This is a genomic window from Sphingomonas sediminicola (assembly GCF_049991885.1).
Taxonomy (GTDB): domain Bacteria; phylum Pseudomonadota; class Alphaproteobacteria; order Sphingomonadales; family Sphingomonadaceae; genus Sphingomicrobium; species Sphingomicrobium sediminicola.
This window is the reverse complement of sequence record NZ_CP178916.1, coordinates 1,053,474-1,110,775: the sequence shown is the minus strand read 5'-3', so window position 1 is coordinate 1,110,775 and position 57,302 is coordinate 1,053,474. Positions and strand designations below refer to the sequence as shown.

Genomic DNA, 57,302 nt, shown 5'->3' with positions numbered 1-57,302 from the left:
GGATGGTGCCTTTCGTGAATGTCTTGGCAGCTTTGGCGAGATCCCTAGCAGTAATCGTCTTGAGTACGAGTCTCAGCTGTTCGTGAGACCGGCCACCGCCAGTTTCGACAAATTCCCGCATGAGTTTGGTGGCCAGTTCGTCATTGCTTTGGGCGGCGGTGACGTCGCGGCCGAGGATGTGGTTGCGTGCCGCCTCAGTTTCTGCGGCGGTCGGTGGTTCGCTCGCCAGAGTGGCGATCTGAGTGCGTAGCTCGATCTCCAGCGCATCGGCTTTGTCGGGATCGACCCCGGTCCAGATCGTCGCCCAGGTCTGCCGGCCATTCGTCCGCAGCGAGCTGTAGATGTGGTAGACGAGGCCTTTCTCGGTGATCGCCGACCGGCCGAGCCGTCCGGAATAATCATGGGTGAGAACGTAGAGCATCATTTGCCACGCAAGTGCCTCACGCGTGCCCGGCGGTGGCCCATCGACGACGTAGCCAAGTCCACCCTGTGAGAGTGGCTTCCCGATACGCTCCCGAACGACGTTGGGTCCGCGCGTTGGGGAGGGAGAGGGGCCGATTTTCCCCGGGGCCGCCTGACCAAGTTTCTGTTCGAGCTTCCCAAAAGCCGTTGAGGTGTCGATATTCCCACTGACGATCACGGCGAGAGGCCGACCATTTCTCCCGGTCGGATCACCGATCTGGGCCGCGATAAGTTGCTGGATGCGTGTCTCCGGATCGTCGCTTTTGCTCTCAGCTGACGCCGGCCCGCTGCGAGAAGCCGCGATCACCTCGTCCAACAGGTCAGAAAGCTCAGACGGCTCACCGGAGCGAGAAACGGTTCCGAGGCCCGGCAGATCACTGGGCCGCTCACCGTCCTTGACCGGGGAATCAAGAAGGAGCTCGACCGTTACGGTGTCGGAGAGCGGGCTCGATTGAACGATGGCGGATAAACCACCGGGAAGTCGGCGCAGCTCCGGTTGGGTCGTGGTTTCCGAATTTGCCGGCGCGCCGTTTCGATCGGCCGCCGGCTTCGGATTGCCGGATCCGAGGGCTTCAACGGGCAAATTGCCAAGGGCCATCCAGCCAACGGTGAGCCGATCGGGCGCGAAATAGTTCCGTGCAACGCGTTGCAGATCCGCAGCTGTGACGGATTGCACGTGACGGTTCATGTCGAGCAGCGCATCGAGAGCGCCAATTCCTTCGAAGTAGGCGAGCTGATGTGCGGCATCTTCGGTGGTCAGGACATCTGCCCTGAGGATGCGCGCGACCGCAGCCTTGGCATTGGCAAGTTGAGCCGGAGAGACTGGACGATCGCGAAGCCCATCGATCCGTTTTGCAATCTCTCGTTCGAGTTTTCCCGAATCCGCTGTCGGCTCGATCGACCCGCTGATCATGAACAAGAATGGATCACGAGTAGCGGGCAGCCAGGTCGCGATGTCACGCGTCGTTCCGAAAAGGAGAGAACCTTCAATTGCACGCGTTCCGGACCAGCCGCTTTGGCGCGGGTTCACGCCGGGAGTGCCTGCCAAGACCTGCTGGAGGACAAGAAAAGCAGCAAAGTCCTGATTGGACGCAGCCGGGGCGGGAAATGCGAGCTGGAAATATTGCCGATAGACCGAACCGAGCAGTTGCGTGCGGCGCTCGCCGCGCTGGGGAAGCTCGGCTGTATAGTGAGGCTGGGCGATTGGCCTGGCTGCGACATTGGCGAAGGCCCGCTCGACCAGCGCCTTCGCCCGCTTCAGATCGATGTCGCCGGAAATCGCAAGGACCGCATTTCCCGGCGCGTAATGGCTGGCGTAATAGGCTTGGGCATCACTGATGGTCAGGCGTTCGACGTCGCTCACATATCCGGCCATCGGACTCCCATAAGGATGAGATTGAAGCGCGGTCCGAACGACGGCGTCCTGCAGGACGCCCGAGGGGTCATTCTCGTAGCTGTGGAGTTCCGTGATGACCGCGCCCTTTTCGGCTTCGATCGATGCGGGGTCGATGACGGTTCTCGCCATCCGGTCCGCTTCTATCTTCAGGAGCAGTTCGAGATCGCCCTTCGGCATGGTCGCGAAGTAGGTCGTCTGGTCCATCGCGGTGTAGCCGTGCCACTCGCCGCCCGCGTCGTAGATCGCTTCGGTCGCGCCAGCCTTCGGGAAGTTCGCGCTTCCGCGAAACGCGAGATGCTCGAGGAAATGTGCAAGACCGGTCTTGCCGGTTATCTCAGCGGCAGAACCACTCTTGTAGAGCATCTGGACGCTGACGACCGGAAAACTGTGGTCTTCCAGCATGATGACCGTGAGGCCGATCGGAAGATGGCTGACGTCGGCGCGCCTGAGGTCGAGTTCCGCCGAGGCCGGCGCAGCGATCGTCAGTGCGGCTGTCGCGAAGAGAATCTGGATCGCTTTCATCAGGCGGCATTGAAGCCAAAGCTGCGGACGTTAGTCTAGCGTAATGAACGCGGGGCACGTCTTTCATCGGTTCACGTCCGCGCGCCCTCCCATCGCCACACGCGGCGAAGGCATTTACCTGTCCGATAGTGAGGGTCGCCGTTTCGTCGACGCGTGCGGGGGTGCAGCCGTGTCGTGCCTCGGCCACGGACATGCTGAAATCGCTGCAGCGGTTGCCGAGCAGGCTGCGCGACTGGAGTTCATTCACACCGGCTTCTTCACGACCGACGCCGCAGAAGAACTCGCCACGGTCATGGCCGACATGTCGCCGGGCTCACTCGACCGCGTCTGGTTTACGGGAAGCGGATCGGAAGCGGTTGAGGCCGCGCTGAAACTTTCGCGGCAATATCATCTTGAAAGGGGTGACACTGCACGCAGCCGCGTGATTGCACGCCGCCAGAGCTATCACGGCAATACGCTCGGCGCTCTCGCGGCGGGTGGGAGCGTCTGGCGGCGCGCACCTTACGAGCCGCTCCTCATCGACGTCTCTGTCGTCGATCCATGTTTCGAATATCGCTTCGCCGAGCCGGGCGAGAGCGCGGAAGATTATGGCCGGCGGGCCGCGCGGGCGCTCGAAGACGAGATTATTCGCCTCGGCCCGGAGACGATCATCGCATTCCTGGCAGAAACGGTGGTCGGAGCGACTGCCGGCGCTGTCCCCCCGGCAGGCGAATACCTCAGGCATGTCCGTGAGATCTGCGACCTCTACGGCGTCCTGCTGATTCTCGACGAGGTTATGTGTGGCTCGGGCAGGACGGGCACCTTCTTGTCCTGCGAGCAGGATGGCGTGGTCCCTGACATCGTGACGCTCGGGAAGGGGCTGGGCGCCGGATACCAGCCGATCGGGGCGGTGATCTGCACTAGCGAAGTCTATGATGCTGTCGCGCGGGGCTCTGGCGCGCTCAAGCATGGTCAAACCTACAATGCGCATCCGGTGGGCTGTGCGGCCGGTTTGGCGGTTCAGCGCGTCATCCAGCGCGACGGGCTTCTCGACCGAGTCAACGAGGCTGGTGATTACCTTTCGTCGCTACTGAGAAGCCGCTTCGGCAATCATCCCAATATCGGCGACATCCGCGGCCGGGGATTGCTCATCGCGTTGGAGATTGTCGCTGACCGGCAGACGAAGGCTCCGTTCGATCCGGAGCTTGCGATGCACCAGCGGGCCAAGGCCGACGCTTTCAATCGAGGGCTGCTGATCTACCCCGGTGGAGGAACGATTGACGGTCGGAACGGCGACCACATCCTTCTCGCGCCGCCCTATAACGTCACCGACGACGAACTCGCCATGATCGTCGATCTCCTCGCTCAAACATTGGATTCGATCCTGCCGTCATGACCCGCGATCCCCGCTACGACATTCTATTCGAACCCGTCCGCATTGGCCCGGTGACGGCGCGTAACCGTTTCTACCAGGTGCCGCATTGCACGGGCATTGGCTGGACCCAGCCAGAGACCTTGGCCCGGCTTCGAGGGATCAAGGCCGAAGGAGGCTGGGCGGTTGTCGCCACGGAAGAGACGGAAATCCATCCGACGGGCGACTGCGAGCCCTTCCATGAGGGGCGCCTCTGGGACGACCGGGACATTCCGGCGATGGCAATCATGGCCGACGCAGTCCACGAGCATGGTGCCCTCGCGGCCATCGAGATCATGCACCACGGCGCATCGGCGGCGAACTGGGGAACGCGGCTGGCGCCGCTGGGGGCGTCGCACCGTCCGATCATCTATTATTCGCCGGTGCAGGCGCGAGCGATGGACAAGCAGGACATTCGCGACCTTCGCAAATGGCATCGTGACGCGGCAATTCGGTCGAAGAAGGCCGGCTTTGACATCGTCTATGTATACGCGACCCATGACCTGTCGATCGCTCAGCAGTTCCTCGAGAAGCGGAAGAATGACCGAAACGACGAATATGGTGGAAGCCTGGAGAACCGCGCCCGGCTGCTTCGCGAACTGATCGAGGACACCAAGGAAGCGGTCGGAGACACTTGCGCAGTTGCGGTTCGAATTGCTGCAGACGAGCTGTTGGGCGACGCAGGGCTGACGCACGATGGCGAGGCTCGCGACGTTATCGAAATGCTCGCCGAGCTTCCCGACCTGTGGGACGTCAACATCTCGACCTGGCCGAACGACAGCCAGACCTCTCGCTTCGCAAAGGAAGGATTTCAGGAGCAGTACACCAGCTTCGTGAAGCGGCTCACGACCAAACCGGTGGTGGGCGTCGGGCGCTTTACGTCGCCGGATACGATGGTTTCGCAGATTCGGCGCGGAATCCTCGATTTCATCGGCGCTGCTCGGCCGTCGATTGCCGATCCATTTCTTCCGAAGAAGATCGAGGAAGGCCGGATCGACGATATCCGCGAGTGCATCGGGTGCAACATGTGCGTGTCGAGCGACTACACGTCGACGAACCTGCGTTGCACCCAGAACCCGACGATGGGCGAAGAGTGGCGCCGGGGTTGGCACCCTGAAAGCATTCCGCCGAAGAAGTCGGACGGCTCGGTGCTGGTAGTTGGCGCAGGTCCTGCTGGACTTGAGGCCGCTCTCGCCGCCGCCCGCCGGGGTTTTGAAGTTCATCTCGCTGAAGCGACCTCAGAACTCGGCGGCCGTGTAACCCGCGAGAGCAAACTGCCAGGCCTCTCCGAATGGGCGCGTGTTCGCGACTGGCGGGTCTCGCAGCTCGAGCGCTTGGAGAACGTTTCGATCTACCGGGAAAGCGCGCTCGAGCCTGAGCACGTTCTTGAGTTTGGCGCGCGCCACGTGGCGATCGCGACCGGCTCGACCTGGCGAAGCGATGGCATCGGCCGCGATTCCGGCTTCGCGGTCCCGGGTTTCGATGGTGCCAATGTCTATTCACCGGACGATCTGATGAGCGGTCGTGTCCCGTCGGGAGGACCCGTCATCATTTGGGACGACGACCATTATTACATGGGTGGAGTGCTCGCGGAGCGATGTCGCGCGGCCGGGCTCGACGTGACGTTGGTGACGCCGGCGGCGACGCTCTCGGCCTGGACGGTCAACACTCTAGAGGCCGTTCCGATTGCGAAGAAGATCGCCCGGCTTGGAATCGACGTAATCACTTATGCCAGTGTCATAGGCTTCGATGGGTCGAAGGTGCGGCTGGTCAGTGCCCTGACTGGCGCGGAAAGCGAACTGCCGTGCAGCGCCTTGGTGACTGTCACCGCGCGTCTACCTGTCGATGCACTATACCTCGGGCTCGATCAGATGAGCGACCGATGGGGAAACGCGGGTATCGCTTCGATTACGCGGATCGGAGACTGCTGGGCGCCGAGCACCATTCAGCAGGCCGTTTACACGGGCCACAAGTGGGCGCGTGGCCTCGATGAAGAGTCCGAAGGGCTTATTCCGCGCGAGTTGCCGATGATCGAGTCGGGTCGGGTGAAAGTGGCTCTGTGAAGGCTGCGCTCGCGCTTCTCGCGGTGGCGCTCGCGTCGCAGGCGGATGCCCGGGCACGCGATCTCGGAATTCCGTTCGAAGGTAAGGCGGGCCCCCTCAACGCGATCACTGATATCCGTGGGGTCGAAGTCGGTCAGAAGACGCTGATCGAAGGCGAAGGCGCTCTAAAGGTCGGAGTTGGACCGGTACGGACCGGCGTCACCGTCATCTTCCCGCGAGGCAAAGCGGACGCTCGCCCGGTCTATGGCGGCTTCTTCAATCTGAACGGCAATGGGGAAATGACCGGCCGCGCTTATCTCGACGATTTCGGCATCGTCCAGGGCCCGGTCGGGATCACGGACACGAATGGTGTCGGCCAGGTTTATGCCGGCATCCAGCAGTGGCACTCGAAGCATTTCGGAAGCGCCACCTGGCCGGTTGTTGCCGAAACCTGGAGCGGCTACCTCAGCGACCTCGAAGGCTACCACGTCACACCCGAAACCGCCGTCGCGGCGCTCGATTCCGCAAAACCGGGAGTGGTAGAGGAAGGAAATGTCGGAGGTGGGACCGGCATGGTCTGCTTCGGCTTCAAAGGCGGCATCGGCACTGCTTCACGTGTCGTCACGATTGAGTCCGAGTCCTATACCGTCGGCGTGCTCGTCCAGTGCAATACCGGTGCGCGGAGGGTGTTGAGAATTGCGGGTGCACCGGTCGGTGCAGCGCTCGCCAATCGCTGGTTGCCCTGCTTCGACCGAAAGCTGGCAGCGAAAGCAGAAAATCTTCCCCCATGTACGGAGGATGGTTCGAAGGGCGTTGCCCCGCCTGACCAGGGATCGATCATCATTGTCGTTGGAACGGACGCGCCGCTGATGCCGAAGCAGCTCGACCGCGTTGCCAAGCGCGCTGCCATGGGTCTGGCGCGGCTTGGTTCCTATTCGGGCAATTCATCGGGCGACCTGATCCTGGCTTTCTCGACCGTGCCGGGGGAAGTGAATCATGAGGATCAGGCGAAGCCGAGCCCGATTCAGGCGATTGCGAACGCCAACGTCGATCCGATTTTCGAAGCGGCGACTCAGGCAACGGAAGAGGCCATTACCAATGCGCTGGTCGCTGCAAAGACGATGACCGGCGCCAACGGGGCGCGCTATTTTGGTATTCCGCACGACGAGCTTCGCTCGATCCTGAAGCGCTACAACCGGCTGGAGGTCACGAAATGAACCTGCCTCGCGTCACCTATTCGAACACGGGCGAGGATTTCTCAGGTGTTCACGCTTATCTGGACGGGATTATTCCAGATGCTGAAGCGCGCCTTCTCGGGAACATTCGGCCCAGCTTCATTGGCGGCGAAGATCGCCCGCAAGGTCGAAACGTCAGCGTCAGAAGTCCGATCGACTACAGCATAGTTCTAGGCGAGTTCCCGCAAGCTGACGAGAGCATGGTCAACGATGCTGTCCAAGCAGCGCGTGCTGCTTATCCGTCGTGGCGGGCGATGGGTTGGCCGCGACGGATCGAAATCCTTCGAGCCGCAGCGGACGTGATCGAAGAGCGCAAGTGGGACCTCTCCGTCGCCTGCCTGATCGAAGTGGGCAAGTCCCGGCTGGAGGCGGTTGGAGAGGTCGAAGAAGCGATCGATCTTATCCGCCATTATTGCGACGAGATGGAGCGAACCGACGGCTTCCGCGACGATCGGCCCGGCGCCTCTTCCGCCGAAAAGTGCAGTGTGGTTCTAAGGCCCTATGGCGCCTTCGCGGTGATCGCGCCGTTCAATTTTCCCGTCGCTTTGTCGGTCGGGATGATGTCGGCGGCGCTTGTTGCTGGGAACACGGTCGTATTCAAGCCTAGCGACGCTGCCGGGCTGACCGGTCGCCTGGTCGTCGAAGCTTTAATCGACGGCGGACTTCCCGACGGCGTTTTGAACCTCATCCAGGGTGGTCGCGAAACAGGCGAGTTGCTGGCGAAACACTCCCTCATCGACGGTTTCGCCTTTACCGGTTCTAACGCAGTCGGAATGACGATCCTTCGTCACGCCGTCTCTGCACAGGCAACACGCCCGGTGCTCGCGGAAATGGGCGGTAAGAATCCGGCATTCGTGACGGCGAGCGCTGATCTGGCCCTGGCGGCTACGGGTGTCGCGCGCTCCGCCTTTGGTCTGTCAGGGCAGAAATGCAGCGCTGCTTCCAAGGCGTATGTGCATCGCTCGGTTTACGACGATTTCCTTAGCGCCCTCCTTGAAACGACTAATAAAATCGTGGTCGGAGATCCTCGTCACAAGGACGTGTTCATGGGACCCGTCATCAACGACGCTGCGCTCGACCGCTTCACCAAGGCCGCGAGCGCGGCTGAGAATGACGGCTCCATCCTAAGAGGAGGCCAGCGCCTCGAAGGCGGCATTTTCGAAGGCGGTCCATATGTCGAACCGACGATTGCCACCGGACTCCCCGCAGACCACAGGATCAACCGCGATGAGCTTTTCCTCCCCTTTGTCAGCGTGCTTCCGTTCGACAGTCTGGACGAGGCGATTGCCGACGCGAACCGCAGCGCTTTCGGGCTGACGGCCGGCGTGTATGCGCAAGATGAGCAGGAACTCGATCTCTTCCTCAGCACGATTGAGGCGGGCGTGCTTTACGCAAACCGTGCGGCGGGTGCGACGACCGGCGCCTGGCCCGGGTTTCAGAGCTTTTGCGGCTGGAAGGGCTCCGGCACGACCGGGAAAGGCGGCCTTGGCAGCTGGTACGTCCCGCAGTTCATGCGTGAGCAGAGCCACACTGTGTTTTGCACGCCGTGAACAAGCTCTACGATTCACCCAAAGCTGCACTCGACGGACTGCTTCGCGACGGAATGACGATCATGTCCGGCGGCTTCGGGCTATCAGGAAATCCCGAAAGCCTGATCCCGGAGATAAAGGCGGCGGGCGCGAAAGACCTGACGATCATCTCGAACAACGCCGGGGCCGACGGCTTCGGCCTTTGGCACCTCCTGCAGTCGCGGCAGGTTCGAAAGATGATCTCGTCATACGTTGGTGAGAACAAGCTGTTCGAGCAGCAGTACCTGACTGGCGAACTGGAGCTCGAACTTAATCCTCAGGGGACTCTCGCGGAGCGCATCAGGGCAGGGGGCGCGGGAATTCCGGCCTTCTACACGGCAACCGGTGTCGGGACGGTCGTTGCGGACGGGAAGCTGCAGGAGGAGTTCGAAGGTCAGCCTTACATCCGCGAAACATGGCTGCGTGCCGATCTCGCGATTATCAAGGCGTGGCGGGCAGACAGTGAAGGCAATCTTCAGTTCCGAAAGACGGCGCGCAATTTCAATCCGGTCATGGCGACTGCGGCAAAGACAACGGTGGTCGAGGTCGAGGAACTGGTCGATGTGGGCGAGATCAGCCCCGACTGCGTGCACACCCCTGGGATTTACGTGCACCGCATCGTGAAGTGCACGATCAACGAGAAGCGCGTCGAGAAGTTGACCATAAGGGAACGCGAATAAGGAGGATTGATGCAGGGGTGGCGAGGTCTTGCAATTCTGGCGGCCTTGCTGCCTGGCCCGGCAGGCGTGGCGAATGCCGAGCGCGAGGCGGTGCTCAAGCAAGTCGATCTTCCGCACACCTACTACTGGCGCGAGCTGTACATTCCGCAGCTGACCACGGGACCCTCGAGCGCCGTCTTCACGCCCGACGGCAAAGCGCTGATCTACAGCATGGGCGGTTCACTGTGGCGCCAGACGATCGGCTTTGACGAGGCCGTCGAATTGACGCATCCAATCGGAGCCTATGACTACCAGCCGGATGTATCGCCGGATGGAAGAAGCGTCGTATTCAGCCGCTATAACGGGGCTGGGCTGGAACTGTGGCGCCTCGATCTCGGCACCGGTGGCGAGCAGAGACTGACCTCGGGCGACGCGGTGAACGTCGAGCCTCGCCTGTCGCCGGACGGCAAGCGCATCGCCTGGGTTTCCACGCAGGGCACAGGCCACTTCAACCTGTTCATCGCCGACATCGGGCCCGACGGGCTTCGAAACGCTCGGCCGCTTCTTGGCGAGCGTCAGAGCAAGATCTCGCGATATTATTATTCGACCTACGACCATGCGTTGAACCCGTCCTGGACGCCGGACGGAAAGCGCATCCTTTATGTCACCAATAACGAGGTCGCGTGGGGCACCGGCGATATCTGGTCGGTGGCGGCGGATCACCCAAGTGACCGCCGGAAAATACTGAGCGAGGAGACCAGCTGGAGCGCCCGTCCGGAAATGTCCCCAGATAGCAAGCAGGTGCTCTTCGCGAGCTATCACGGCAGGCAGTGGCGCCAGTTGTGGTTGACCACGCCTGACGGTGTTGCGCCGCTTCCCCTGACCTTTGGCGATTTCGATCTTTCGAGCGCGCGCTGGTCACCCGATGGCGAGCGTGTCGCTTACGTCAGCAATGAGGGCGGAAACACGAGCCTTGCTGTTCGGGAGTTCATCGGTGGGGCAACGACGAAGATCGTTGCGAAGACACGGCACTACAAGAGCACTCAGGCCCGGCTGACACTCGACATCCGCGACGAGCAGGGACGCAGCGTTCCGGCACGGGTCGCGGTCCTGGGAAGCGACAGACGGGCTGCCGCGCCGACGTCGTCCTGGATGCACGCGGACGACGGTTTCGACCGGGCGCTCCAAGCCAGCGAGACGCATTACTTTCACTGTCCGTCGCTATGCACATTGGAGGCGCCGGCAGGCGATACCGCCATCTGGGTTCAGCACGGCTTTCGCTATCTTCCGTGGCGACAGACCGTGAAGCTGGCCGCAGGCGAGAACAGGGCAGTTCCTGTGAAGCTGCACCTAAACGACTTGCCCTCGTCGTTCGGGAGATGGCGGAGCGCCGACCTGCACGTCCACATGAACTACGGCGGAGCGTACCGAAATACGCCGGAACATCTCGCCAAACAGACCCAGGCCGAGGATCTGGACGCCATCTACAACGTGATCGTCAACAAGGAGGAGAGGGTCCCGGATATCGGATACTTCCGCGGAACTCCGGACCCGGCGGGCAGCGCCGAGACGCTGATCATGCATTCGCAAGAGTTTCACACCAGCTATTGGGGTCATCTAGGCCTGCTTCACCTGTCAGATCACATGCTGACGCCCGACTTCTCGGCGTATCAGCACACTGCGCTCGCCAGTCCCTACCCGTTCAATGGCGTGGTCGCTGATCTCGCTCATGCACAGGGTGCCCTGGTCGGTTACGTGCACCCGTTCGACTGGGCCATCGATCCGCCTAAGGAGGAATCGCTCAGCAACGAGCTTCCGGCCGACGTGATCAATGGGAAGGTCGACTACATCGAGATCGTCGGGTTCGCCGACCACAAATCGACCGCCGAGATCTGGTACCGGCTGCTGAATCTGGGCTTCCGGCTTCCGGCGGGAGCAGGCACGGATGCGATGGCGAACTACGCTTCCTTGCGCGGGCCGGTCGGCATGAATCGTGTGTTTCTCGACACCGGCGGCGAGCTTAGCCCCGCGGCGCTTCGCAAGGCCCTCAAGGAAGGCCGCACCTTTGCAAGCAACGGACCGCTGCTCGGCCTTGAAGTCGAAGGCAAACATCCGGGCGATACCGTTGGTCGAAAGACCGCTGGCAAGCTGCGTTTCCGAATTGCGCTTCGCTCGCCGGTTGCCGTCGACCACCTCGAGCTTGTCCAGAACGGAAGGGTCGTGAAGGCCTTCGCCCTCAAAGGAGATCGGCGGAATTTTGACACAGCGGGCGAGCTGCAGGTCGACACAGGTGGCTGGCTGGTCCTGCGCGCCTGGAATGACGGATCGGATCCGCAGGTGCTCGATCTTTATCCTTACGCCACCACAAGCCCGATTTATCTCGACCTTCCGGGCGGCCCTTCATCGGTGCCCTCAGATGCAGATTATTTCGCTGCCTGGCTCGACCGTGTCGTCGCCGATGCTGGCAGCCGCGCCGACTATCGAAACGATCGGGAGCGTAACGCCACCCTCGATTATCTGCGGAACGCGAGGGACCGCTTCAGGAGTATGAGCCACTGACTCTGGCTAGAAGCATTGTCAGATCCGCGTTCGTACGGAGACGACCATCCTTCGATGATAGTTCTCGCCTAGTTCGTTTCGGTTCGTATCGTAGAGGCGGAATTCTGCGGTGAACGGCCCACCGAGCGTGCGGCTCAGCGCTGCCGTGAAGCTGGTATAGTCAGGCCCGCCTGTTCTTCTACGGATTCCGATTCCCGCCGAAAGGCTAGTCTTCTTGTCGATTTGGTAAGACGAACCGGCCTCCCAAAATGCCGTGCGCCCGGTTCCAGCAAGGTCATTGGGACTGTAAGTCAGGCTGACCCGCGGCTTTAGTGCGCCCCATGATCTCGACGCCGCAAAATTCAGTTCGAGCGCGACATCATCGACGTCCGGATCGGCGCCGTAGAGATGCTTGACAGTCGCGCTGGCGCCCAACTCCATCTTGCCGAACGATTTTCGATATCCGACGGACGCTCCGGCCTCTCCATCGTACTGGTTAGAGGTAATATTTTTTCCGTAGGCGCCCAAGCGAAGCGAGCCAAACGCCACTTCGGGGCGAATGAGGACCTGCATACCGTCGGTCTGCGCGAGGCCTTTCGAATAACCTCTGCTCGCAACGCTGATCTCCAGCGAAGGATCGGACGGTGGTAAGTCGAAGATCATCAGCGCTCCTTACGGCGTATGAAGTCCGCGTCCCAGACACGGATGTACCGGGCCAGCAGAATTCCCCTGCATGCAGGCAGCTCTATTTGAAGGAAGGAATGGTGGACGCACTAGGGCTCGAACCTAGGACCCGCTGATTAAGAGTCAGCTGCTCTACCAACTGAGCTATGCGTCCACTGCCATTCGGCGGATGCTCTGGCGGTCAAATCTCACCCTGAGCGGCGGGGCCGGTAGCACGGTGAAACTTGGTGCGCAACCGCCGGAGTTCAACCTGCCTACAGAACTCGCGACGTGGTTCGCTGCTGACGCTCCAACGCCATAAGCAAACCAAGGCACAACATCACCGTCATGACGGCCGATCCGCCGTAGCTGACGAGGGGGAGGGGAACCCCGACGACCGGGGCCAGACCCATTACCATCATGAGGTTGATCGAGACGTAGAAGAAAATCGTCGCGGAAAGTCCGGCCGCGGTGAGTTGGGCGAAGCGGCTGCGCGCGTTGTTGGCGACGCGCATCCCCCAGCGAATGACGAAGGCGAAGGCGAAGATCAGGAGGGCGCCACCCATCAGGCCCCATTCCTCGACCATGGTCGCGTAGACGAAGTCGGTATGACCTTCGGGGAGGTAGTCGAGGTGGCTCTGGCTTCCGTTCAGATAGCCTTTCCCGAAGATGCCTCCGGATCCGATCGCGATCTTCGACTGGGTAATGTGATAGCCGGCGCCTAGCGGGTCGCTTTCAGGGTCGAGGAAGATGTCGATCCGCTTGCGTTGATAGCCGTGCAGCAGCTGGTAGACGACGGGAATCGCGACCGCGAGCGCTGCGCCGGGAATGAGGAAGACCCTCATCGGCACTCCCGCAATGAACATGACGGTGACCCCGATGAACGAGATCATCAGCGCGGTACCGAGATCCGGCTGAAGAATGATCAGGCCTACCGGGACACCTATCAGCGCGGCGGCAGGCCAGATCGCTCGCCACTTGCGGATGTCGCCAGCTGGCAGCAGCTCGTAGAAGCGCGCGAGCACCAGGACGATGCCCAATTTCATGAATTCACTCGGCTGCAGCCGGATGATGCCAAGGTCGATCCAGCGCTGAGCGCCTTTGCCGACAAAACCGACCGCCTCGACAACGACGAGCATCACGAGAACCGCGCCGTAAAGCGGGAAGGCCACTTTCTTGATCGTGGCCTCGCTACTCCACGACATCGTGATGGCGATGGCCAGGAAGAAGAGGATAACGATGGCCTGTTTCGTCGCCCAAGGCTGCGCCGAGCCCCCGGCGGCCGAATAAAGCGTGATGATGCCGATCCCGGAGATCCCGGCGATCAGGAAGATCAAGCGCCACGGAAGCCGTGCCAGCGGCTGGGGAATGATGGCTGACGAGATCATGTCGTCGGCCCCGCGGGCGGCGTTGGAGTCGGCGCGGCCGACGCCGACGCTCTCGCTATCGCCTCGAATTTAGCAGCTTGGCGCGCGTTTCGCTCGGCCAGCGTGCCGCCCCATTGCTTTTCGAGCGGAGCGAGTGCGTCGAACGCCTTCTGCTGGTCAAACAAGTAAGTCATTGAATCGCGTACGATCGGCGCAGCTGCCGAGGCGCCAAAGCCTCCGTGCTCGATGATGCAGCCGATGGCAAAGCGCGGCTTGTCCGCCGGTGCGAAGGCGATGAATAGGGCATGGTCGCGAAGCGCCCAGTTGGATTGGTGGCCGCGTTCGCCGAGACGGAAAACCTGGGCCGTGCCGGTCTTGCCGGCCATCTGGATTCCTTCGAGCGGTAGCTTTGACGCCACCGCGGTGCCGCTGCCGTTGACGACCGCAGCCATTGCCTTGCGGATGATTTCCAGATGCCCCGGGTCGGCATTTAGGTCGGGCGCCGCCTGGCCTTTCTCGGCCATCAGCAAGCGGGGTTTGAGTAGCTTTCCTGACGCCAGTCGTGCGGGCATGACCGCGAGTTGCATCGGATTGACGAGCACATATCCCTGGCCAATCGAGGTATTGGCGGAATCATACCCTTGCCATTCGCGATTATACTTCTTTTTCAGCCATTTCGGGTTCGGCATTGTGCCGAAGCGCTGGCTCGGGATCGGAAGGTCGAACTTCTCGCCGTAACCCAGATACTGGACCATCTCGGTTGTCTTCTGGGGGTCGGTGATAAGGCCCGTGGCCCAGAAATAGGTGTTGCAGCTTCGTTCGATCGCGGAATGCATATCCATCGACCCATGCACCGCGTCGCATCGGAAGTACCGATTCCCGATCTGATAACCGCCTGGGCAGTGGACGCGTCTGTTGGGGTCTATGCCTTGTTGAAGGAACGCGAGCGCCATTGCGGGCTTGATTGTCGATCCTGACGGATAGAGGCCCTGGGCCACCTTGTTCAGCAATGGAATGTGGTCGTCTTCGGACAGCATTTTCCATTCGGTTCGGCCGATACCATCGCTAAAACTATTGGGGTCGAACGCCGGCATTGAGACGAATGCAAGCATGTCGCCGCTCGACACGTCCATGGCGACGAGGGCACCCGACTGGTCGCCCATTCGCCGGGCGGCATATTGCTGCAGCCCGGCGTCGATGGTCAGCTGGACGGTGTTGCCGCTGCGATCCGGCTTGGGCTCGAGCTCGCGGACGAGCTTGCCGCGCGAAGTAAGCTCCACGCGCTGCCCGCCCGGGGTTCCGCGAAGACGAGGTTCCAGAGTTTTTTCAAGGCCTTCCTTGCCAATCTTGAATCCCGGAGTGATGAGCAGCGGGTTCTTGTCCTTCTCATAATCGGCGGCCGAAGCCGTTCCGACGAAGCCGACAAGGTGGGCGACCGCCGGACCGTCCGGATAAAAGCGCGAGAAGCCGCGCATCGGATTGACGCCCGGGAGTTCAGGCAAGCGGACGGTGACCGCGGCATATTTGTCGAACGGCACGCTCTCGGCGACTTCAATCGGCTGGTAACCGTGCGCCGCCTTCAAGTCGCGAAGGATGCGGTCGACGTCATCCGGGCTCAGCGAGAGCAGTTGGCTGAGCTCCCGCAGCGTCGCCTCCGGATTCTCCAGCTGGTCGGGAATGATGTCGACACGGAAGTCGCTTCGATTGATTGCGATCGGCTTGCCGTGGCGATCGACAATCCAGCCTCGCCGGGGCGGGACAATTATTAGCTGGACCCGGTTGCTCTCGGATTCGAGCGAGTATTTCTCGTTCTCGGCGATTGCGAGCCAGCCCAAACGGCTGAGGAGCAAGGCGCCGACCGCGGTCTGGGCGCCCGCCGCAATGGCCATGCGCCGCGAGAAGGTCAGCGACTGGTGTACCGACGTGAACCGCCGTTCCATCTTCATCGCCCGAGCCTCCAGCGGTCCAGTCGTGCCGCAAGCCAGGCGAAGACGGGAAATGCGAGGGCCGCAATCAGGAGCGGCGGGATGATGGTCGCAAAGGGAAGCGATGCGCCCATGATCTGGGCGATCCGCCATTCCGCCGTCTCATTCCCAAACAGCAGAAGCGTCGCAAGGGCCCATTCGAGCCAGTAGCCGCGCCACATGGTCCTCCGGTCGACGAGATCGAGGACGAGCATGGATGCGGTCCAGAGGGCGACGGAAAAGCCGAGCGGATGCCCCGTCATCAGGTCGTTGAAGAAGCCAAGTGGCGCAGCCCACCAGGCAGGCCAGGCGTCGGCGCGCAGGAGCCGCCAACTGATTAGGACCAGAAAGCCGAAATCCGGATACCAGCCGCTGGTCGAGACGATCGGAAGGGCGGTCAGGAGGCTAGCGAAGATGACCGAGATTGCCGGCACAAAGCGTGCCCCGGGGAGTGGGCCCTGGCCTATATTGCGTTTTTGGGCGAGCGCGGCGCGGACCATTATTGCGTATCCGTTGAGCCGCCCGCTTCCTCCGCGACGGCCTCCGGTTCGTATGGCTCCTCGACCATGGCGAAGCTGGTTGAGGCAGGATCGGCCAGCGGCAAGGCGATGGCGCCGTCGTCGTCGAGCCTGACGACGCGGGCAATGGGCACCAGTGGCGGATAGAGGCCGCCGGTCCCTGACGTGATGACGATATCGCCCGGCTTGAACGGGTTGCGGCCGACTTCCAGCGGCCTGAGGTCGATCGTGCCGTCGCCGCGGCCCTGACTGATAATGGGCTGGCCGCTGCGGAGGATCCGAGCAGGTATGATGCTCGCCCGGTCGGAAACAAGCAGGACGCGTGACGCCAAAGCGCCGGTATCGATCACTCGGCCGATTAGGCCTTGGGCAGTGCGGACCGGCATGCCGACGCGTACGCCGTCGGAGGTTCCAGCGGAGAAGATCGCGTAGCGGCGAGGGCTGCTAAAGGATGATCCTACGACGCGACCCATGGCGACGGGCGCACGGCTGTGCTCCCGCAACTGCAGCGTCGCCTTAAGCTCGCGGTTCTCGAGCGAGATTGCCTTGGCTTCGATGATCCGCTGCAGCATCAGTTCGCGCTCGCGCTTGAGGCGCGCGTTCTGGTGGGCGGCATCCCAATAATTGCCGGCGCCCGTAAAGATTCCGCCGACGGTCGCGGTGACCTCCCTTAGGCCCGACGTAACAGGAGCGGTCGCGTCCAGCGCAACACCTCTAACGGCAGCATAACTCTTCGGCGCAACGAGCGACAGGCCGAGGAGGACCAAGCCGATGACCAGACCGGCAACCGCGGCAAGGAAGCTGAAGAAAAGCCCATATTGGGCGCGCCGGGACCAACCTGGGCGCGGCCCCCCTGGCGGCGCCATCAGTCAGTACTCCCTAGGCCGTCTGCAGAACGCCGCGGAACTGCTCTTCCTCAAGCGCTCGTCCAGTACCAAGCGCAACGCATGTCAGCGGGTCCTCGGCAACCGTGACCGGAAGCCCGGTCTCGTCGCGCAGGACCTCGTCGAGGCCCTGAAGCAGTGCGCCACCCCCAGTGAGCACGATACCTTGGTCGCAAATGTCGGCGGCCAGTTCCGGCGCTGTGTTCTCCAGAGCGATGCGGACGCCCTCGACGATCGTCCCAACCGGCTCCGAAAGCGCTTCCGCAATCTGGCCCTGGTTGATCGAAATCTCCTTGGGAACGCCGTTCACGAGGTCTCGGCCCTTGATGTGGACTGTCTTGCCTATGCCGTCAGTCGGCGGCTTGGCGATTCCGACTTCCTTCTTGATCCGCTCGGCAGTGGCTTCACCGATCAGGAGGTTGTGGTTGCGACGGACGTAGGAGCTGATCGCTTCGTCCATCTTGTCGCCGCCGACGCGGACCGACGTGGTGTAGGCGAGGCCACGGAGCGAAAGCACAGCGACTTCGGTCGTCCCGCCGCCGATGTCGACAACCATGGAACCGATCGGAGCCGTTACCGGCATGTCCGCACCGATGGCGGCCGCCATCGGCTCTTCGATAAGGTAGACGGCGCTGGCGCCTGCGTTCGACGCGGCGTCGCGGATCGCGCGGCGCTCAACCGATGTCGAGCCCGAGGGAACGCAGATGACGATTTCCGGGAAGCGCCAGGCACGCATCTTGCCGCCGTGCACCTTATGAATGAAGTGCTTGATCATCTGCTCGGCGACATCGATGTCGGCAATGACCCCGTCGCGGAGCGGGCGGATCGCCTCGATCTGATCGGGCGTCTTGCCCATCATCAGCTTGGCGTCTTCCCCGACCGCCTTGACCTTTTTGACCCCGTTGATGGTTTCAATCGCGACTACGGACGGTTCGTTCAGGACGATGCCGCGACCCCGTACGTAAACCAAAGTATTGGCGGTTCCGAGATCGATCGCCATGTCGTGCGACATCCATTTGAACCAGCGCGTCCAGAACATTCTTCCCCGTCTCTCGCCCTTTGCTCGGTCATCTCGCAGGACAGACCCTGGAGTTTAACCGGCCATTAAAATTATCCCATTGAATGCAAACTGAATTTTTGTCGCAAATCAGCGCTTCGCTGGCCCAGTGGTAATCGGCTAGGAACGGTTAACATGTCAATAAGAAGGCTGCCGTCCGAGCTCGTGAATCGCATCGCTGCTGGCGAGGTCGTAGAACGCCCTGCGAGCGCCCTCAAGGAGCTTGTCGAAAATGCGTTGGATGCCGGCTCGGAAGCGGTCCGAATCAGGCTGACGGCGGGCGGCCTCGAGCTGGTCGAAGTAGCCGACGACGGTTGCGGGATGTCGCCGGACGAAATGCGCCTCGCGCTGGAGCGTCACGCAACCTCCAAGCTGCCGGACGATGTCCTGGACCGCGTGACCAGCTTCGGCTTCCGCGGCGAAGCTCTGCCGTCGATTGCGAGCGTATCGCGTTTCACCCTGGGGAGCCGGGTTCGCGGCGCGGACGGCTGGCGGATCGAAATCGACCACGGCGCGACCGTGGGCGAGGGACCCGTATCCTTGCCACCCGGAACCTGCGTGCGGATCGAAGCTTTATTCGATAAGATACCGGCAAGGCGCAAGTTTTTGCGCAGTCCTCGCGCTGAATATGCCGCTTGTCTCGATGCGGTGAAGCGCTTGGCGATGGCCCGAAGCGACGTGGCGTTCGTCCTGGAGCATGACGGCCGCCGGATCCTTTCGTTGCAGCCGACAACCCCGCCGCAACGGGTCGCGGAGCTTCTCAGCGCCGAGCTGGACCGCAACGGGATCGGCATCGATTGCGAGCGCAACGGGATGGGCCTGACGGGTGTGGTCAGCCTTCCGACCTTCAATCGCGGCCTGGCCGACCAGCAATATCTCTTCGTCAATGCCCGACCGGTGAAGGACCGGCTGCTGGTCGGTGCCCTTCGCGGTGCCTATCGCGACCTGATTGCCCGCGATCGCCATCCGATCGCCGCCTTGTTCCTTTCAGTGCCGCTAGTGGACGTGGACGTGAACGTGCACCCGGCGAAGACGGAAGTCCGGTTCCGCGACCCGACCGCCGTGCGTGGGCTGATCGTCGGCGGGCTTCGGGCCGCGCTGGACGAAGCCAGCCAGAAGAGCGCGACACGCGAGCAGCTTGCCGCACCGGTCCTCTGGACGACAAGCGCTACTTACGACCAGCAGCCCGGGAGAATTTCTGCGCTGCCCACATCTCCACAATCGATGCCCGCCGGCGCCACCGCCGTCCTCGAAGAGGCTCGAGCTCTGTTCGATCACGCCCCCCCCGCTGCCCGCGCCGAGCCCGCTGTCGCCGAAATCCCGAAGTATCCGCTCGGCGTCGCGCGTGGCCAGGTCTCGGCAACCTACATCATCGCGGAAGCTGAGGACGGCCTGGTCATCGTCGACCAGCATGCGGCCCACGAACGCCTTGTCCTCGAGAGAATGCGTGCCGCAAGGGAAGGAGCGGCGGTCGCCAGGCAGCCCTTGCTAATGCCGGAGGTTGTCGATCTCGAGGAGACCGACTGCGATCGCATCGCCGCCGCCGCCGAGGAACTTGGAGGCCTGGGCTTGGAGATCGAGCGTTTCGGACCGACCTCGATCCTTGTTCGCGCGACGCCGGCTGCACTTGGGAAGACGGAGGTTTCCGGGCTGCTGGCGGACATAGCCTCAGAGCTCGCCGAGCTCGGCAGCGCCTTTTCGCTCCAGGAAAAGCTCGACCATGTGGCCGCAACCATCGCCTGTCACGGCTCGGTGCGGGCCGGACGCGTGCTCTCGGTTGCAGAGATGAATGCCCTTCTTCGCGAAATGGAGGTCACGCCGCGATCCGGACAGTGCAACCATGGCCGTCCCACCTGGGTGAAGCTGGGCCATGCGGAAATGGAGAAGCTGTTCGGAAGGCGCTGAATTTCGCCATTTCCGGGCGACATTGAGCAATTCGACTGCTATCGTTCTTTCCGTCCGGAGGAGACGGATCATGGAAGACTCCAGCAACGTCACCGGCGATCGGGCCTATTTCGCCCAGCGTGCAGCCGAAGAGCTCGATCTCGCCTTGTCCGCAAAGGACCATGACGCAGCCGAAGCGCACCGGAGGCTGCAGCGCGTTTATACAGAGCGCGCATCGATCGGGGGCCGGATCACCGAAGTGCCGGAAGAGGTCGGCTAGGACCCGCCCAGCTTCTTCAGATCATTGAACACTTGCTCGATCGCGGACTTCCGCGCTTGCGCACGCGCATTTTCGAGAAGCGGATAGCCGCCGGCGGCTTCCTCGCGGAGCGCCTCGACAAAGCGGCCGCTGCGGACTTCATCCAGCACTTCGCGCATCTTCTGGCGAACATGATCGTCGACGACGCGCGGTCCGCCAAGAACGGCTCCAAGTTCGGCGGTGTTGGAAATGGCTTCGCGCATTCCCGCGATGCCGCGCGCCTCGATCAGTTCCGCGATCAGCTTCAGCTCGCCGACGCATTCAAGGAAGGCGACTTCCGGCGAGATGCCCGCCTCGACAAGCGTCTCGAACCCGGCCGTCAGGATTTCGGGGACCGCGCCCCACACGACCGCGCCCTCGTTGAACAAGTCGGCCTCGCACTCTTCGGCGAAGGATGACGCGATGAGACCGGCCCGCGCGCACCCGATCGCCTTGCCATAGGCGAGTGCAATCTCTTTCGCATGGCCGGTCGCGTCCTGCGCTACAGCCCAAAGCGCGATCATGCCCTTGCGCTGCTCGTAGAGCGACCGGAGCGCCGTTCCCGGCCCTTTGGGAGCCACCAGATAGACATCGAGGTCGTGGCGAGGCCGGATAAGGTCGAAATGGATGGTCAGTCCATGACTGAAGCCGATCGCCCCGCCGTATCGAATCCGCGCCTCCACCTCCTTGTAGATGCCGGCGAGTGCTTCGTCTGGGGCGAGGAACATGACGACGTCGGCTGAGCTTGCCGCGTCATCGACCAGGGCAACCTCGAGACCGGCCTCTTCGGCGGACCTGGCGCTTCCGGAGGCCCCGCGCAGGCCGACGACCACATCGATGCCGCTGTCCTTGAGGTTGAGCGCCTGGGCACGACCTTGATTGCCGTAGCCAAGAATGGCGACGCGCTTCCCCTTCAAGGGCGCGGGGTTGATATCTGCGTCGCGCAGAAGCTCCATGCTTCTTCGACTAACTCTTCACTCCAAGCAGCGCCAGCGCGTCGCTCAAAGTCGTATGCGTCATGGGTTCGCGAAACCGCGGCCATTCGGCGGGCGGCTGATGGGCAAACCAGGTGTACTGCCGTTTCGCATAGCGCCGTGTAGCTTGTTGACCGGCGGCGATGGCTTCTTCCTGAGTGACGTCGCCTTTCAGCCAGGAGGCGATTTCACGGACACCGATTGCGCGCATTACGGGAAGGGCAGGGTCGAGCCCTCGATCGATCAAAGCCCGAACCTCGTCCGCGGCACCCAGTTCGACCATTTGTGCGAAACGCTCTTCGCAGCGCTCGTAGAGCCAATCGCGCGGTGGAAGCAGGATCAGGGGCCTGAGCGCGATCAGATCGCCGATCCCGCCTTCACGCTGTTCTTGCCATTTGCGAAGCGTCTTCCCCGTCGAGAGGACAACTTCCAACGCTCTCGCGATTCGCGTCGTGTCGGCGGGATTGAGGCGCTCGGCAGCTTCAGGGTCCAACTCCTTCAACTTGGTGCGATTCTTCTCGACCGAGCGCTCACGCACTTGATTGCGCACCTCGGGATCGATCGACGGGACGGGCGCAATCCCGTTGAGCAGTGTCCGCAGGTAAAGCCCTGTGCCGCCGACCAGGATCGGCAGTCTGCCCGAAACGTGAACGTCGGCAATCTCGCGCTTTGCCATTTCTGCCCAGTCGGCGGCAGAACAGGCTTCTACTCCATGGAGCATTCCATACAGCCGGTGGTCCGCACGCTTGAGCTCGCCGGGACTGGGAGCCGCGCTCAGGATCGGAAGATCGCGATAAACTTGTGCGCTGTCGGCGTTGACGATCACCCCGCCGACCTGCTCTGCAAGCCGAAGCGCCAAAGCCGACTTGCCGCTGGCGGTCGGCCCAGCAATTAAAGCGACAGGAGGTTTCTCGACCCGTATGGCCATTGCGACGCTGATAGCAGCCGGACGCCTTGATGACAGGCTGATCGACCGCGCTCTCGGCGCGCTTCGGGAAATCGATCCCAAGGCTGCATTCGCTGCATGGATCGACGAGGGCGATGCGGTCGACCTTCGCGTATCAGGAGACATCCAGGCTATACGCTGGGCCCTCGATGGCCTTCAGGACGTCGACGTCTTCGTTCAGCCCGAGGAGAACAGGTTCAAGCGGCTACTCGTCGCCGACATGGATTCGACGATCGTCGGTCAGGAATGTCTCGATGAGCTGGCCGACTTCGCGGGCCTTAAACGCGAGATCGCCGAAATCACCGAGCGGGCGATGCAGGGAAAGCTCGATTTCAAGGCTGCGCTGCGTGAGCGCGTGGCGATGCTTTCGGGTCTCGACGAAGATGCGATCTCCCGTTGTCTCGCCGAACGCGTCGTTCCTAACCCAGGCGCGGCGACGCTCGTCCGAACGATGCGCGTCGGCGGAGCGCGATCTATTCTCGTGACGGGCGGCTTTGTTTCCTTTGCCGATCCGATCGCCAAGCTGCTCGGCTTCAACGCTGTGCGGGCCAATCGGCTGCTTTTCGACGGCAGCCTGCTGACCGGATCGGTCGAGGATCCGATCGTCGATGCCCAAGCCAAGCGCGATGCGCTTATCGAGGCGCGTGAGGAGCTCGGGCTAAAACGCGAAGAGACTCTCGCCATCGGCGACGGCGCGAACGACCGGCTGATGGTGCAGGAAGCGGGCCTCGGCGTTGCCTTCCGGGCAAAGCCTGCGCTGGCCGAAGTCGCCGACGCGCGCCTCGACCATCACGGATTGGACGCCTTGCTTTGGGTGCAGGGTATTCGGAATCGTGACTGGGTGAAGGCCTAGGAATTATTTCGCGGCGACTGGGAAACAGGGCTGGCCGCGTCCTAACAATGTGCCGCATGCGGCTGAAGCCGCCGTCTTGCTGGAATAGGGGCCAACCTGAAGGCGAGTCACGGTTCCGGCTGTAACTAGAAACTGCTGGCGACCTGCGACCGGTGCGCTTCCCGACAGCTTCCTGAAGAGGGCTTCTGCAGAAGACCGCTGCGAGAACGCTCCGAGCTGGATCCGCCATGCTCCACTTGTTGGGATTGTAGCGGCGACCTGCTGGATCTTCGTTCTCGGAGCGGTGGTTTGGGCGACTTTTTGCGTCGGTTCTGGAGCAGATTTCGCAACCGACTGGGTCTTCGCCTTCTGAAGAGCGAGGGCCACACCCTTCTTCCGCTGCGCCAGCGGGATGATCTCATCCATCTGTGCAAGCGTGTTCCTGGCCGGCTCGAGCCCTTGGGCGGCCGAGCGGCTTACATAGGCGTACCCGAGCACCGGGTCTTGCGCGACGCCATCGCCGTTGAAGAGCGCGGTCCCGTACACGAGCATGGCACGCGGATCGCCCTTCTCGGAACCCATCTTCAGCCACTTCAGGCCTTCTGCCTGATTACCGTTCTGGAAGAGGAGGAGCCCGAGCGTGGTCTGAGCGTCCACGTGATCCTTTCGCGCGGCCTGCTCGAGCCAAGTCTGCGCCGTGCCCAGATCGACCAACACACCGCGACCCAACCGATAGGCCTGGCCCATGTTGAACGAGGCGTCGGGATCGCCTGCCTGGGCAAGAGGGCGCCAGATTGCGACGGCGCCCGCATAATCGCCCCGCTGCCAGGCATCGATACCGGCCTTCACGTTTTGCGCGCTTGCGGGGGCCGCCCACACAAGCGACGCACCGAATAAAGCTGCGCTCCAATACTTCGACCGCATACGTCCGCGACTCCCCGTAACCGCGGAGGGTAATCAAGCGCGACCAAGCCGCAACAGTATCTTGAGGATGTTAACCAGATTTTAGAGCCTTGAGTGTCACTCCCGGCGCTGAATTGACGGCATACGGCGAGGGGAAAAGCATGCGCGTTCTGGCTATGGCATCGCAGAAGGGCGGGTCGGGTAAAACGACTTTGTCCGGACATCTTGCGGTGCAGGCGCAGCTAGCGGGGGCCGGTCCGGTCTGCCTTATCGACATCGATCCGCAGGGAAGCCTTGCCGACTGGTGGAACGAGCGCGAAGCCGAAATGCCGGCCTTTGCGCAAACCACCGTCGCTCGCCTTGCTTCGGACCTCGAAGTCCTTCGCCAGCAGGGCTTCCGCCTCGCTGTCATCGACACTCCGCCGGCCATCACGATGGCCATTCAGAGCGTTATCGCCGTTGCCGAACTGATCGTAATCCCAACCCGGCCGAGCCCGCACGACCTTCGCGCCGTCGGCGCCACGGTCGATCTCTGCGATCGTGCCGGCAAGCCACTGATCTTTGTCGTCAACGCGGCAACTCCGAAAGCCAAGATCACGTACGAGGCGGCTGTTGCGCTTTCGCAGCACGGCACCGTCGCGCCGGTCACCCTTCACCATCGCACCGACTATGCGGCCTCGATGATCGATGGCCGCACGGTCATGGAAATCGATCCGAAGGGGCGCTCGGCCCAGGAAGTGATCGAGCTGTGGGACTACATCTCGGATCGCCTCGAAAAGAATTTCCGCCGTACCGTGTTTGCGGCCCCCGGAGCTCAGGCTCCAGTTTCGCCTCGCCCGGTTGGCGGCTTCGGCCGTCGTGTGGCCGGCCAGTAAGGAGGCCGTGTAAGTGAAATCCGAACCGAAGCCTTTCGCTTCTCTCTCTTCCGGCCTGCTGGCTCGCAAGGGCGGTGCGCGCCCCGCGATGCGGCCCCAGGGATTTGGTCAGATCGGCGGAAATCTCGAAGATCTTGGCTGGAATGACATGGGGTTCGAGGCACCAAAGCCTGCCGAGGCTCCGCGCGACTCCGAGCATGATGCCTTCGGTGAGCCGATTGCCGAGCATCCCGCTCTCCATGGCCACGCTGGCCTGACGCCGGTGAATTCGCCGGTGCATACGCAGCAGGCGGAAATCGAAGACCGGTTCAACGAGCCGGAAGGCGCGACGGACGAAGGCGAAGTGGTCGATGACACCGCCGAGATCGTCGAAGAATCTGATGAGCTGCCGGTGCAGCCTGTCGAAGCCCGGGCACCCATGTACGTGGTGCCTTCTGCTCCGGCTCCGGTCGCTCGTCGTGCTCCGAGTCCGCGCGCGGCTCCGGGCAGCAAGGGGAAGGCTGCGTTCACCCTCCGGCTCGATCCCGAGCGTCATCTGAAGCTGCGTCTGGCCTGTGCCCTCAACGGGCGCTCGGCTCAGCTTCTCGTAACCGACGCTCTCGATCTGTTCCTCGATGGAATGCCTGAGCTGGAGGCAATGGCCGAAAAGGCCAAACGCAACGGGTAAGCACTGGCCTGGCGAGGCCGAATGCAAGGGGTAAGGCAAATGAAACCGCTTCGCTTGGGAACCGCAGTATCGGCCGTCGCTCTCGCCGGCATACTGGCGGGATGCGCAGCTCCAATGTCTCGCAATGCTTCGGTCGCGAAAGGCAAGGCGAATCTGGCCTATGCTCTGCGGGCGCAGATGGCCATCGGCTCCGGTGATTACACTTCGGCCGTCGATCTCGCCGAGCGCGCTGCCGAGAGCAGCCCGCAGGATGCCGGCATTCGTGGCCTCCTCGGCAACGCCTATTTCGGTGCCGGGCGCTTCGCTTCTGCTGAAGCCGCCTACAATGACTCGCTCGCGCTGGCTCCGGGTCAGCCGCAGATCATCCTGAAGCGCGTGCTCGTCCAGATCGCCCAAGGCAAGAACGGCGAGGCAGTTGCCGCGCTGCAGGCTGCTCAGGGCATGATCGATCCGGCCGATTACGGTCTCGCGCTCGCTCTTGCGGGCCAGCCGTATGACGCAGTCCAGGTCCTCGAAACCGCGGCCCGTGCACAAGGTGCCGACTCTCGCGTCCGTCAGAACCTGGCGCTGGCCCATGCGCTCGCTGGTGACTGGGCTGCCGCCCGCACGATTGCGGCGCAGGATCTCTCCGCCGACCTCGTCGACGCACGTGTACAGCAGTGGATGGCGCTCGCGAAGCCAGCTCACGCCTACGACCAGGTTGCCGCCCTTGTCGGCGTCAGCCCTGCGGCGGCCGATCCGGGCCAGCCGGTCCGTCTCGCTCTCGTGCAAGGCGATACGCGCGTTGCTGAGGCCGCTCCGGCTCCGGCACCTGTCCAGGTCGTCGCCGAGGCTGCGAACGTCCCGACTTACGAAACCCCGGTGTCGCAACCGGATGCACTGGCTCCTGCTCCTGCACCAGAAGTGCCGACCGTTCGCGAGGCAGTCGCCTCGGCAGCAGCCATCTCGCCGGAAGCTCCGGCGGCCTATGCCATGGCTTCCAACTTTGCTCCGAAGCCCAAGCCGGCGAAGGCCAAGAAGCCCGCCGCGGCCCGTCCGAGCCTCGGCAGTGCCAAGGGCGTCGTCCAGCTCGGCGCGTTCAGCTCCGAGGAGCGGGTGTCGCTCGCCTGGGACAAGCTGACCCGTCGCTTCCCGACGCTTCGCAACTATTCGCCGGTCAGCGCTCGCTTCGACGGTCCGCGCGGCACGGTCTATCGCCTGTCGATCCGCGGTTTCGCGAACCAGCAGGAAGCGATTTCGCGCTGCCAGATCCTGCGTGGCAAAGGCGGAAGCTGCTTCGTGCGTTCGACTGCCGGCGATTCGCCGATCCAGTTCGCGTCGCGCTGATCAGCTAGACGTCACCAGCTCGAGGCAGGCCATTCGAGTGGCCACTCCGGCCTCGACCTGAAGCAAGATCAAGGAACGTTCGGGATCGTCGGCGACATCGTCGGCGATCTCGACGTTTCTGTTCATCGGGCCCGGATGCATGACAACGGCCCCCGGCGCGGCCTTGGCCAGCCGATCCACAGTCAGTCCGTAGCGAGACAGATATTCGCCGGGGGCATCGCCGAGCTCTTCCTCGAGCCGCTCTCGCTGGACGCGGAGCATCATGACCACGTCCGCACCCTTGATCGCCTCGTCGATCGACAGGGCGGGGGCATCACTCGGCAATAGGGAAGGCGGCCCAGCAAGCCTCACCTCAGCGCCGAGGCGTGGCAGGAGCTTGGCGTTGGAGCGAGCGACGCGGCTGTGGCGAATGTCGCCACAGATTGCGATCTTAAGTCCTTCGACCCGTCCGAAGCGGATGGAGATCGCAAGCGCGTCCAGCAGGGCCTGAGTCGGATGCTCGTTGGTGCCGTCGCCGGCATTGATGACGGCGCAATCCATCAACTCGGTCATGCGGGCCGGAGCGCCGTTCTCGCGATGCCGGACCACGATGACGTCCGGCCGCATCGCATTGAGCGTCCGCGCCGTGTCGTCGAAGGTCTCGCCCTTCTTGATCGAGGATTGCTCGACGGGGAGGAACACGGGCGAAGCGCCTAGCCGATGGGCGGCGGTCGCAAAGGACATCGCCGTTCGCGTCGAGTTCTCGTAAAACAGGTTGAAGACGAGCTTGTCGTGCAGGCTCTTGTCCTGCCCCCGAGAATTCGAGCGGTTGTACTCGAACCAGCGCTCACCACGATCGAGTATGGTCTCGATCTGGCCGTCGCTCAGCGAATCGATTGAAATCAGGTCCACGAGCCCGTCGCCTAATGGCGCTGCGCCAGATTCGCCAGCGCGTCGATTGCGCCTTGCAGAATGTGAGCGGCCGCGAGGGCGTCGACCTTCTCGGCGCGCTTGGCCCGGCTGACGTCCGCTTCGATCATCGCCCGCTCCACCGCCTGGGTGGACCAGCGCTCGTCCCAGAGGAGGATCGGAATGTTTAAAGGAGCCAGGTTGCGGGCGAAGGCGCGGACGGACTGCGTCCGCGGGGAATCGCTTCCGTCCATGTTGAGGGGCAGTCCCAGGACAAGGCCCGTAACCTGTTCGCGCTCAACGAATTTTCGAAGTGCTTCGAGGTCTGCCGTGAACTTGGTCCGACGGATCGTTTCGGATGGCCCGGCAAAGCTCCAGCCCAAATCGCAGACCGCCAGTCCGACGGTCTTCGTCCCGACGTCGAGCCCGGCAAGCTTGCCGTGCAAAACGGTCTCGCCGAACTCGGCGGCGCTGCTGGTGATCACTGACGCCAAGCCTTGAGCCTCCGTGCCGCGTCATTCCGGATCGCAGCCCAGAACAAGGCGTAGTCGTAAACGTGATAATTGTTGCCCGGCAGGGCGAATGGCCCAAGCGCAGGAATGGCCCCATCGAGGAGCAACAGACCCTTATCGCAATGCGCTCCGACGCTTCCGGGCTCGAGATGCGCACCGGTCATGCTGCCGTTCGGAACGAGCGTGCCCGGATTGGCGTTCGGAGGCGCGGCGCCGTCCTTGGTGCCGGTGAGCGGATTGACGCAGAGCATGTCCTTGCGCTCGCGCTTGATGCCGGTCGGGCCCTTCGTGCCTTCCCATGCAGTGATGATCAGGTCCGGGTTGGCGGGCTGCCCAAAGCTTTGCCACGAAAGAACGCAACCAGTCTGATCGGGCGAGGTGCAGGCCGACAGACCAATCGCGGGCAAGTCGGCGGTGACGCTGAGCGGCCAGCCGACGACATAAGCGGCCACCAGCCGGTCCTTGAGCTGCGGCGCCCGTTCGCGCAGCAGCCGCGAGATGTGAAGCGAACCCTGGCTGTGCGCGGCGAGAATGATCGGGCCAGTCGGATTGCGCTTCAGGAATTCGTCGAAGGCCGCCGAAACGTCCGAGAATGCGAGGTCCAGCGCATTTTGTGCATCGGCGTTTCGAAGCAGGAAGGCGCCGAATGCGGCCTGCCGATAGCGGGGAGCCCAGACGGCCGCATCCTGGCTGAACGCACTGGCCTCGCTCTGAACGAACAGCCGGGTCCGGGCCTCGGTGTCGGAGTCCGGCAGGAGGGGCGCGTTCCAATGGTCGCGGCGCAGGTAAGTCGTCGGGTGAACGTAGAAGACGCGTGCATCGATCGCGATCGGCTCGACAGGTTGGTCGTTCGCTGGCCGCCAATGCGATGGGTCATTGGGCAGATCCTCGGACGCGATCCAGTTCTCCGCCTTCGAATAATCCGGCTTGCCGTTAGACGGCGCTTCGAAGTGGCCCTGCGGCGTCGCCTGCTTGATCAGCACCTGCTGGCCGAACTGGTATATGGCGAAGGCCCCTGCGACGAACAGCAGGATCAGGATGAAGACGAAGATAAGGAACCGGCGGGCGCACATTGGCTGGGCGCTCTATTGGGCGGAAGAGGGCCGGGCAACTCCTAACTCCCCTCACCTTGGAGGAGGCTGTCCGAGTCGCGGCAAGCCCCGCGAAGAACCGATCCCGGCGGAGCTCGTCGATCCGGCGCAGCTGGGCGGTTGACGATTTCGACGGCGCGCCGCGGCGTGCCTTGTCGCCCTGACTGAGTGAAGTCCGGGAGTTGTGCACTTCCTGCACTTCGTCAACCTGGCGAATGTTCCGAGCGCATGTAAGCGCCGCATCCCAGGCCGCCGCAAAGTCGGGATCGCGAGCCTTGAGGGTGTAGGCGGACTTGCGGCTCATTCCCGCCTCCCGTGCAGCGAGAGTTACAGAGCAATGCGCGGCGAGGGTGACAATGAGGTTACGGCCCTGTTGCCGGGCCATTCGCCATCACGGCGCGGGCGGAGAGGGAGGGCAGGAGAGTGGAAGAAAATGGCGATCCTGCGCTGATGACTGTGTCTCTGAGCGGCGCAAGCACAGGGTTGGGTCTGTAGGATAGCGAATTGTCGTCGGGGGCTGATGTCGGCTTTCGACCCATTGCGGACATTACCCGTCCCGGTCCGGATTAGCAGCTTGCGTGCCGTCGCTTGGTGGCACAGGGTCAGTCACGGCAATCCTCCGGCAGGGCACGTGATTGGTCTTGGACAAAACTGCAGCGCCAGTTTGGCACGAGGATCACCTCCGACTGGCGGTTAAGGCGGCTTGTGTCGCTCTGTGGTCTTGGCACGTTGACGACGATCGGTTCGCCATGGACCAACGTGGCTTTGAGCTTTGGGCGCTGCCCTGGTCCGAGCAAGTTACGTTCGAGGAGCTGTCGGTCAACATTCACCCGGCTGACCGGGACAGGGTTCGCGCCGCGTTCAATGCAACGCGCTCTGTCGAGGGTTCTTACGAAATCGATTTCCGCATTTTAGTGGGGGAGGAAGTCCGCTGGATCTCGGCCCGAGGGCAAGGCGCCGATGCAGGGATTGTCGACGGCGCAATGTTTGGCATCTTCCTCGACGTGACAGGTCGAAAGCAGGCCGAAGAGGGAAGCGAGCTCCTCGCGGGAGAGATGAGTCATCGGGTCAAGAATCTTTTGTCCATCGCTGCGGGCCTGACGCAGTTCACAGGGCGATCCGCGTCTTCCGTGGCGCAAATGACTGGCGAGCTGACTGAGCGGCTCACCGCCCTCGGCCGCGCTCACGACATCGTCCGGCCCCTCCCAGGGGAGCAGGGCAAGGCAGCGCTTCTCGGCGACCTTCTGTCAGTCTTGCTCGCTCCTTACGACGAAACGGCGGCCTTCTCCGGGCGTATCCGCGTCGCGGTTCCACGGGTGGGTATAGGGGAACGCACGGCTTCTACCTTGGCTATGGCGGTCCATGAGCTGGCTACTAACTCGGTCAAGTATGGTGCGTTGTCTTCTGCCGAGGGCTTCTTGGACCTCTCAAGCCGCACGGAGGGAGATCGGATTTTCCTGATCTGGGCAGAAACTGGAGGTCCCCCAATTGTCGGTCATCCCGAGCTGTCAGGCTTTGGCAGCCGCTTAATCGCTCGGACCGTGTCAAGTCAGCTTGGCGGCGAACTCACCTATGATTGGCAGGAAACCGGCCTCGTCGTAACTATCGCTATGCGCATGGAGAAGTTGGCCGCCTAGGAGGCGCGTCAGCCTGAGAGACATCGGCACGTTTGCGAGCGGAACGACGTGGTGGCACGAACGTTGGTTCTTCGACGCCCGTCTGAGTTGTTGTGTTTTTCAGGGGATACCCCGTCAACCCGCTTCGCCCCGCAAGGTGGAGCGGGTTTCAATCTTCGACCATTTGAGTCACGGCCCGTGTTCCTGAATGCTTCGCCTGACCATCGCGTCCAGATCGTCTTCATCGGGCGCGCGTTCCTGCGCTGTCCGCTCAGAAGCCTCAGGTTCGGTAACAGGTTTCACGCCGTACTTGCTGCGTAGTTCAGCTTTCCTAAGTGGTTTCGCCACGAAAGCGCTCCTTCACCCAGCGCCCAGCAGCGCCAGTTTTCATCTTCGGGTCTGCGGGGGGATACGCCAATACGGAGTTCACCGTATCATCCGTTCTCCACTCATTCCTCTCGCCAGCGACCTAGTGGCAGCTTCCGACCCATTGCGGACATTAAGCGATTACCGTCACGCGTCATTCATGAAGGTGTGCTACAAGTATCCATCACCTGAGATCGCAACCGGGCGCCCTGTGACAGAGAGACAAGTTCGTGCTCTCGCTCGCAGGAGATGGATATGGAACAGATATATTGGCTCAGCCGGGAGAGGGCTTCTCTGAAGGCGGCGCATGACGCGGTGAGCTCCGAGGCTCGATTGATTCATTATGATCTTGCCGGTCGCTATAGTGTGAAGGCTCGTTCGGCGGAGACGCACGGCTCGTTTCCGCGCGCTATCTGCGCCGGTGCTGCCAACGGCCATACCAAGGAAGCATGTCATGCTTGAGGCAGCACGCACTCTTGCTCTCATCTCAGTGATACTCTTGGCGGTGTCCGCGACCATTTGGGGCAAAATACTCCGAGGTCCGCTGCTACAGCGGCTCGATGGGAGTCGAGCGTCGAATGATGGTCCTGCGGAGCTTGCCATGAAAACGTTAGTTTTGGCCTTCGCCTTAAGCTCCGTTGCCGCAGTGTTGGCAATTGTCGCTTTGATTGTTCCGTAAGCAGGGCACGGTCGAGCCGCTTTTTCTCCAAGGATTGAGCCAATTAATCATGAAGAACGCTCCCGGCCTTTCGGATGCTTTCCGGAACAATCCGCGCACGTGATACTCCGCGGTACTAGCGCGACACGACGCGTCGGACGATGAGGTCACAATCACGGAATATACGTCGAACGGCCTTCGTGTTGCCGTCTCTTTATGACCGCAACTCGGCGAGCGCGTCTTGATCCGGACTAGCGCTCCATCCGGTAAAGCAAGTTGAGCGAGACGCCTGTTTCCAGCTGACCTGGAGCCACGATGTCTCCGCCGCGCTCAGGCGCGGGCGGTGGGGGAGGCGGCGGTGCGGATGCGTTCATGACTCTCGAGCCCGTCACGATCACTTCCGTGCCTCTATAGGAGACGCCTTCCTCGACCGAGAGCAGCCGAACGGACGTGTAGCCGTTGTTGTGGGCATATTCGGTCGCTTCCGCCTCGCCTCGCGCCATCGCGCGAATGCGCGCTTCCTTCCTCAGCGGCGCGGGGTCCGCGATCGAGAAAGTCGGACCGTAGACGGAATCCGCACCTGCGGTCGTCAGCGCGTCGAGTAGGGACGTCAGCTTGTCGATGTTGCGGGTTTTGATCAGCACCGAATTGTTGGCGATGTACCCGATCAGCGTCTGTCGTCCCTGACTGCCGGGGAAATTGTCCCAGCGGTAATCCGGTTGCAGCTGAATGCCTTGCGTCTGGATATCACGCTCGCGGATGCCGGCCGCGCGAATGGTCGCGAGCAGCTTTTCGGTCTTTACCTTGTTGGCTGCGACCGCTTGCGTCGCAGTCGGCGCCTTCGCCTGCGTTCCGACCGTCATGCTTGCCTCGTCGGGAGGCGTCCTCAAAGACTCCGCGATGTTGACGCGCACAAGCGGCGTGCTGGCCATTTCGGAAATGCTGGCCGTAGGCGCCTGTTGGGCCAACGCCATTCCGGACTGCATTATCACGGCTGAGAAGGCGACGATTTTCAGAAACCTGCTAACTGGCACGATTATCTCCCTCAGACTGCGGTACAAAAACGCTCCGCCCGATCCTGAGACGCGGGTGTGCTGGAAATCCTTTGAGCAGCTCGAGAAGATTTCTGGAAGTCGCGGTTGGTCTGCCCGCCGCAAGATGTCCCCGAACGGGTTGCCGCTCCTGACCCTCGCGGCTATCGCGCGGCCACAATGTCAATCACGAACGAACAGGTGCGGCACATCGCCAGGCTCGCCCGCATCGCCATGAGCGATGACGAGCTGGAGCAGCTGGTGCCCGAGCTCAATAATATCCTCGGCTGGGTGGAGCAGCTCGGCGAAGTTAATACCGACGGCGTGGAGCCGCTGACCGCGGTCATCCCGAACACGCTGCGGCTTCGCGAGGACAAGGTTACCGACGGCGATTGTCGGGACGACGTTCTCGCCAATGCGCCGGCCGCCGAGCATGGCTTCTTCGCTGTGCCGAAGGTGATCGAATGAGCGACCTGACGTTATTGTCGATTGCCGAGCTTCGCGACGGCTTCCGCTCTGGCGAGTTCACCGCCCGCGAGATTGCCGAGCAGTATAATGCGGCTGTCTATGCTGCGCGTGCGCTGAACGCCTATACAGTCGAGACGCCGGACGACGCCCTCGCGGCCGCCGACGCTGCGGACAAGGCGCGCGGCGGGGGGGAGCTGGGATCGTTGGCGGGTATCCCTCTGGGCATCAAGGACCTGTTCGCAACGCGGGGCGTGAACACGACCGCGGGCAGCCGCATCCTCAAGGACTTCAAGCCGCGCTACGAGAGCACGGTCACCGCCAACCTGCGCAAGGCAGGGGCGGGGATGCTCGGCAAGCTCAACATGGATGAGTTCGCGATGGGCTCGTCGAACGAGACGAGCGCTTACGGTCCGGTGATTTCGCCGTGGCGGCGCAACGACGGTGGCAATGCAGCGCTTGCGCCGGGTGGATCGTCGGGTGGATCTTCTGCCGCGGTGGCCGCGGGGATCGCTCCTGCGGCAACCGGGACGGACACGGGCGGTTCGATCCGCCAGCCGGCGGCATTCACCGGCATTTGCGGGATCAAGCCGACTTACGGGCGCTGCTCGCGCTGGGGCATCGTCTCGTTCGCAAGCTCGCTCGACCAGGCGGGGCCTATGGCGAGGACGGTTCGCGATTGCGCTATCATGCTCGAGGCAATGGCTGGGTTCGATCCGAAGGATTCGACATCTCTCGACCTGTCCGTGCCCAAGTGGGAAACGGGATTGTCGAGTGATCTCAAAGGCAAGCGGGTCGGGATTCCCAAGGAATATCGGATCGACGGCGTTCCGGCCGACATCGGCGCTTTGTGGGATCGCGGTATCGAATGGCTGCGCGACGCGGGCGCCGAAATTGTCGAGATCAGCCTTCCGCATACGAAATATGCGCTGCCGACCTACTACATCATCGCTCCGGCAGAGGCGTCTTCGAACCTCGCGCGCTATGACGGCGTCCGCTACGGCCTGCGGGAAGTTCCGGACGGAGGCAATCTCGACGCCATGTACGCGGCGACGAGGGCTGCCGGGTTCGGCGCGGAGGTACGCCGCCGCATCATGATCGGCACCTACGTGCTGTCGGCGGGCTTCTACGACGCCTATTTCACCAAGGCGCAGAAGGTCCGAACGCTGATCAAGCAGGACTTCGAGAAGGCGTTCGAGCAGTGCGACCTGATCCTGACGCCGACTGCGCCGTCGGCGGCGTTCGGGCTTGGCGACAAGACGGCCGATCCACTGTCGATGTATTTGAACGACGTGTTCGCGGTTCCGGCCAGTCTTGCCGGGCTTCCGGCCATGTCGGTTCCAGGCGGGCTCGACGAGCAGGGGCTTCCGCTCGGTCTGCACCTCATCGGACGTGAGCTGGACGAGCAGGGCGTGCTGAATGCGGGACTGGCGATCGAAGAACGAGCGGGCTTCACCGCGAAGCCGGCGAGGTGGTGGTAATGGCTGCCGCAACCGCACCCTATCGCGTCGAGGGCGAAACCGGCGAGTGGGAGGTCGTTGTCGGCCTCGAAGTCCACGCGCAGATCACCGCGACGGCATCGAAGCTGTTCTCGGGGGCCGCGACCGCGTTCGGGGCGGAGCCGAATACGCAGGTGTCGCTGATCGATGCCGCTATGCCGGGGATGCTTCCGGTTCCCAACCGTGAGTGCATCCGCCAGGCCGTCCGAACGGGCATGGCGCTTGAAGCGGTGATCAATCGCTGGAGCCGCTTCGACCGGAAGAACTATTTCTACGCCGACCTTCCGCAGGGCTACCAGATCAGCCAGCTCTTCCATCCGCTCGTGGGCGAGGGCGAGGTCGAGATCCTGCTCGATGAGAAGGACGAAAGCAGCACCAAGCGGGTCGGCATCGAGCGCATCCATGTCGAGCAGGACGCCGGCAAGCTGATGCACGACCAGCATCCGACCATGTCCTATGTGGATCTCAACCGCGCGGGCGTCGCGCTGATGGAGATCGTCTCGCGTCCGGACATGCGTTCGCCCGCCGAAGCAGGAGCTTACCTTCGGAAGTTGCGGGCGATCCTGCGCTATGTCGGCTCTTGCGACGGCAACATGGAGGAAGGCTCCATGCGTGCCGACGTCAACGTCAGCGTGCGCAGACCCGGCGGCGAACTCGGCACTCGTACCGAGACGAAGAACGTCAATTCGGTCCGCTTCGTCATGCAGGTGATCGAGTACGAGGCGCGGCGCCAGGTCGAGTTGCTTGAAGAGGGTGGCTCGGTCGCGCAGGAGACACGGCTGTTCGACCCGGATCGCGGAACGACGCGGACGCTGCGGTCGAAAGAAGACGCACACGACTATCGCTACTTCCCGGACCCGGATCTACTCCCGCTTGAACTGGATGAGGCTTTCATCGAGGAATGCCGTTCGTCGCTTCCGGAGCTGCCGGACGCCAAGCGCAAGCGCTACGAAGGCCTCGGCATCACCCCTTACAATGCCAGCGTCCTTACCGCAGAAGTCGAGACGGCGCGCTGGTTCGACGCCGTGCTCGAAGTGGGCGCGCAGCCGACGCAGGCGGCAAACTGGGTCGTTGCGGAGCTCTTCGGAGCGCTCAACCGCCTGAGCAAGGGTATTGAAGAATCACCCGTTTCTCCGAATCAGGCTGGCGAACTTCTCGGGCTCGTCGCCGACGGGACGATTTCAGGCACTATCGCCAAGCAGGTGCTCGAGATCATGCTCGAAACCGGCCAGGGCGCCGCTGAGATCGTGGAGACGCGCGGCCTCAAGCAGACGTCGGACACCGGCGCGATCGATGCCGAGATCGACAAAATCCTCGCCGCGAACGCCGACAAGGTCGCCGAGTACAAGAGCGGCAAGCAGCAGCTGTTCGGCTTCTTCGTCGGCCAGACGATGAAGGCGATGCAGGGCAAGGCCAACCCGCAGGTTGTGAACGAGCGGCTGCGGGCTAAGCTGGACTAGCTTGATGTCGGAGGGACGCCGAATGCTGGGATTGGTAGCATTCATTCTCGGCTTGTTTGCCGCCGCGCCCGCTCCGGCCAAGCCGCCAGTACCGCTGAAGGCGGGTGCTCCAAAGCTTGTCGTTGTTATTTCGGTTGACCAGTTCTCCGCCGACCTTTTCGATGAGTACCGCCCGCATTTCACTGGCGGCTTCGCGCGGCTTGCGAACGGCACGGCCTTCCACAACGGCTACCAGGCGCACGCAGCGACGGAGACCTGCCCGGGCCATTCGACGATCCTGACGGGATCGCATCCGACGCATACAGGCATTATCGGCAACACCTGGGTCGACCAGTCGCTGACGCGGTCAGACAGGACAGTTTACTGCGCCGAAGACGAGCGCGTTCCGGGATCGTCGACGACGAGCTACACGGTCTCGCCGATGCATCTTCGCGTTTCAACGCTCGGCGACCTGCTGAAGCAGCAGTCGCCACAGAGCATGAACGTCGCGGTTGCCGGCAAGGACCGCGCGGCAGTCATGATGAGCGGGCACAACGTCGACCAGCGCTGGTACTGGGATGGCAAGACCTTCGCGACCGACCTGAAGTTGGCTGCGGTTCCCGCGACGATCACTCGGGCGAAGAGTGCCATCGCAGCAGCGATCGCAACGGCTCGTGAGCCCCTGCAAGTCCCGCCGATGTGCCAGGTCAAGGCTGCGCCGGTTGCGGTATCGCCGGAAATGTCGGTCGGATCGGGCCGCTTCGCCCGCGCCGGCGGCGATATCAGGGGCTTTCGCGCCTCGCCGGAGTTCGACGGCGCCGTGCTCGCAATCGCTGCCGGTCTCATTCAGGAGATGAAGCTCGGCACGGATGCCGCGCCTGACGTCATTTCGGTCGGGCTCTCGGCCACCGATTACATCGGACATAGCCTCGGCGCGGGCGGGGGCGAAATGTGCCTCCAGTTGCTTTCGCTCGACCGCGATCTCGCCGGCTTCTTCCGGGTGCTGGACGCTGAAGGCATCGACTATGCCGTCGTCCTGACCGCGGATCATGGCGGGATGGACATTCCGGAGCGCCTGCGGGCGAAGGGGATTACACAGGCGGCACGGGCTGATCCCGCGCTCGGAACTGCCGAGATTGGCAAGGCGATTGCGGCGAAGCTCAAGCTGTCCGGACCCGTGCTGCTCGGGGACCTCGCCAATGACGTGTGGATCGATCGTTCGCTGAAGCCGCGGGATCGAATTCGCGTTGAGCGTGAAGCGATCGCGATCTTCAAGGCGCACCCGCAGGTCGAGGCCGTATTCACCTCAAGGCAGATAGCGAGGCTGCCGATCCCGACAGAATCGCCCGATAAATGGACGACGGCGCAGAAAATTCGCGCTTCGTTTGACGCCCAGCGTTCCGGCGACCTCTATGTCGTCCTGAAGAAGTATGTCTCACCGATTACGAAGCCGAGTGAGGGCTACGTCGCGACGCACGGGAGCGTCTGGGACTATGATCGCCGTGTACCCATCCTGATGTGGCGGAAAGGCATGCGCCCCTCCGATCGGCAGGACCACATCTCGACCGTGAACATCCTCCCCACGATCGCGGCCGAGATAGGCCTTGCGCTTCCGACCCAGTTGGACGGAAGATGTCTGAATGGCGTTGAGGGAGTCGCTTGCCCGGTCCGCTAGGCCATTCAATTCTTTGACCTTTTCCCTGTCTTTAATTTGGCGTTCAGGAATTGAGGGGCAGGGTGCATCGCAGGCGGCGGGCGACGGCGTTCGCCGGGGGAGTTGGCAATGCGGAGATTCGGGATAGCGCTCACGCTTGCGGCAAGCGTGGCGGCTTCTGGGTGCGTGCAGTCGCGGCAATATGCGGACGTCCAGTTTACGCCGCCGAAGGGCGATTATCGCCTACTGGTCATGCGCCCGGACGTGACCGTGAACTCGCTTACGACCGGCGGGATGGCCGAGCCGAGAGCGGACTGGACGGAGCAGGCGCGAGGAAACATTGTCAGCGCGCTGCGTGCCGAGCAGGCCGACCGGGGCGGCAAGGTTCTGATTCTCGCGCGGCGAAATGAATTGCCGAACGTCAGCGCGGAAGAAATCGCGGACCTCGAGCGGCTTCATTATGCGGTCGGCAATTCGATCGCTCTTCACAAATATTCCGGAGCCGCACTGCCGACCAAGCGCGGCAAGGGCATCGAATATACGCTGGGAGAAGACGCTGTCTCGCTCGGCCGCCGGACCGGCTACGATTACGCGCTGTTTCTCTATGCCCAGGACAATATCGCATCGACGGGACGCACGGCGCTGCAGGTCCTGGGAGTTGCCGGTTGCTTCATCGGATTCTGCGCTCCGAGCGGCGGGAGTAACCAGTTCGCCTATGCGTCGCTCGTCGACCTGAGGTCGGGCGAGGTCGTCTGGTTCAATGTCCTCCAGACCGGGAGCCAGCTTCCCGGGGTCAAGTTCGGCGATATCCGCACGCCCGAGGGCGCCGCCCAGATGGTCGAGCGCCTCGTCGGTCGAATGAAGCCGGGCCGCGAGGTTCGCGAAGCGATGGAGAAGCGCTGATGTGCTCACGCTGCTTCGAACTGGACCGCCGCTCGCTTCTCGCCGGAGGCGGAGCGCTTGCCGCGACGATGGCGACCGGAATTGCACAGGCCCGCGTTCGCCCCGCCGACATGGTTCCGCTGATTGGTCCCGGCTTTCGCCCGACGGACACTGACGAGAAAGGTCTCTGGCAACTGATGGACCGGGCCGAGGAAGAGATTTCCGGCTCGAACCTGCTGATCAAGGATCCCGAGCTGGTCTCCTATCTCCAGAACATAATCGGGACTGTCGGTGGGCCAGCCGCGAAGGACATGCGCATCTATCTCGCGCATATCCCCGACTTCAACGCGATGATGTTCCCGTCGGGCTTCGCGGTCGTTTTCTCAGGGCTGCTTCTGCGCATGCGGAACGAAGCGCAGCTCGCGGGCGTGATCGCTCACGAGTCCGGGCATTTCCTTCGCCGCCACATGATCCGTTCGTGGCGCGACACCAGGCGGAAGAGCGACATTTTCGCCATCGGCGCGATGGCGGCGGGGGTCGCCGGTGCGGGTGCCGGGGTTTACCTGGGCGATTATGTCCAGCTTGCGCAGCTTGGCACGATCCTGTCGCTGTTCGCATACAGCCGGGCGATGGAGGCCGAGGCCGACGCCATGGGTGCGCGGCTGATCGAGGAAGCCGGATATCCGCCGATCGAGATGGCGAATGTCTGGGAGCAGCTGATCGGCGAGGAAGAAGCGAGCGCTCGCTATCGCCGCAAGCGCCGTCGTCGCGGGACGCTTTTCGATACCCATCCGTCGCCGACCTCGCGAATGGCCGATCTCCGGATTTCGGCGGCTGAGGTTACTGTCGCCGGGCGTCCCTATGACAGCCGCCGGACGAACTATCTGTCGAAGATCGGTTCGGTCCGCCAGATGCTGCTCGAAGACCAGGTCAAGCTGAACGACCCGGGCGCAAGCCAATACCTGCTCAACACGCTGGCGTTGGACGGATGGAATGGCCTGCTACGTTATTATGAGGGCGAGGTCTGGCGGCTGCGGAATCGGGCTGGTGACGATGCCCGCGCCGCGCAGAGCTATGCGGTCGCGGTCGCTTATCCCGATGCGCCCGCGGAGGCCTGGCGCTGGCATGGGCTGTCGCTGATCAAGGAAGGCCGCAGCGGCGAGGGCAAGGCGGCGCTGGGCCGCTACCTGCAGATGAAGCCCGCGGCGCCGGACGCGCCGTTCATCCGGCAAATGGCTGGTTGAGGAGCATTCGAATGCGCAAGTTCAAGCTTGTCTTTGCCGCCGCGATGCTCCCGCTCGCTGCTTGCAGTACTGTTGGCGAGGGCACCGATTTCGGGCTCTACACCCTTGTCCGGTCGAAGCCGACGAACGTGGGCAATGGCTCGGTGACGGTCGTCCCGCCCCGGCCCTGGAACAAGCAAAGGCGGTTCTTCTTCTTCGACAGCGTCCGCTGGGTCGAAGATTGGACGCTGAACGGCCCTTATCTCGATGGGATCACCTTCGTGACGGCGCTGCCGAGCGGCCAATATCTGATCCGCCAGCGCAAGAGCGACGAGCGGCAAGTGCCGAAGTTCCGGTCGGACATGACTGCGCCGGAAGTTGCGGCGATGCTGGAAACGGCTTTCAGGGTGCGCGGCGGTGCCGTCGATTTCCGGACTCTTGGCCTGCAGCCCCGGCAGTTCCTAGGCTATCCGGGTTTCCAGTTCGATTTCGAGCATCTCGATAATGACGAGCTGTGGCGCAAGGGCAGGGCGGTTGGCGCTGTCGTTGAGGGCCGCCTCTACCTGATCCTCTTCGACGCGACGCGCTCGCACTATTACGGAAACGCGCTTCCCGACTTCGAGGTAATGGCAAACAACGCCCGGATTCGCAGTTCCTAGCCGATCGGTGATGCGGGGGTAGGCGACGGTGTCGTGCCCGGTGTCGGCACGTCCACGTCCGGCGAGGGTGCAGGAGTTTCCTGCGGTACGGGCGTAGGCTGTCCGGGCTGAGAGGGTTGCGGCGGTTCTTGCGGCGGCGGAGTTTCAGGCGGCGTCTGCTGGGTCATATGGTCGTTCCTTTCGCCTCCACAAACGCCGCTAAGCCTTAAGCGGTTGCCCCTGCGGCGATCCTTGCTATAGCGCCGCTCCTTGTCCGCGCGCGTGGCGGAACTGGTAGACGCGCTGGATTTAGGTTCCAGTGTCGCAAGACGTGGGGGTTCGACTCCCTCCGCGCGCACCACCGCCGCGTGAAGCTAGTCCCGGGGACTGGCGAGCACGGCGGTCCACGCGCAGCTTCGGCCGCGCGGGAAAGACGAAATTCTTTTGACGGGATTGAACAGTGATCAAGACGGTTGAGACGGAAAACGAAGGCCTGAAGCGGGCATTCATGCTGACCATCCCGGCGGAGGATATCGACGCCCGCGTTGAGCAGGAGGTCAAGCGGATTGCTCCGCAAATCCGCATGCCGGGCTTCCGTCCTGGCAAGGTACCGCCGAACCTCATTCGCAAGATGCACGGCGAATCGCTGCAGCAGGATGCGCTGAACAGCGCGGTCCAGGCGGGCGTCCAGCAGCTGCTGCAGGACAAGAAGCTTCGTCCGGCGATGCAGCCGGAAGTTGCGCTCGAGGACGACTACAAACCCGGATCGGACGTCCAGGTTAAGGTTCGCCTCGAAGCTCTCCCGGAAATCCCGGCTCCCAGTTTCGACGGCCTGAAGCTCGAGCGCCTTACGGTCAATGCTGACGAGAGTGCGATCGAAGAGCAGATTCAGCGGCTGGCTAGCGCCAACAAGAACTGGACTGACGCGAAGAAGGGCCATGCAGCCGTGACCGGCGATCTGGTCGTCATCGACTTCGCCGGCAGCGTTGGCGGAAAGCCGTTCGACGGCGGCACCGGCCAGGACATGCAGGTCGAGATCGGTTCGGGCCAGCTGATTCCGGGTTTCGAGGATCAGCTCGTCGGCGCGAAGGCGGGCGACAAGCGCGAGGTGAAGGTCGCATTCCCGGCGGACTATCCGGCTGAGAATCTCAAAGGCAAGGACGCAACCTTCGACGTGACGGTAAAGTCCGTGAAGATTGCTGGCGAGAGCAAGCTCGATGATGAGTTCGCCAAGTCGCTCGGCCTACAGGATCTCGAGCAGCTTCGCGGCATCCTCCGGGACCAGCAGCAGCAGGATCTGAACGGCCTTACGCGGACCCACATGAAGCGCCGGCTGCTCGATGAGCTTGCCTCGCGGCATTCGTTCGAGGTGCCGGGGTCGATGGTCGACGCCGAATATGAGAACATCATGCAGCAGCTTCGCCATGAGGCCAGCCATGAATCGGATCCGGAAGCCGCGCTCAAGGAAATTGAGAGCGAAGCCGCCGAATATCGCGGAATTGCCGAACGCCGCGTCCGGCTTGGTCTCCTGCTTTCGGAAATCGGCGCCGCAAATGGCGTCGAAGTCAGCCAGCGCGAGATGAACCAGCTGATCGGCCAGGCTGCTTCCCAGTACCAGGGCAAGGATCGCGAGCGGTTCATCCAGTACATCCAGCAGGAGCCGATGGCTGCCGCCCAGCTTCGTGCCCCGCTCTACGAGGACAAGGTCGTCGATTTCCTCTTCTCGAAGGCGGATATCACCGACCGCACGGCAACGCGAGCGGAGCTGGAAGCCGATCTCGAGGCCGAGGAAGGCCATGTGCATGGCCCGGGCTGCGGCCACGACGTCCCGGAAGCCAAGACTACAAAGGGGAAGGCCAAGGCTGCGAAGCCCAAGGCTGAAGTCGCGGCAAAGGCTGAAAAGCCGGCCAAGGGTGCCGTCGAGAAGAAGGCCGACAAGCCGAAGCAGGCCAAGCCGGTGAAGGAGGCCGCCGCAGCTAAGGCTCCGGAGGCCAAGGCATCTTCCAAGAAGGCGCCTGCCAAGAAGCCCGTCAAGAAGGCTTGAACGACCGGGAAATCGTCTGTCCCAACTTGGACGCCGCGCTGGAAACCTGGCGCGGCGCCGGGTTCCGGCTAGATTCGATCTACCCCGCAGACGATCCGCATACCGCCGTTCTCACTCGGGAGGGGGAACAGGTCCGGCTAACGAGCCGGCCCGATGCTTCGCGTCCGACCAGCCGACTTCCTCCATTTCAGCCCGGCTTCCTCCTGGCGCGCGGCGACAGCTCCGAGAGCGCAGGCCGGGCCGGAATGCTATATCGCGACTTGATCCCCGGCCGCTCGGGCGGACGCTACATCGCGTCGCTGATCAGCATCCCGAATGGCGGTCCCGTCGCCGACTGGGTGCATTTCCATCGGATCGCGCTCCAGCTCATCTACGTCCGGAGCGGTTGGGTCCGCGTAGTTTACGAAAACCAGGGCGAGCCATTCGTCATGCGGGCCGGCGACCTCGTCCTGCAGCCCCCACAAATCAGGCATCGAGTCCTGGAAAGCTCAGCCGGGCTGGAGGTCGTCGAGCTCGGATGTCCGGCACTCCACGAAACGCTTGCCGATCATGAGATGGTCCTTCCGAACGCGATAAATGCGGAACGCACGTTCGGCGGGCAACGCTTCTTGCATCATGTTGCGGCAAGAACGCCCTGGACGAATTTCCACGGCGGAGAGGCGCGGGAGACAGGAATTTGCGACGCCACGGGTGGACTCGCAGAAGTCAGGACAATCCGAGGGAGCCAGATCGACTTTCCCATGCATCACGGCGAGCTTGTGTTCGGGTTCGTCCTTGATGGATCAGCTCTTCTGGATTTCGAGGATGGTTTCGAGCTTTGCGCCAGCGACGCGTTCGTGATCCCGCCCGGAGCGTCCTGGAACATTTGCGACGGATCGGACGACTTCCGGTTATTGCATGTTACGAGCGCTCAGCTGGGCTAGAAGTTTTCGGCGGTTCCCTTCTATAGCCGCGCAGGACCAGTCGAGGGGGGAAGCGTGAACAGCCAGCAGTCGCCGCGGATCGCCGTGCTCCTGCCGTGCTATAATGAGGAAGCGGCAATCGGCGCGACGGTTGAGGGCTTCCGCAAGGCGCTCCCTGGCGCGACCGTGTACGTTTACGACAACAACAGCCGCGATGGGACGAAGGAAGTTGCCGCCGCCGCAGGCGCGGTCGTCCGCACCGAAACGCAGCAAGGCAAAGGCCATGTCGTACGGCGCATGTTCGCCGACATCGAGGCCGACGTTTATGTTATGGCGGACGGCGACCTGACCTACGATCCCGAGGCAGCTCCCGAAATGGCGCGGATGATCGCCGCGGACCGGCTCGACATGGTCGTCGGCACTCGCAAGCACGACGCCGCCGAAGCCTACCGGGGCGGGCATGTGATCGGGAACAGGATCTTCACCCGTCTGCTCTCCGGGCTATTCGGGCGGAGCTTCACCGACATCTTCTCCGGCTACCGCGTTTTCTCCCGCCGCTTCGTGAAGAGTTTCCCGGTCCTGTCCGAGGGATTCGAGATCGAAACGGAGATGAGCGTACATGCGCTCGAGCTTCGGATGCCGGTTGGCGAGATCGAGACGCGCTACCTCGCGCGGCCCGAAGGTTCGCATTCGAAGCTGTCGACCTTTCGGGACGGCTGGCGGATCCTGAAGACGATCGTCACGCTCTATCGCATCGAGCGGCCTGTTCTCTTCTTCGGTGGAATTGGCGCGATTCTCGTCGCTGCCGCGCTGATCCTGGCCGTGCCTTTAGTCTTCACTTACCTCGAAACCGGCCTTGTGCCGCGCTTCCCGACGGCAATCCTGGCCACTGGCATGACGATCGTGGCGGTACTGTCATTCTTTGCCGGCCTGATCCTCGACACGGTCACGCGGGGAAGGCGGGAAGTGCGCCGCCTCGCGTACCTCGCTTTGCCGGCCCCCGGAGCAACTCAACTGTAGACGATTTGCATCACCTCCGAGCAAATCTGTTACGCTTCGGTGACTACTGCTGTTGCAGCCCTCTTTAGTTGGATATGTCGTTTCGGCCCGACATCAAATCGATCGGGCCGTGACAAATAGGGGGCCTTTAATGACTCGCATTCCGTTTGCACTCAGGGCCGGGACGGCTCTCGTCGCTGTCGCCATCGCGTCTTCCGCGGGCGCGCAGAGCACCGTTCCGCCGGAAGATGTGCAACAGACGCCGGCTACTGCCAGCGACCAGACGACCCAGGGCGGTGACATCGTCATCACCGGGTCGCGCATCCGCCGTGATCCGCTTTCGCAGGACCAGCCGATCGTCTTCGTCGACCAGGAAGACATGCAGAAGACCGGCCTAAGCTCGGTCAACGACATTCTCCAGCGCCTTCCGAGCTCCGGCGGCGGCCTGAACGGCAAGTTCAACAACTCCGGCAACCTCGGCAACCCGCCTGACGGCGGCGGCGTCGGCGCCGGCGCGGCGGAAATCGACCTGCGCTACCTCGGATCGCGCCGCGTCCTCGTCCTCGTCGACGGGATCCGTTACGTGAACGGTGCGTCGGCCAGCGGCGTCCCCGGCTCGACCGACCTCAACTCCATTCCGGAAAGCGCCATCGAGCGCGTCGAAGTGCTGCAGGACGGCGCCTCGGCGATCTACGGTTCGGACGCGATCGCTGGCGTCGTCAACATCATCACCAAGCACCGGCAGGCCGGTTTCATGGCTTCCGCGCAGCTTGGTGGTTACCTCGACGAGGATGATGGTAGCACGCAGAACTACCAGCTGAGCTGGGGTAATGGCGGCGACGGTCCGCTGCAGGTCGTTCTTGGCGCCAACTATGTGAAGAATGGCTCGATCAGTGCGGGCGATCGCGCGATCTCGCGCTTCCCGGCACCGTATTCGACGACATGCGCCGACGGCGGCTGCTCGGGCTTCCTGCCCAACGGCCGTTACGCGGGCTCGCTCTTCCCGGGCGGCGATGCGACCCTGATCGCGCCGGTGCTCAACCGGACCTCGACGCCGGCGGACTTCCGGCCGTTCGTGAGCCCTGACGACCGATTTAACTTCGGTCCGTACAACTTCCTCCAAATTCCGCTCGAGCGCTTTGGCCTCTTCGGAACGGTCAAGACCGAGCTCACCGACAACGTGAATCTGACGATCAAGGGCATCTGGAACCAGCGCAAGTCACGCAACCAGGCCGCGCCGCTGCCGTTCGGCATCGGTGTCGCCGCGGGTATCACGCCGGTCCTCGACAATACGACGATCGACGCGACCAACCCCTACAATCCGTTCGGCGTGACGCTGGATTCGACGAATTTCGACTTCATCCTGCGCCGCTTCGTCGAAGGTGGACCGCGCCGCTTCTTCCAGACCGTCAACACGACCTACGGCGTGGCGACCCTGGACGGAAAGTTCTCAATCCTGAGCGGAGATTGGTACTGGGATGTCAACGCTGCATGGGGTCAGAACAAGGCCCATCAGCGGATGCTCGGAAACATCAACTCCGGCAACCTTCGCACCGCCCTTGGACCGCTCGCGGTCTGCCAGGCTACCGCGGGTTGCGTGCCGTTCAACTTCTTCGGCGGCGCGGGCTCCATCACGCAAGACATGATAGATTACGTCACGTTCATCCAACGCGACAAGAGCCAGCAAGTAACCTGGGACTTCACCGGAAACGTCGCCGGCAACCTGTTCCAGCTTCCGGGCGGACCGCTCGGCCTGGCGATGGGCGTAGAGTTCCGCAAGCTCTCTGGACGTTTCGATCCAGATCCGGTCGTGGCCGCGGGCTTTAGCTCCGACATTCCGGCGCTACCGACGCGGGGCAAGTACAACGTCAAGGAGGCGTATGCAGAGCTCAATGCTCCCCTGCTTTCCAACGTGCCTTTCGCGGAGCTGCTCGAATTGAACGGTGCCGTTCGCGTGTCCGACTATTCCACGTCGGGCTCGACGACCACCTTCAAGGGCGGCGTAAACTGGAAGCCGATCAAGGACCTGCGTCTGCGCGGTTCCTATGCGGAAGGCTTCCGTGCTCCGTCGATCGGCGAGTTGTTTGGAACGGCGTCGCGCTTCGACCAGCAGTTGGACGACCCTTGCTCGTCTGATGCGGGGAATACAGCGCCGCAGCGGTTCCAGAACAATGCAACGGTTCGGGCAAATTGTATTGCTGCAGGCGTCCCGGCTGACGGAAGTTATCAGCAAGCCAACCCGCAGATTTCCGTGATAGTCGGCGGCAACGAGAATCTGTTGCCTGAAACGTCGACAAGCTGGGTCTTCGGCGGCGTGTACAGTCCGTCATTCATGCCGCGTCTCTCGGTCGAGGTGAACCACTACAACATCAAAATCGACGGTGCGATCCAGACGGTCGACGCAGAGGTCACGCTGACCAACTGCGTCGTCAACAACGACCCGACGGCCTGTGCGCTGGTCACTCGTGCTGGCAGTGGCGGGCAGCTGACCCAGATCTCGGGCCTGCTGCAGAACATTGCGGGCATCAAGACCAAGGGCTGGGACGTCAACGCGACCTATCGGACGCCCAAGACACAGGTCGGTACGTTTGGTTTCACCTGGAACAATACGTTCCTGGAGAACTATGACGTTATCGTTCCGATCGCGAACGGGACCCAGATCATCAGCCGTGAAGGTACCGAGCAGGGCAGCCCTTCGCAGGGCTTCCCGAAGTGGAAGTCGATCGGCATTCTGGATTGGGATGGCGCGAACTTTGGCGCAACGCTCACTGGTCGTTACGTCTCGAAGCTGAAGGAGCAGGGTGGAAACGTGATGAAGTCACGCTTCTACACCGACGCCCAGCTGCGCTTCACTCCGTCGTTCTGGGATGAGCGCTTCGGCTTCGCGGTCGGCGTGAACAACCTGTTCAAGACCAAGGCGCCGGGTTGCGTGACCTGCGACATCAACAACTTCGACCCGACCGTCTACGACGTTCCGGGCCGGTACTATTACGCGCGGGCCTCCGTGAAAATGTAAGCCCTAACAAGGCTTTGTAATCCTGGCGGGCGGTCGGTTCATCCGGCCGCCCGTTTCAGTTTTGCCGAGCCCGCTTGAACCGGCCGCATTTCGCGCCGATGTAGGTCACATCAGCAAAAGGACCGGCAGTTTTTCAATGAATCATCAGGACATCGTCTCGCAGCTCGTTCCGATCGTCATCGAGCAGTCGAACCGCGGCGAACGCAGCTTCGACATCTATTCGCGCCTGCTTCGCGAGCGGATCATCTTCATCACCGGAGCGATCGAGGATCACATGGCCTCGCTCGTTACCGCACAGCTTCTCTTCCTCGAGTCCGAGAACCCGAAGAAGGACATCTTCATGTACATCAACTCGCCGGGCGGGGTGGTTACTGCCGGCCTCGCGATCCACGACACGATGGCGTACATTCGGCCCAAGGTTGCGACCGTCTGCATCGGTCAGGCGGCCTCAATGGGCAGCTTCCTGCTTGCCGCCGGAGAGCCCGGAATGCGTATTGCGCTCGCCAATAGCCGGATCATGGTCCACCAGCCCTCAGGCGGTGCGCAGGGCATGGCCGCGGACATCGAGATCCAGGCCCGCGAGATCCTGCGCATGCGCTCGCGCCTCAACTCGCTCTACGCAAAGTATACGGGCCAGGCGATCGAGGAGATCGAGAAGGCGATGGACCGTGACAAGTTCCTGGAGGCGGATGAGGCCAAGGCATTTGGCCTGATCGACGAGGTGTTCGAGAAGCGTCCGGAACAGGGCGAAGATGCCGGCACCGGAGCTGGAGACGTTTCGCCGTCTTAAGATGAAAACAAGGGGAGGGGGCATGGCGGTTCGACTAGCGTCCTTAGCCTGCGCGATTGCCGTTGCGTCCCCTGCCTTTGCGGCGACGGTCGACGTCCACGCCGGGCGCCTGATCGATCCCGAGACTGGGCGGGTTTCGACTGACCAGCGCATCCGCATCGTCGACGGAAAGGTTTCGGCGGTCACTCCGTGGCGGGCGAGCGACGGACCCGCCACCGTCGACTGGTCCGGCCTTACGGTCCTTCCGGGCCTGATCGATCTTCACACCCACATCGCCGATGGCGCAACGGAAAGCGCCGATCCCGCGGAGCCGTTCAAGCACAGCGAATCCGCGACTATCCTGAAGGCCGTCCCGGCGGCCAGGACGATGCTCCGGGCCGGCTTCACGACGGTGAGGGACGTCGGGGTCTATCGCGGGCTTACGGACGTAGCGCTTCGAGACGCGATCAATGCGGGTGACATCATCGGCCCACGAATGTTCGTTGCCGGTGGCTACATCACTACGCCGGGTGGCGGGGGCGAGATCGACGCACTGGCGCCAGACATCCCGGTCCCGGAAACCTTTCGCATCGGCGAAGTGCGAAACGCTTCGGAGGCACGAGACAAGGCGCGCTACCTGCTCGACCATGGCGCGGACTTCATCAAACTGATCGCGACTGGGGCCGTCCTGGCGATTGGAAGCGAACCCGGCGCGCTCGAGCTAAGTCCGGAAGAAATGAGGGCGGCCTGCGACGAGGCGAAGTTGCGCGGTTCATACTGCATCGCTCATGCGCATGGCGCGGAAGGCATCAAGGCCGCGATCCGGGCCGGCGCGCGCACGATCGAACATGCGAGCTATCTCGACGCAGAGGGCATCGCTCTCGCCAAAAAGAGCGGCGTCTGGCTCGACATGGACATCTACAACGGCGACTGGATCGAGGAGGTCGGCACCAAGCAGGGCTGGCCCGCCGAGTATCTCCGCAAGAACCGCGAGACGACCGATATCCAGCGCCAGGGCTTTGCGGCGGCGGTGAAAGCGGGCGCGAAACTCTCGTTCGGGACGGACGCTGCGGTTTATCCCTACGGTCTCGGGGGCCGGCAATTCTCCTACATGGTGCGCTACGGGATGAGCCCATTGCAGGCCATCCAATCTGCGACAACGGAGGCGGCTCGTGCCCTCGGAAAGGAGGGAGAGGTGGGGACGCTTCGGCCGGGCGCCTGGGGTGACCTGATCGCAGTCAGTTCCGATCCGTTGACCGATATCCGAGCGCTTGAGAAAGTGGGGGCCGTGATCAAGGCAGGTGAGCTGGTTCGCTAGCCGCGGCGACTTGCGCTTCGCGAAATCCCTGTCATTGAGCCGTCACAGAACTGTCACGTCCAGGGATTTCGTAAATGCTCGGCTGGTTCCAGCGCCTGCTGCCCAAGACGGGCGACTTCTTCGGCATGTTCGAAGCGCATTCGGCAATGCTCGTCGCAGCGGCCGAAGCCCTCAAGCAATTGGCAAGCGATGGCGGTTCTACCGAGAAGTGCCTCAGGACGATCCAGGATCGCGAACATGTTGCGGACGATGTGATCCGCGACGTCCTTACGACCGTTCGTAAGACCTTCCTGACCCCATTCGACCGTGGCGCGATCACGTCCCTCATCGGGGCGATGGACGATGCAATCGACGAAATGCTCGCCGCGGCCCGGGCGATCGACCTTTACGAAGTCGAGCAACTCAGGCCGGAGATGAAGGACATCGTCGCGGTCATCGCCGAGGCGGCCCGCGTGACTAACGATGCGATTCCCTTGCTTCGCGACGTCAGCAGGAACGGCCAAAAGCTCCATGAATTGACCGAACGGCTCGTTCGCCTCGAAGGGAAGGCCGACGATATTCACGCAGCCGGTCTCAGGCGCGCATTCCGGGAGATTGCGAGGACGGACCCCCTGCAATTTGCCGTAACACGGGAAATCTTGAGGCACCTGGAGCGGGTGACAGACGCATTCGAGGACGTCGCCAATCAAATCGACGGCATCGTGATCGACCACTCCTAGGCGGGCTGAGGCAGGAACATGCACGAGCTCGCCTTTCCGCTTCTGGTTGGCCTTATCCTTATTGCGCTGGCGTTCGACTTTCTGAACGGTCTGCACGACGCAGCCAATGCCATCGCGACGGTCGTTGCGACCCGTCTCCTCAAGCCTGTCACGGCGGTAGCGTTCGCGGCTTTCTTTAACTTTGCCGCCTATTTCCTGGCACTGGCCGTCCCGGAACTCCACAAGGTCGCAGACACGATCGGCAAGGGCCTGATCGACAAGGATCTCGTCACGCCTGGCGTGGTGTTCGGCGCGCTTGTCGGGGCAATGTTCTGGAACGTCGTCACCTGGCTCAAGGGCATTCCCTCGTCGTCCAGTCATGCGCTTGTCGGCGGGATCATCGGTGCAGGCGTGGCCCATGCTGGGCTGAACGGCGTACAGTGGGGCGGGCTCAACAAGACGTTGGTCGCGATCGTCCTTTCGCCGACACTGGGCATGGTCCTTGCGATGCTCATCATGTTGGTCACAAGCTGGTTAGGCGTGCGGGCGACCGCTGCTGGAGCCGAGCGAAGTTTCCGTGTTCTACACATTAGCTCCGCAGCGGCCTATTGCGTCGGGCACGGATTAAATGACGCGCAAAAGACGATGGGAATCATTGCAGTGCTGCTCTATTCGACGGGCTATCTGCACGGCGAATTTCAGGTGCCGCATTGGGTTGCCTTGAGCTGCTACGTAGCGATGGGTCTCGGCACGCTTTCAGGAGGCTGGCGGATTATCGAGACCATGGGCATCCGCATCACGAAACTTTCCCAGCATCAGGGATTCAGCGCGTCCCTCGGCGGGTCGGTGATGCTGTTCACTGCCTCCTGGCTCGGAATTCCGGTCTCCACGACCCATACGATAACGGGCTGCATCATCGGCGCAGGCGCGGCCCGGCGTGCTTCGGCGGTGCGCTGGCAGGTTGCCGGAAACGTCATGACGGCCTGGATCATCACCATTCCCGCATCGGCTGCGGTTGCGGCGCTCTTCTACTGGTTCACGACCCTGTTCTAGACTGACAAGCGGGAAAAGCCGTTCGTCTCAGCAATTTGTTGCACGAAAGCCGCGCTCGCGGCCCTTGCCGCGCGTCCCGACGCAATCCATATTCGGGACAGAAGCGATCGATTGGGGCTGACGTTAACCCTGAACCAAGATTGATTGTGCAATAAAGAAGGCTAGCATGGCCTTCGAGAGGCGGTCCATGAGACCGGTTGAACAAGGACTTAGATGACCAAGCTTTCAGGCAGCGACGGCAAGAGCACCCTCTACTGCTCCTTCTGCGGCAAGTCGCAGCATGAGGTCAGGAAGCTGATCGCCGGGCCGACGGTGTTCATTTGCGATGAGTGCGTCGAGCTCTGCAACGACATCATCCGCGAGGAGAGCAAGTCCGCTCTGGTGAAGACCCGCGACGGCGTTCCGACGCCGGCGGAGATCTGCAAGGTCCTCGACGACTACGTCATCGGGCAGGACCGTGCGAAGCGCGTTCTCTCGGTCGCGGTTCACAACCATTACAAGCGGCTCAACCACGGCGCGAAAACGGGCCAGGAAGTCGAGCTCGCGAAGTCCAACATCCTGCTGATCGGCCCGACCGGTTGTGGCAAGACTCTGCTGGCCCAGACGCTCGCCCGCATCCTCGACGTGCCGTTCACGATGGCCGACGCGACGACGTTAACGGAGGCCGGTTACGTCGGCGAGGACGTCGAGAACATCATACTGAAGCTGCTTCAGGCCTCCGACTACAATGTCGAGAAGGCGCAGCGCGGCATCGTCTACATCGACGAAATCGACAAGATTTCGCGCAAGTCTGACAATCCTTCGATCACGCGCGACGTGTCTGGCGAGGGCGTGCAGCAGGCGCTTCTGAAGCTCATGGAAGGCACGACCGCCTCGGTCCCGCCCCAGGGCGGCCGGAAGCACCCGCAGCAGGAATTCCTGCAGGTCGACACGACGAACATTCTGTTCATCTGCGGCGGCGCTTTCGCAGGACTCGAGAAGATCATCGACGACCGCATGCAGGGCAAGTCGATGGGCTTTGGCGCCCACGTTGCGGCTCCGGAAGAACGGCGTACGGGCCAGACGCTCAAGCATACCGAGCCCGAGGATCTGCTGAGGTTTGGCCTCATCCCCGAATTCATTGGCCGTCTGCCGGTGATTGCGACGCTGGAGGACCTCGACGAGGAGGCCTTGGTCAAGATTCTGGTCGAGCCGAAGAATGCGCTGGTGAAGCAGTACGCCAAGCTGTTCGACATGGAAGATGTCGAGTTGGAGTTCACCGAGGACGCGCTCGGCGCGGTTGCCCGCAAAGCGATCGATCGCAAGACCGGCGCGCGCGGACTCCGCTCGATCCTCGAAGGCATCTTGCTCGACACGATGTTCGACCTGCCGTCGATGGACGGCGTCGACGAGGTCCACGTCGACAAGGAAGTCGTTATGGGCACTAAGGAGCCCGTCCGGGTCTACGCCAAGAAGGGTAAGGCGGGCGACGCCGCGTGACGGCTGAATTGTCCGCTGACGCAAGCCGCCTAGGGCTCGGCCCACTCGAAATCCTGCCAAGACCGATCCGCGAACCACGCCGGCCGCTTGTCGCGATCGGCGTCGGTTGGCTCATGGCTTTCGTCCCGAGCATTGCCCTGGCCGCGCTAATCAGCCTGATCTTCCCCAACGCGTCGCAGCCGGATTTCCCGGTGTCGCCGGCGATGCAAATCTTTCTGATCGTGATCCTTTCACCGGTCGTCGAGACGCTGATGATGGGAACGGCGCTGCTGATCCTGCTCCGCTTCGTGAACCCGGCAGTCGCTATCATGATCAGTTCGATTGGATGGGGACTATTCCATTCGAGCTTTCACCCAACGTGGGGTCTGGTGATCTGGTGGCCGTTTCTGATCTTCTCGACATTGTTCGTCACCTGGCGCAGCCGGTCACTGCTGACGGCCTTCGCGATCCCAGCGACGGTTCACGCGCTCCAGAATCTTCCGCCGGCGCTCATGCTGGCGACGGGGCACATGCTCTAATCATTCGCCTTCGAGCGGCAGGGTATCGACTTCTTCCTCGACGCCGAGGCGCTCCCGAATGCGCTTCTCCTGCTCCTCGGTCGGAGGTTGCGGGAGCTCCTTTCCAGGAACCAGAGCTTCGTCCGGAATACCCGGCCCGGTCCCGGCGATCGTCTCGTTGAGCGGCCTGTCATTCGGCCCAGTGCTGATCTTTTCTCTATCGTCGGCCATTGCTCGCACTCCTTTGTACGGCTGAGGCATTCAGCGCTCCGCTCGGCGCGATTGTTCCGCCCTTTGTTGCGCCTTGAACGGGCGCCGCCCATATAGCTCATCTATGACACGTTTGCTTCCCATCCTGCCCCTGCGCGACATCGTCGTTTTCCCGCAGCGCATCGTTCCGCTGTTTGTTGGCCGCGAAAAATCCGTGGCCGCCCTCGAAGCGGCCATGTCCGCGGACAAGGAGCTGTTCCTCGTCGCCCAGCTTGATCCGAGCGAGGATGATCCCGATCGCGACGCTCTTTACGATCTCGGCGTGATCGCGACTGCGATGCAGCTCTTGAAGCTGCCGGACGGCACAGTCCGCGTCCTTGTCGAGGGCGCGAAGCGGGCCCGGCTGACCGGGCTGGTGCCCCAGGACGGCTACATGGCAGCCGAGGTGGAGGAAGTGGATGAGGAGACCGCAGACGGTCCGGAGGTCCAGGCGCTCATGCGCTCGGTGATCGATCAGTTCGAGAATTACGCGAAGCTCAACAAGCGGCTCCCGCCGGAAACAGGCATCCAGCTGAGCGAGATCGAGGACGCTTCCGTCCTCGCTGACGCGGTCGCGTCGAACCTGTCGATCAAGGTTGCCGACAAACAGGCGCTGCTTGGTGAGATGAACCCGTCGCGCCGGCTCGAGATGGTGTTCGCCTTCATGGAAGGCGAGCTTGGCGTTCTGCAGGTCGAGAAGAAGATCCGCAGCCGCGTGAAGCGTCAGATGGAGAAGACGCAGCGCGAGTATTATCTGAACGAGCAGTTGAAGGCGATCCAGCGCGAGCTCGGCAACGAGAGCGAGGAGGGCGGCGACGAGCTCCAGGAACTCGCCAACAAGATCCGCAAGACGCGCCTTTCCAAGGAAGCCCGCAACCGCGCCAATGCCGAGCTGAAGAAGCTCCGCGCGATGGCGCCGATGTCGGCGGAAGCGACTGTTGCTCGCAATTATCTCGATGTCCTGCTCGGACTGCCTTGGGGCAAGAAGTCCAAGCTAAAGAAGGACATCGCGGAGGCGCAGAGCATCCTCGATGAGGATCACTACGGCCTTGAAAAGGTTAAAGACCGGATCGTCGAATATCTCGCGGTCCAGGCGCGTACCAACAAGCTGAAGGGCCCGATCCTTTGCCTCGTCGGGCCTCCCGGCGTCGGCAAGACGTCTCTCGGCCGCTCGATCGCTCGTGCGACCGGACGTGAGTTTGTTCGCCAGTCGCTGGGCGGAGTCCGTGACGAAGCCGAGATTCGGGGCCACCGCCGGACGTACATCGGGTCGCTGCCGGGCAAGATCGTGTCGAACCTGAAGAAGGCCGGCACGTCCAATCCGCTGTTTCTGCTCGATGAGATCGACAAGCTGGGCCAGGATTTCCGAGGCGATCCGGCTTCCGCGCTTCTCGAAGTGCTCGACCCTGAGCAGAATTCGCGCTTTCAGGACCACTACCTCGAGCTCGATTACGACCTTTCGGACGTGATGTTCGTGACGACCGCAAACTCGCTCGACATGCCTCAGCCGTTGCTCGACCGCATGGAGATTATCCGGCTCGAGGGTTACACCGAGGACGAGAAGGTCGAGATCGCGCGTCGTCATCTCATCCCGAAGCAGATGGAAGCGCACGGTCTCAAGGACAGCGAACTCGAGTTCACTGACGGAGCGCTGCGCGGAATCCTGCGCTTCTACACCCGCGAAGCCGGCGTCCGAACGCTTGAGCGCGAGTTGGCGAAGGTTGCCCGCAAGGCGCTGCGCAAGATTCTCGAAGGCAAGTTCGAAAGCGTCGTCGTAACCGAAGACAACCTCAACGATTTCCTCGGTGTCCGCCGCTTCCGTTACGGCGTTGGCGAGGAAGAGGATCAGGTCGGCGCCGTTACGGGTCTCGCCTGGACCGAAGTCGGTGGCGAGCTACTGACCATCGAGGCCGTCACTGTTCCCGGCAAGGGACAGATCAGGACGACCGGCAAGCTCGGTGAGGTGATGCAGGAGTCGATCCAGGCGGCGATGAGCTTCGTGAAGGCTCGCGCGCCGGCTTACGGCGTGAAGCCCTCGATCTTCGCCCGCAAGGATATCCACGTCCACTTGCCGGAAGGCGCGGTACCAAAGGACGGCCCGTCCGCGGGCATCGGCATGGTCACAGCGATGATCTCGACGCTCACCGGCATTCCGGTCCGGCGTGACGTCGCGATGACCGGCGAAGTTACGCTTCGTGGCCGTGTTCTTCCGATAGGCGGCCTGAAGGAAAAGCTGCTCGCGGCTCTTCGCGGCGGGATCACAACCGTTCTCATTCCGCAGGAGAATGAGAAGGACCTGGTCGATATTTCGGCGACCGTCCGCGATCTCCTCGAGATCGTGCCGGTTTCGCATGTCGATGAGGTGCTTGCCCGCGCGATGACGCAGAAGATGCAGCCGATCGAATGGACAGAGGCGGACGAGCATGCGGCCGAACACCGAGTTCCTGGCCATTCGTCGGAAGGTGAAGCGTCCCTGCGGCACTGACCTTTACTTGTGTTTAGACTCTTGCCTTAAGGATTTGGCGGTCGCGGGTGAGTCTCGCGTAGAATTCCGGGGAGAGCCGAACCGATGAACAAGCAGGAACTGATCGGACATGTCGCTGATCGCGCAGGTCTCAGCAGGAACGACGCCGCTCGTGCCGTGGAGACGATGCTCGAAGTTGTGACGTCCGCGCTGAAGCGCGGCGACGAAGTTCGGCTCGTAGGATTCGGCAATTTCTCGGTCACTCGCCGCAAGGCGTCCACCGGGCGCAATCCACGCACTGGGGAGCCGATGCAGATCAAGGCCAGCGCCCAGCCCAAGTTCCGTCCGGGCAAGGTCTTGAAGGATGCTGTTCAGTAAGCTGGACACGGCGGAAGCCGGCACTATATCCGCGACTTCCTGAACGGGCATGGGCGCGTAGCTCAGCGGTAGAGCACACCCTTCACACGGGTGGGGTCACAGGTTCAATCCCTGTCGCGCCCACCATGTCCGAGCGCAGCCAATCCGCCGAAATCTATTCGAGATAAGCTGGCTGGAAGCTGGCGACGCGACGCATCTCGGACCAATCCATGAACGTGATGTCGCGTCCCTTGCGCCTGATCAGGCCTTGCCGTTCCAGGTCCGCCATGACGCGGTTCACGTTCACCGACGTCTGGCCGGTAATCTCCGCGATCTGCTGCTGCGTGAAAGGATTGTGCAGCGCTTCGTCCGGCACCTTCGTGTGGCTCCGCACCGCCGTTTCGCACAGCAGGTGTGCAACGCGAGCCGTCGAATCCCGGCGGCCGCAATTGACCAGCCATTCGTAGCCGATCGCTTCATTGCGCTGCGTCAGCCTCCAGAAGAATTGCTGGATCTCTGGATGGG

Annotated in this window: 49 protein-coding genes and 3 tRNA genes (2 of these 52 cut by a window edge); 34 read left to right on the top strand and 18 right to left on the bottom strand. The window is 62.5% G+C overall.

The genetic code is table 11. From position 1 onward, the window contains the following. A protein-coding gene (locus tag ACMC5O_RS05775) for a M16 family metallopeptidase (RefSeq protein ID WP_426693417.1) crosses the window boundary here: on the bottom strand, positions 1-2,380 show its 5' portion. Its footprint begins 32 nt before the window's first position; the window shows 2,380 of its 2,412 coding nt (coding positions 1-2,380); its start codon is at positions 2,378-2,380; its stop codon lies beyond the left edge, outside the window. A 43-nt stretch (positions 2,381-2,423) separates the two neighbouring features. Between ACMC5O_RS05775 and ACMC5O_RS05770 the strand changes: the two genes are divergently transcribed. From ACMC5O_RS05770 to ACMC5O_RS05745, 6 genes are read left to right on the top strand one after another with little or no spacing between them, the layout of a single operon-like run. Further along, positions 2,424-3,755: an aspartate aminotransferase family protein gene (locus ACMC5O_RS05770; RefSeq protein ID WP_426693416.1), complete on the top strand. Its 1,332-nt coding sequence runs from the start codon at positions 2,424-2,426 to the stop codon at positions 3,753-3,755. After that, positions 3,752-5,833 (top strand): FAD-dependent oxidoreductase, encoded by a 2,082-nt coding sequence (locus ACMC5O_RS05765; protein WP_426693415.1) that lies wholly within the window; start codon positions 3,752-3,754, stop codon positions 5,831-5,833. The genes ACMC5O_RS05770 and ACMC5O_RS05765 overlap by 4 nt, the downstream gene beginning before the upstream one ends. Further along, positions 5,830-7,029 carry a P1 family peptidase gene (locus ACMC5O_RS05760; RefSeq protein WP_426693414.1) on the top strand — a complete coding sequence of 400 codons (1,200 nt, stop codon included), beginning with the start codon at positions 5,830-5,832 and terminating at the stop codon, positions 7,027-7,029. Before ACMC5O_RS05765 ends, ACMC5O_RS05760 begins: the two co-directional genes overlap by 4 nt. Next, a complete protein-coding gene (locus ACMC5O_RS05755; protein ID WP_426693413.1) occupies positions 7,026-8,597 on the top strand; it encodes an aldehyde dehydrogenase family protein in 1,572 nt (523 codons plus the stop codon). The genes ACMC5O_RS05760 and ACMC5O_RS05755 overlap by 4 nt, the downstream gene beginning before the upstream one ends. Beyond that, on the top strand, positions 8,594-9,295 hold the full coding sequence (locus ACMC5O_RS05750; RefSeq protein ID WP_187709560.1) for a CoA transferase subunit A: 702 nt from the start codon (positions 8,594-8,596) through the stop codon (positions 9,293-9,295). Before ACMC5O_RS05755 ends, ACMC5O_RS05750 begins: the two co-directional genes overlap by 4 nt. A 9-nt stretch (positions 9,296-9,304) precedes the next feature. Then, positions 9,305-11,833: a CehA/McbA family metallohydrolase gene (locus ACMC5O_RS05745; protein ID WP_426693412.1), complete on the top strand. Its 2,529-nt coding sequence runs from the start codon at positions 9,305-9,307 to the stop codon at positions 11,831-11,833. 18 nt (positions 11,834-11,851) lie between these two features. Here ACMC5O_RS05745 and ACMC5O_RS05740 read toward each other — a convergent pair whose 3' ends face one another. From ACMC5O_RS05740 to ACMC5O_RS05710, 7 genes are all read right to left on the bottom strand, one after another. Then, positions 11,852-12,475, bottom strand: a complete 624-nt coding sequence (locus tag ACMC5O_RS05740; RefSeq protein WP_187709561.1) for a hypothetical protein — start codon at positions 12,473-12,475, stop codon at positions 11,852-11,854. A gap of 99 nt (positions 12,476-12,574) precedes the next feature. After that, positions 12,575-12,650 (bottom strand) — tRNA-Lys (locus ACMC5O_RS05735). Positions 12,651-12,750: 100 nt separating this feature from the next. Continuing rightward, a complete protein-coding gene (gene rodA / locus ACMC5O_RS05730) occupies positions 12,751-13,863 on the bottom strand; it encodes a rod shape-determining protein RodA (RefSeq protein WP_426693411.1) in 1,113 nt (370 codons plus the stop codon). Continuing rightward, positions 13,860-15,788, bottom strand: a complete 1,929-nt coding sequence (gene mrdA / locus ACMC5O_RS05725; protein ID WP_426693410.1) for a penicillin-binding protein 2 — start codon at positions 15,786-15,788, stop codon at positions 13,860-13,862. Before mrdA ends, rodA begins: the two co-directional genes overlap by 4 nt. Continuing rightward, on the bottom strand, positions 15,785-16,306 hold the full coding sequence (gene mreD, locus ACMC5O_RS05720; protein ID WP_187709562.1) for a rod shape-determining protein MreD: 522 nt from the start codon (positions 16,304-16,306) through the stop codon (positions 15,785-15,787). Before mreD ends, mrdA begins: the two co-directional genes overlap by 4 nt. Continuing rightward, the gene (mreC, locus tag ACMC5O_RS05715; RefSeq protein WP_426693409.1) at positions 16,306-17,190 is read right to left on the bottom strand and encodes a rod shape-determining protein MreC; all 885 of its coding nucleotides are present in this window, start codon (positions 17,188-17,190) and stop codon (positions 16,306-16,308) included. Before mreC ends, mreD begins: the two co-directional genes overlap by 1 nt. 13 nt (positions 17,191-17,203) lie before the next feature. Next, a complete protein-coding gene (locus ACMC5O_RS05710; protein ID WP_187709564.1) occupies positions 17,204-18,247 on the bottom strand; it encodes a rod shape-determining protein in 1,044 nt (347 codons plus the stop codon). 153 nt (positions 18,248-18,400) lie between these two features. Between ACMC5O_RS05710 and mutL the strand changes: the two genes are divergently transcribed. Then, the gene (gene mutL, locus ACMC5O_RS05705) at positions 18,401-20,170 is read left to right on the top strand and encodes a DNA mismatch repair endonuclease MutL (protein ID WP_426693408.1); all 1,770 of its coding nucleotides are present in this window, start codon (positions 18,401-18,403) and stop codon (positions 20,168-20,170) included. Positions 20,171-20,240: 70 nt separating this feature from the next. After that, on the top strand, positions 20,241-20,429 hold the full coding sequence (locus ACMC5O_RS05700) for a hypothetical protein (RefSeq protein ID WP_187709565.1): 189 nt from the start codon (positions 20,241-20,243) through the stop codon (positions 20,427-20,429). On the opposite strand, the gene ilvC is transcribed toward ACMC5O_RS05700, so the two are convergent. Together ilvC and miaA are read right to left on the bottom strand one after the other, a co-directional pair. Beyond that, complete coding sequence (ilvC, locus tag ACMC5O_RS05695) at positions 20,426-21,403, bottom strand: ketol-acid reductoisomerase (protein ID WP_187709566.1); 978 nt, start codon at positions 21,401-21,403, stop codon at positions 20,426-20,428. The genes ACMC5O_RS05700 and ilvC overlap by 4 nt on opposite strands. A gap of 10 nt (positions 21,404-21,413) precedes the next feature. Further along, positions 21,414-22,349: a tRNA (adenosine(37)-N6)-dimethylallyltransferase MiaA gene (miaA, locus tag ACMC5O_RS05690; RefSeq protein WP_426693407.1), complete on the bottom strand. Its 936-nt coding sequence runs from the start codon at positions 22,347-22,349 to the stop codon at positions 21,414-21,416. On the opposite strand from miaA, the gene serB reads away from it, so the two are divergent. Further along, a complete protein-coding gene (gene serB / locus ACMC5O_RS05685) occupies positions 22,342-23,220 on the top strand; it encodes a phosphoserine phosphatase SerB (RefSeq protein ID WP_187709567.1) in 879 nt (292 codons plus the stop codon). The genes miaA and serB overlap by 8 nt on opposite strands. Before the next feature lie 3 nt (positions 23,221-23,223). Here serB and ACMC5O_RS05680 read toward each other — a convergent pair whose 3' ends face one another. Continuing rightward, on the bottom strand, positions 23,224-24,123 hold the full coding sequence (locus ACMC5O_RS05680; RefSeq protein WP_187709568.1) for an SPOR domain-containing protein: 900 nt from the start codon (positions 24,121-24,123) through the stop codon (positions 23,224-23,226). 140 nt (positions 24,124-24,263) lie between these two features. Between ACMC5O_RS05680 and ACMC5O_RS05675 the strand changes: the two genes are divergently transcribed. From ACMC5O_RS05675 to ACMC5O_RS05665, 3 genes are read left to right on the top strand one after another with little or no spacing between them, the layout of a single operon-like run. Continuing rightward, positions 24,264-24,977 carry an AAA family ATPase gene (locus tag ACMC5O_RS05675; RefSeq protein ID WP_426693406.1) on the top strand — a complete coding sequence of 238 codons (714 nt, stop codon included), beginning with the start codon at positions 24,264-24,266 and terminating at the stop codon, positions 24,975-24,977. Between the two features lie 13 nt (positions 24,978-24,990). Next, a complete protein-coding gene (locus tag ACMC5O_RS05670; protein WP_187709569.1) occupies positions 24,991-25,644 on the top strand; it encodes a hypothetical protein in 654 nt (217 codons plus the stop codon). Between the two features lie 39 nt (positions 25,645-25,683). Next, a complete protein-coding gene (locus ACMC5O_RS05665) occupies positions 25,684-26,970 on the top strand; it encodes an SPOR domain-containing protein (RefSeq protein ID WP_187709570.1) in 1,287 nt (428 codons plus the stop codon). On the opposite strand, the gene ACMC5O_RS05660 is transcribed toward ACMC5O_RS05665, so the two are convergent. The 3 genes from ACMC5O_RS05660 to ACMC5O_RS05650 are packed head-to-tail and all read right to left on the bottom strand — an operon-like array spanning position 26,971 to position 29,443. After that, the gene (locus tag ACMC5O_RS05660; protein WP_426693405.1) at positions 26,971-27,861 is read right to left on the bottom strand and encodes an aspartate carbamoyltransferase catalytic subunit; all 891 of its coding nucleotides are present in this window, start codon (positions 27,859-27,861) and stop codon (positions 26,971-26,973) included. It abuts the gene before it with no gap. Positions 27,862-27,872: 11 nt separating this feature from the next. Continuing rightward, on the bottom strand, positions 27,873-28,343 hold the full coding sequence (gene ruvX, locus ACMC5O_RS05655; RefSeq protein WP_426693404.1) for a Holliday junction resolvase RuvX: 471 nt from the start codon (positions 28,341-28,343) through the stop codon (positions 27,873-27,875). After that, positions 28,340-29,443, bottom strand: a complete 1,104-nt coding sequence (locus ACMC5O_RS05650) for a DUF3089 domain-containing protein (protein ID WP_426693403.1) — start codon at positions 29,441-29,443, stop codon at positions 28,340-28,342. Before ACMC5O_RS05650 ends, ruvX begins: the two co-directional genes overlap by 4 nt. Positions 29,444-30,210: 767 nt before the next feature. Here ACMC5O_RS05650 and ACMC5O_RS05645 point away from each other — a divergent pair. Further along, positions 30,211-31,098: a sensor histidine kinase gene (locus ACMC5O_RS05645; RefSeq protein ID WP_187709572.1), complete on the top strand. Its 888-nt coding sequence runs from the start codon at positions 30,211-30,213 to the stop codon at positions 31,096-31,098. A 168-nt stretch (positions 31,099-31,266) separates the two neighbouring features. Here ACMC5O_RS05645 and ACMC5O_RS05640 read toward each other — a convergent pair whose 3' ends face one another. Both ACMC5O_RS05640 and ACMC5O_RS05635 read right to left on the bottom strand, forming a co-directional pair. Further along, positions 31,267-31,425 (bottom strand): hypothetical protein, encoded by a 159-nt coding sequence (locus tag ACMC5O_RS05640; RefSeq protein WP_426693402.1) that lies wholly within the window; start codon positions 31,423-31,425, stop codon positions 31,267-31,269. Between the two features lie 927 nt (positions 31,426-32,352). Next, positions 32,353-33,033: an SIMPL domain-containing protein gene (locus ACMC5O_RS05635; RefSeq protein WP_426693401.1), complete on the bottom strand. Its 681-nt coding sequence runs from the start codon at positions 33,031-33,033 to the stop codon at positions 32,353-32,355. A 279-nt stretch (positions 33,034-33,312) separates the two neighbouring features. Between ACMC5O_RS05635 and gatC the strand changes: the two genes are divergently transcribed. From gatC to ACMC5O_RS05545, 18 genes are all read left to right on the top strand, one after another. Next, positions 33,313-33,600 carry an Asp-tRNA(Asn)/Glu-tRNA(Gln) amidotransferase subunit GatC gene (gene gatC / locus ACMC5O_RS05630; protein ID WP_187709574.1) on the top strand — a complete coding sequence of 96 codons (288 nt, stop codon included), beginning with the start codon at positions 33,313-33,315 and terminating at the stop codon, positions 33,598-33,600. Next, on the top strand, positions 33,597-35,078 hold the full coding sequence (gene gatA, locus ACMC5O_RS05625; protein WP_426693400.1) for an Asp-tRNA(Asn)/Glu-tRNA(Gln) amidotransferase subunit GatA: 1,482 nt from the start codon (positions 33,597-33,599) through the stop codon (positions 35,076-35,078). The genes gatC and gatA overlap by 4 nt, the downstream gene beginning before the upstream one ends. Next, entirely contained in the window at positions 35,078-36,556 is a 1,479-nt protein-coding gene (gene gatB, locus ACMC5O_RS05620; RefSeq protein WP_426693399.1) for an Asp-tRNA(Asn)/Glu-tRNA(Gln) amidotransferase subunit GatB, read from the top strand. The genes gatA and gatB overlap by 1 nt, the downstream gene beginning before the upstream one ends. Before the next feature lie 22 nt (positions 36,557-36,578). Then, positions 36,579-38,210 carry an alkaline phosphatase family protein gene (locus ACMC5O_RS05615; RefSeq protein WP_187709575.1) on the top strand — a complete coding sequence of 544 codons (1,632 nt, stop codon included), beginning with the start codon at positions 36,579-36,581 and terminating at the stop codon, positions 38,208-38,210. A 108-nt stretch (positions 38,211-38,318) separates the two neighbouring features. After that, the gene (locus ACMC5O_RS05610; protein ID WP_187709576.1) at positions 38,319-39,092 is read left to right on the top strand and encodes a hypothetical protein; all 774 of its coding nucleotides are present in this window, start codon (positions 38,319-38,321) and stop codon (positions 39,090-39,092) included. Then, positions 39,092-40,315, top strand: coding sequence for a M48 family metallopeptidase (locus tag ACMC5O_RS05605; protein ID WP_426693398.1), 1,224 nt, complete (start codon positions 39,092-39,094; stop codon positions 40,313-40,315). Before ACMC5O_RS05610 ends, ACMC5O_RS05605 begins: the two co-directional genes overlap by 1 nt. 11 nt (positions 40,316-40,326) lie before the next feature. Next, positions 40,327-40,953, top strand: a complete 627-nt coding sequence (locus ACMC5O_RS05600) for a hypothetical protein (protein WP_426693397.1) — start codon at positions 40,327-40,329, stop codon at positions 40,951-40,953. A gap of 255 nt (positions 40,954-41,208) precedes the next feature. Beyond that, a tRNA-Leu gene (locus tag ACMC5O_RS05595) sits at positions 41,209-41,293 on the top strand. A gap of 102 nt (positions 41,294-41,395) precedes the next feature. Next, positions 41,396-42,976 (top strand): trigger factor, encoded by a 1,581-nt coding sequence (gene tig, locus ACMC5O_RS05590; RefSeq protein ID WP_187709877.1) that lies wholly within the window; start codon positions 41,396-41,398, stop codon positions 42,974-42,976. Then, positions 42,973-43,899, top strand: a complete 927-nt coding sequence (locus ACMC5O_RS05585) for a cupin domain-containing protein (RefSeq protein WP_187709581.1) — start codon at positions 42,973-42,975, stop codon at positions 43,897-43,899. Before tig ends, ACMC5O_RS05585 begins: the two co-directional genes overlap by 4 nt. A gap of 54 nt (positions 43,900-43,953) precedes the next feature. Beyond that, positions 43,954-44,898, top strand: coding sequence for a glycosyltransferase (locus ACMC5O_RS05580; protein WP_246444497.1), 945 nt, complete (start codon positions 43,954-43,956; stop codon positions 44,896-44,898). Between the two features lie 130 nt (positions 44,899-45,028). Beyond that, positions 45,029-47,893 carry a TonB-dependent receptor gene (locus ACMC5O_RS05575; RefSeq protein ID WP_187709582.1) on the top strand — a complete coding sequence of 955 codons (2,865 nt, stop codon included), beginning with the start codon at positions 45,029-45,031 and terminating at the stop codon, positions 47,891-47,893. Positions 47,894-48,029: 136 nt separating this feature from the next. Further along, a complete protein-coding gene (locus tag ACMC5O_RS05570; protein WP_187709583.1) occupies positions 48,030-48,683 on the top strand; it encodes an ATP-dependent Clp protease proteolytic subunit in 654 nt (217 codons plus the stop codon). Positions 48,684-48,705: 22 nt separating this feature from the next. Continuing rightward, positions 48,706-49,980 (top strand): metal-dependent hydrolase family protein, encoded by a 1,275-nt coding sequence (locus tag ACMC5O_RS05565; protein WP_187709584.1) that lies wholly within the window; start codon positions 48,706-48,708, stop codon positions 49,978-49,980. A gap of 74 nt (positions 49,981-50,054) precedes the next feature. Then, positions 50,055-50,699, top strand: a complete 645-nt coding sequence (locus ACMC5O_RS05560; protein ID WP_187709585.1) for a DUF47 domain-containing protein — start codon at positions 50,055-50,057, stop codon at positions 50,697-50,699. 18 nt (positions 50,700-50,717) lie between these two features. Further along, on the top strand, positions 50,718-51,731 hold the full coding sequence (locus ACMC5O_RS05555; RefSeq protein WP_187709586.1) for an inorganic phosphate transporter: 1,014 nt from the start codon (positions 50,718-50,720) through the stop codon (positions 51,729-51,731). A gap of 213 nt (positions 51,732-51,944) precedes the next feature. Then, complete coding sequence (clpX, locus tag ACMC5O_RS05550) at positions 51,945-53,210, top strand: ATP-dependent Clp protease ATP-binding subunit ClpX (protein ID WP_426693396.1); 1,266 nt, start codon at positions 51,945-51,947, stop codon at positions 53,208-53,210. Beyond that, the gene (locus ACMC5O_RS05545) at positions 53,207-53,728 is read left to right on the top strand and encodes a CPBP family glutamic-type intramembrane protease (RefSeq protein ID WP_426693395.1); all 522 of its coding nucleotides are present in this window, start codon (positions 53,207-53,209) and stop codon (positions 53,726-53,728) included. Before clpX ends, ACMC5O_RS05545 begins: the two co-directional genes overlap by 4 nt. Here the strand turns inward: ACMC5O_RS05545 and ACMC5O_RS05540 are convergent, their stop codons facing one another. Next, positions 53,729-53,938 (bottom strand): hypothetical protein, encoded by a 210-nt coding sequence (locus tag ACMC5O_RS05540; protein WP_187709588.1) that lies wholly within the window; start codon positions 53,936-53,938, stop codon positions 53,729-53,731. Positions 53,939-54,041: 103 nt separating this feature from the next. Between ACMC5O_RS05540 and lon the strand changes: the two genes are divergently transcribed. The 3 genes from lon (at position 54,042) to ACMC5O_RS05525 (ending at position 56,924) form a co-directional block, all read left to right on the top strand. Further along, positions 54,042-56,441: an endopeptidase La gene (lon, locus tag ACMC5O_RS05535; protein WP_187709589.1), complete on the top strand. Its 2,400-nt coding sequence runs from the start codon at positions 54,042-54,044 to the stop codon at positions 56,439-56,441. A gap of 84 nt (positions 56,442-56,525) precedes the next feature. Continuing rightward, positions 56,526-56,798, top strand: a complete 273-nt coding sequence (locus ACMC5O_RS05530) for an HU family DNA-binding protein (protein WP_187709590.1) — start codon at positions 56,526-56,528, stop codon at positions 56,796-56,798. 51 nt (positions 56,799-56,849) lie between these two features. After that, positions 56,850-56,924: transfer RNA gene (locus ACMC5O_RS05525), tRNA-Val, on the top strand. A 28-nt stretch (positions 56,925-56,952) separates the two neighbouring features. Here ACMC5O_RS05525 and ACMC5O_RS05520 read toward each other — a convergent pair. Then, positions 56,953-57,302, bottom strand: the 3' portion of a protein-coding gene (locus tag ACMC5O_RS05520) for a Crp/Fnr family transcriptional regulator (protein WP_426693394.1). Its footprint extends 370 nt past the window's final position; only the last 350 of its 720 coding nucleotides appear in the window; its start codon lies off the right edge, out of view; the stop codon is at positions 56,953-56,955.

Excerpts from the sequence above, each read along its gene's own strand:
- ACMC5O_RS05570 (WP_187709583.1), top strand. The coding sequence starts at position 48,030 with ATGAATCATCAGGACATCGTCTCGCAGCTCGTTCCGATCGTCATCGAG.
- ACMC5O_RS05740 (WP_187709561.1), bottom strand. The coding sequence starts at position 12,475 with ATGATCTTCGACTTACCACCGTCCGATCCTTCGCTGGAGATCAGCGTT.
- ACMC5O_RS05680 (WP_187709568.1), bottom strand. The coding sequence starts at position 24,123 with ATGCGGTCGAAGTATTGGAGCGCAGCTTTATTCGGTGCGTCGCTTGTG.
- rodA (WP_426693411.1), bottom strand. The coding sequence starts at position 13,863 with ATGATCTCGTCAGCCATCATTCCCCAGCCGCTGGCACGGCTTCCGTGG.
- ACMC5O_RS05575 (WP_187709582.1), top strand. The coding sequence starts at position 45,029 with ATGACTCGCATTCCGTTTGCACTCAGGGCCGGGACGGCTCTCGTCGCT.
- gatC (WP_187709574.1), top strand. The coding sequence starts at position 33,313 with ATGTCAATCACGAACGAACAGGTGCGGCACATCGCCAGGCTCGCCCGC.
- ACMC5O_RS05540 (WP_187709588.1), bottom strand. The coding sequence starts at position 53,938 with ATGGCCGACGATAGAGAAAAGATCAGCACTGGGCCGAATGACAGGCCG.
- ACMC5O_RS05665 (WP_187709570.1), top strand. The coding sequence starts at position 25,684 with ATGAAACCGCTTCGCTTGGGAACCGCAGTATCGGCCGTCGCTCTCGCC.
- ACMC5O_RS05755 (WP_426693413.1), top strand. The coding sequence starts at position 7,026 with ATGAACCTGCCTCGCGTCACCTATTCGAACACGGGCGAGGATTTCTCA.
- ilvC (WP_187709566.1), bottom strand. The coding sequence starts at position 21,403 with ATGGAGCTTCTGCGCGACGCAGATATCAACCCCGCGCCCTTGAAGGGG.
- ACMC5O_RS05565 (WP_187709584.1), top strand. The coding sequence starts at position 48,706 with ATGGCGGTTCGACTAGCGTCCTTAGCCTGCGCGATTGCCGTTGCGTCC.
- ACMC5O_RS05645 (WP_187709572.1), top strand. The coding sequence starts at position 30,211 with ATGGACCAACGTGGCTTTGAGCTTTGGGCGCTGCCCTGGTCCGAGCAA.
- ACMC5O_RS05605 (WP_426693398.1), top strand. The coding sequence starts at position 39,092 with ATGTGCTCACGCTGCTTCGAACTGGACCGCCGCTCGCTTCTCGCCGGA.
- ACMC5O_RS05650 (WP_426693403.1), bottom strand. The coding sequence starts at position 29,443 with ATGTGCGCCCGCCGGTTCCTTATCTTCGTCTTCATCCTGATCCTGCTG.
- lon (WP_187709589.1), top strand. The coding sequence starts at position 54,042 with ATGACACGTTTGCTTCCCATCCTGCCCCTGCGCGACATCGTCGTTTTC.
- serB (WP_187709567.1), top strand. The coding sequence starts at position 22,342 with ATGGCCATTGCGACGCTGATAGCAGCCGGACGCCTTGATGACAGGCTG.
- ACMC5O_RS05560 (WP_187709585.1), top strand. The coding sequence starts at position 50,055 with ATGCTCGGCTGGTTCCAGCGCCTGCTGCCCAAGACGGGCGACTTCTTC.
- mrdA (WP_426693410.1), bottom strand. The coding sequence starts at position 15,788 with ATGAAGATGGAACGGCGGTTCACGTCGGTACACCAGTCGCTGACCTTC.
- ACMC5O_RS05555 (WP_187709586.1), top strand. The coding sequence starts at position 50,718 with ATGCACGAGCTCGCCTTTCCGCTTCTGGTTGGCCTTATCCTTATTGCG.
- gatA (WP_426693400.1), top strand. The coding sequence starts at position 33,597 with ATGAGCGACCTGACGTTATTGTCGATTGCCGAGCTTCGCGACGGCTTC.
- clpX (WP_426693396.1), top strand. The coding sequence starts at position 51,945 with ATGACCAAGCTTTCAGGCAGCGACGGCAAGAGCACCCTCTACTGCTCC.
- ACMC5O_RS05675 (WP_426693406.1), top strand. The coding sequence starts at position 24,264 with ATGCGCGTTCTGGCTATGGCATCGCAGAAGGGCGGGTCGGGTAAAACG.
- ACMC5O_RS05770 (WP_426693416.1), top strand. The coding sequence starts at position 2,424 with ATGAACGCGGGGCACGTCTTTCATCGGTTCACGTCCGCGCGCCCTCCC.
- ACMC5O_RS05610 (WP_187709576.1), top strand. The coding sequence starts at position 38,319 with ATGCGGAGATTCGGGATAGCGCTCACGCTTGCGGCAAGCGTGGCGGCT.
- mreC (WP_426693409.1), bottom strand. The coding sequence starts at position 17,190 with ATGGCGCCGCCAGGGGGGCCGCGCCCAGGTTGGTCCCGGCGCGCCCAA.
- ACMC5O_RS05710 (WP_187709564.1), bottom strand. The coding sequence starts at position 18,247 with ATGTTCTGGACGCGCTGGTTCAAATGGATGTCGCACGACATGGCGATC.
- ACMC5O_RS05635 (WP_426693401.1), bottom strand. The coding sequence starts at position 33,033 with ATGGCCAGCACGCCGCTTGTGCGCGTCAACATCGCGGAGTCTTTGAGG.
- mreD (WP_187709562.1), bottom strand. The coding sequence starts at position 16,306 with ATGGTCCGCGCCGCGCTCGCCCAAAAACGCAATATAGGCCAGGGCCCA.
- ACMC5O_RS05600 (WP_426693397.1), top strand. The coding sequence starts at position 40,327 with ATGCGCAAGTTCAAGCTTGTCTTTGCCGCCGCGATGCTCCCGCTCGCT.
- ACMC5O_RS05615 (WP_187709575.1), top strand. The coding sequence starts at position 36,579 with ATGCTGGGATTGGTAGCATTCATTCTCGGCTTGTTTGCCGCCGCGCCC.
- miaA (WP_426693407.1), bottom strand. The coding sequence starts at position 22,349 with ATGGCCATACGGGTCGAGAAACCTCCTGTCGCTTTAATTGCTGGGCCG.
- ACMC5O_RS05700 (WP_187709565.1), top strand. The coding sequence starts at position 20,241 with ATGGAAGACTCCAGCAACGTCACCGGCGATCGGGCCTATTTCGCCCAG.
- gatB (WP_426693399.1), top strand. The coding sequence starts at position 35,078 with ATGGCTGCCGCAACCGCACCCTATCGCGTCGAGGGCGAAACCGGCGAG.
- ACMC5O_RS05765 (WP_426693415.1), top strand. The coding sequence starts at position 3,752 with ATGACCCGCGATCCCCGCTACGACATTCTATTCGAACCCGTCCGCATT.
- ACMC5O_RS05530 (WP_187709590.1), top strand. The coding sequence starts at position 56,526 with ATGAACAAGCAGGAACTGATCGGACATGTCGCTGATCGCGCAGGTCTC.
- mutL (WP_426693408.1), top strand. The coding sequence starts at position 18,401 with ATGTCAATAAGAAGGCTGCCGTCCGAGCTCGTGAATCGCATCGCTGCT.
- ACMC5O_RS05745 (WP_426693412.1), top strand. The coding sequence starts at position 9,305 with ATGCAGGGGTGGCGAGGTCTTGCAATTCTGGCGGCCTTGCTGCCTGGC.